The organism is Staphylococcus sp. HMSC36A10, assembly GCF_001838845.1.
In the GTDB taxonomy this organism is placed as follows: domain Bacteria; phylum Bacillota; class Bacilli; order Staphylococcales; family Staphylococcaceae; genus Staphylococcus; species Staphylococcus aureus.
This window is the reverse complement of the sequence record NZ_KV839088.1, coordinates 202,405-260,075: the sequence shown is the minus strand read 5'-3', so window position 1 is coordinate 260,075 and position 57,671 is coordinate 202,405. Positions and strand designations below refer to the sequence as shown.

Below are 57,671 nucleotides of genomic sequence, written 5' to 3'. Positions count from 1 at the left end.
TGGTTTTTCTGGTCAAAAATGTTCAGCATGTTCACGTGCAATTGTGCATAAAGACGTTTATGACGAAGTATTAGAGAAATCAATCAAATTAACAAAAGAATTAACGTTGGGCAATACTGTAGACAATACGTATATGGGCCCAGTTATTAATAAAAAACAATTTGATAAGATTAAAAATTATATTGAGATTGGTAAAGAAGAAGGTAAATTAGAACAAGGTGGCGGCACTGATGATTCAAAAGGTTACTTTGTAGAACCAACAATCATTTCAGGACTTAAATCTAAAGATAGAATCATGCAAGAAGAAATTTTTGGTCCAGTTGTTGGCTTTGTGAAAGTTAACGATTTTGATGAAGCAATTGAGGTTGCAAATGATACAGATTACGGTTTAACTGGTGCAGTGATTACAAATAATCGCGAGCATTGGATTAAAGCGGTAAACGAATTTGATGTAGGCAATTTATACCTTAACAGAGGCTGTACTTCAGCAGTTGTTGGATACCATCCATTTGGTGGTTTCAAAATGTCAGGTACGGACGCTAAAACAGGTAGTCCAGACTACTTATTACACTTCTTAGAACAAAAGGTTGTTTCAGAAATGTTCTAATGCTTCATAATGAACAAGGGCCATCCATTGCGGTTGGCTCTTTTTATTTATAACTTTAAAAATTAAGTAATAGCAACCATATTTTTAGAAAAGGATTATAGGTATAAGAATGTGAGATACGTTATTTCAATAATAATGGGAATTGTATTAGCAATTTGGTCATTTAAACAACTGAGTCAAAGTCATTTAGATAGCGGATTTATTTTTTTCTTCATAGTTTATGTGTTGTGTATCAGTTATTTTAATAGCGATAAGCATGATAAAAATAAAAAACGATAGTGTACACGAATTCATTAACGTGTACACTATCGTTTTTATTATGAATGTTGGTAACGCTCATGAGTTTCTCATCTACTATTTAATCTTAATATTTATTACCTTATGGAAAATTTTATCAATTTCTTCCCCAGGCCAGTCAATTTTTTCATCTTTTATCCAATGCATAAAACCTTCAATCAACGAGTCATAAATATAAAATATGAGATTATCTGGGATGTCGCTGTCAATATCGATACGGTCTCTATTATTTTTGATATCGTTATGCATAATTTTAATGCAGACATTTTTTAATACTTTATTAAATTCAGCGTCTTCTTCTTGAAATTCTGCAATATCTCGCAAATCTTCTTTATTGTTAATTGTATCGCTAATCGTTTGAAATGGGTGGTTAAGGCGATCGCTAATGTCTCTGGCAAAATAGTCTTTAGTCAATTGATTGAACAAATACTCTAGAAGATCGTATTTATCATAAAAATGTTTATAAAATGTTGTGCGGTGTACGAGTGCGTTGTCGCAAATTTGATTGACAGTAATCGTTTGGAATAATTGCTGTTCTAACAATTGTAGCAAGCTACTCGACAATGCTTTTTTTGTCTTTATAACTCGTAAATCAGTCTCTTTCATCTACATTTCTCCTTTGTGTGTAGTTTAATATACAAAATTTTCCAATTGATTCTTTAAGAGGTCGGGGATAGATACTATAATCTAACAATAATCTACACTGTATATTTAAACTATAACGTTGATTTTAAAAGGAGGCAATATACTTTGGCAAAATTTTTATATAAGATGGGGACATTCATCGCAAAACATAAATGGTCCGCGGTCATTGCATGGATAGTGATTGTAGCTGCAATATTGATACCACTTGCTACAAATGCACCGAAATTTGACAATGATATTAAAATGACAGGATTAGAGTCGTTGGATACGAATAAAAAGATTGAAAAACATTTTAATCAAGATAGTGAAAAGGCACAAATACGTGTTGTCTTTAAGACGACTAAAGATGATGGTATTGTGCAACCGAACATTACTAAAGATATTAAGAAAACGTTAGATGATATTAAAAAAGATGACAAGCACATTGATAAAATATCAGATCCTTATGAAAATAAGCAAATTAGTAAAGATAAAACAACTGCATTTGCAGATATCACATATGACGTTAGTCAAACATCTTTAAAAGATGGCTCTAGAGATAATGTTAAAAGTCATTTGAAAGACTTACGTGACAATCATAATGTACAAACAGAGTTAACTGGTACAGGAATGACATCTACAGAAGTAGGCGGTAATTCTGAACTAGTTGGTATCATTGTTGCATTTGTAGTGTTATTGATTACATTTGGTTCAGTCATTGCTGCAGGATTACCAATTATAAGTGCATTGATTGGTCTAGCATCTGGGGTTGGCATTATCAGTTTGTTAACTTATGCATTCGATATACCAAATGTCACACTGACATTAGCCGTAATGATTGGACTAGCAGTTGGTATCGATTATGCATTATTTATTTTATTCAGATATCGACAAGTTATGAAAACTGAAACAGATTACATTAAAGGCATTGGTCTTGCAATAGGAACAGCAGGTAGCGCAGTCATCTTCGCTGGTGTGACAGTTGTGATTGCCGTATGCGGTTTATCGCTAGTTGGCATAGATTTCTTAGCAGTGATGGGGTTTGCTTCGGCAATTAGTGTTATATTTGCTGTATTCAGTGCACTGACTTTATTACCTGCGTTAATTAGTATTTTCCATAAACGCATTAAAGTGAACAAATTGCAGTCTAATTTTAAAAAAGATATTGATACGCCTTGGTCTAAATTTATTACAGGAAATGCACTTGCGGCAGTATTACTAGGTTTAATCATATTAGTAGCAGCTGCAATACCAGTTAGTCATATGCGACTTGGTATTCCAGATGACGGTGTTAAACCAGCAGATTCTACACAGAAAAAAGCTTACGATATAATCTCGGATAAATTTGGTGAAGGATTTAATGGCCAAATTCCGATGTTGATAAATGTGAAAGATAAAAAGGATGATCCACAAGGATTACAACAAGATTTACAGTCTGTATATAAAGATATTAAAGATAAGAAAAATGTAGATATCGTTACGCCGCCACAAATGAGTAAAGATAATGATTACGCTTTGATGGTCGTGATACCTAAGAAAGGGCCTAATGCAGAGAGTACAAATGATTTAGTGCATGATTTACGAGATTATCATAAAGATGCACAAGATAAATATGGGTTCAAAACGGAGATTTCGGGACAAAGTGTCATTAATATTGATATGTCTAAAAAGTTAAATGAGGCGATACCTTTATTTGCAACAGTAATTGTTGTATTGGCATTTTTCTTATTAATGATTGTCTTCCGTTCAATTCTAATACCGTTAAAAGCAGTTTTAGGATTTGTCTTGTCATTAATGGCAACGCTAGGATTTACAACATTAGTAATGCAAGATGGTTTTATGAAAGGTCTGTTTGGTATTGAAACGACAGGACCAATGCTAGCATTTTTACCGGTTATTACTATAGGTATCTTATTTGGATTAGCGATGGATTATGAAGTCTTCCTTATGTCGCGAATTCATGAAGAATATAGTAAAACAGGGGATAATGATTATTCTATCAAAGTAGGGTTGAAAGAAAGCGGTCCTGTTATTGTAGCAGCTGCATTAATCATGTTTAGTGTCTTCTTTGCGTTTGTATTCCAAGAAGATGTCATGATTAAATCAATGGGTATGGCATTAGCGTTTGGTGTACTCTTTGATGCCTTCGTAGTCAGAATGATGTTAATTCCTGCATTAACGAAATTGTTTGGAAAAGGTTCGTGGTATTTACCAGCATGGTTGAATCGCATTATTCCACGAGTTGATATTGAAGGACATGCACTTGAAAAATATAAAACGGTTGAATCACAGGAATCTGAAGCTAAAGATAGTAAGGAAACATACGACACAACCTTTAAAATATATCCACAAGGTGCAACAAATGTATCGAAACATCAAGATGTACATGGGCAAGATGATGTACGTTCAATAGTACTAGATGATAAAACGATGGCATTGTACCAAGAAGTGAAACAGCAATCAGCAAGTTCATTTTTCTTATATGATGCTTTAATAGATTATCAAAACAAGCATCAACTAAATTCAAAACAACAAGTAACGAATATAGAACAGTTGAATAAAAATATTGAAAAGCTCAATCAATTGTTAGAAAAAAATCTACGAAATAAATCATAAAATAACATGTACATGCCTCCGCTTTAAATGTCTATCAATGACATTTGAAGCGGAGGTTTTTTGCATGAAAGTGATTATACAAAACATTTTTGCAATGTCACAAATTTTACATGAAAAATGAAAATTATTTAAATAAAGTATTGCGAGCTACAATTTTAAGGGTTATGATTTTTAAGTGATAATGATTATTATTTCTAATAGGAGAGCGAAATAGTATGTTAAACATTAAAAATGGTGAAATGAATAAGGCTTATAAAATAAAGCGAATGGATATTGCTAATGAGAATATGTTGTATCGTCTAAGTGCCTTTGGGTTAACAGATGACGCTATCATAACGATTAAACAAAAATGTTTATTTAAAGGGCCATGTATTATTGAAGTAAACGGACAACAGTTAAGTATTAGGCATTGCGATGCTTGTTCTATTGCATTAGAAGAATAGGAGCCGGACGAATGGAAAATTATTGTATTTTAGGAAACCCTAATGTTGGTAAAACATCTTTGTTTAACGCTTTAACTGGTTCGTATGAATATATAGGCAACTGGAGTGGCGTAACGGTAGAGAAAAAAGTAGGGAAGCTAAAAGAAAATGTAGGACAATTAATTGATTTACCAGGTACATATGATTTATCGCCGATTTCTAAAGATGAAACTGTAGTGACAGACTATTTATTAAACGATTCATTTTCAGGAATCATTAACATTGTTGACGCGAGTCAACTAAAAAGGAATATGCAATTAACAGTACAATTGTTAGAACTTAATCAACCAATATACATCGGATTAAATATGATTGATGTAGCTACAAAGCGCGGGATAAAAATCGATTATCATAAATTGATGAAAAAGTTAAAAACACCTATTTTTCCAGTTGTGGCACGTACAGGCAAAGGAACTAAACATTTACTTGGCGAAATAAAGCATCTAGGGGAAGGGTATCAACCGCATTTTAAAATCAATTATGGTGAGAAGATTGAAGAGACAATTAAAAATATGTGTCAAATAATAATGACAGAGACATCTCATGATAAATATCAAGCTAGATTTATTGCGATTCAATTCTTATTAAATAACATGCAAATTGCAAACGAACTTAATTCAGAGGTTGTAAATAAATTGTCGAGTTTACGTGATCAAGTTGATAAACAAGTAGAGGCTGTATCTGTTCGTCGAGAGATGGAGCGTATACGCAATCATTATATTGAGACGTTATTGCAAGACGTGGTAACGTATCCAGATGAAGATAAGCAATATTTCAGCTCTAGAATAGACAAGATATTAACACATAAATATATAGGGATGCCTATCTTTCTAGCGATTATGTGGTTGATCTTTCAAACTACATTTACATGGATTGGCACACCTTTGTCGGATCAACTCGATGCATTTATAGGTGGTACATTTACAGATAGTGTGAAGACGATTATGAATTATCTTGGCGTTATACCATTTTTACAAGATTTAATTACAGATGGCATTATTGCTGGTGTAGGATCAGTATTAGTCTTTGTACCACAAATTGTTGTGCTATTTTTCTTTATATCTTTATTAGAAGATTCAGGTTATATGGCGCGTATTGCAGTTTTAATGGATCGTATTATGGAATCGTTCGGTTTAAGCGGGAAGTCTTTTATACCGATGATTATCGGATTTGGTTGTAACGTACCGAGTATTATGGCTGCGCGCAGTATTGAAAATGAAAAAGAGCGTTTAACAACGATATTAATTGCACCATTCATGTCATGCTCTGCTAGACTGCCAGTGTATGCGTTGTTCGTAGGTATCTTTTTCAAAGAGAATCAATCTTTAGTAGTATTAAGCTTGTATGTTTTAGGTATTATTATGGCATTTTTAGTCAGTACAGTACTTACTAAGACGATTTTAAAAAATGATAATGCAATCTTTATTGTGGAATTGCCAACATACCGTGTGCCTTCCATTAAAACGTTGTGGCGTAGTACTTGGGAAAAGGCTAAGGGCTTTGTTCGTAAAGCAGGTACATTTATTTTTGGCGGCTCAGTAGTCATTTGGCTATTAAGTTATGTAGGACCACATGGTATCAATGTGAATATCAATCAAAGTTTTTTACATATGGTTGGTAGTTTCTTTGGTATGTTAGTGCAACCGCTCGGATTTGGAACATGGCAAGCAGGCGCTACGTTAGTGCCAGGATTTTTAGCAAAAGAAGTTATCGTAAGTTCGATGGCGATTATCTATTCATCAGGTGATGCAGGCCTTGTTAATGTGATTCAAAATCAATTCACACCGCTATCTGCGTATGCATTTATGATATTTATACTATTGTATATTCCTTGTGTTTCTACAGTGGCAGCAATCCGTAAAGAGACTTATTCATGGAAATGGACGGCACTTGCAGTTGTCTATCCTCTAGTCACTGCATATGTCTTAACATTCATTTTTTATCAAATCGGACATTTATTTGTTTAAGGAGTGGTTAAAGTGTCAGTCATTATTAACATTTTAATTTTTTTAGCAATTTTCGGATATGCCTTGTATACACTAGTGAAATTTTTCAAACGTTCGAAACAAGGAAAATGTGGTACATGTGACATTAATCGTGATTGTTGTGGAACAGAACAGCACACAGCGAATCATTTTCCAGGGAAATAATTAAAAAAATGAGCACAGGCAAGGGCGACCTGATGCTCATTTTTGATGCGCGATATGTTAAAGTGTCGTTATTTACCTTTTACGACTAATTCGTTATCCTCAACATCTATATCCACATGTTTAACGTCTGTATGATCTAAATAGTAATCTGTAATTTTGTCACGTACTTGCTGTTCAACAATACGTCTTAATGGACGTGCACCTAATTCTTCATCATAGCCTTCTTCAATTAACCAATCTTTCGCATCTTGAGAAACGTCCATCGTAATACCTTTTTTATCTAATGTAACTTGTACATCGTCTAATAATAAGTTGACGATATCTTGCAATGCATCTTTATCTAAATGTAAGAATTCAACGATGCCGTTGAAGCGGTTAAGGAATTCAGGGCGGAAGAATTTTTTCATTTCGTGCATAATATCTTTTTCTTCAGCGTCATTGCCATTGCCAAAGCCAGCATTTGATGTACAAATAATAATTGTATTTTTAAAGTTGATGACATTACCTTGACCATCAGTCAAATTACCATCATCCATTACTTGTAATAACAATGTTAAAATTTGTGGATTTGCTTTTTCGATTTCATCAAATAGAATGACTGAGTATGGATTACGGCGTACTTTTTCAGTTAACGTGTTTGAATTGTCATCATAACCGACATAACCAGCAGTTGTACCAATCATTTTTGAAACAGCTGTTGTGTCACTATATTCACTCATATCAAGTCGAATCAGTGCATCTTTATTACCAAATAGATCAATTGCTAATTGTTTAGCAAGCTCTGTTTTACCAACACCAGTAGGGCCAACAAATAGGAAACTGCCAATTGGGCGGTTGCCGTCATCAAACCCAGCACGATTACGGCGAATTGCACGTGAAACCATTTCTACAGCTTGATCTTGACCTATGATTTTACTTCTTAAACGATTAGAAATATTTTTTAAACGTTCAATATCGTTATCATCCATTTGAGAAACTGGAATACCAGTTAATCGTTGAATAGTATCTGAAATATCATGAACTGTAGCAACAGCAGTATGTTCACCATTACTATTTTCTAATTTATCTTGTAATGATTTGATTTCATTTTGAATGTCGTCAGCTTTTTTATATTCTTCAGCACTTACCGCTTTACGTTTATCATTTTCTAATTCAGAAATTCGTTTTTCAGTTTCAACTTTATCGACAGCTGGACTTTGCGCAGATAAATGTGCTGCTGTAATATCTAACACATCGATTGCTTTATCTGGTAATAATCGTTGTGGAATATATTGAATTGATAAGTCAACACATGCTTTTAATACGTCATCTGGTAATTTTACTTGATGGTGTTCTTCGAATTTTTCGCGAATACCTTTTAAAATTTCAACAGTATCTTTAGCGCTTGGTTCATTAACAAGTACTTCATTAAATCTGCGCGTTAATGCAGCATCTTTAAGAATATTGTTTCGATATTCATCTTGTGTTGTTGCACCAATAATTGAAATTTCACCACGACTTAATGCAGGTTTCAAAATATCAGATAACCCTTTGCTACCTGAATCACTTCCTGTGGCACCTGAACCGATAATTTGATGGATTTCATCAAAGAATAATACGGCATTTTGTGAAGATTTAACACCTTCGATTAATTTTTGAATATTTTCTTCAAAAGCACCACGATATTGCGTTCCAGCTTCTAATGATGAAATATCTACAGAAATAATTTCTTTGTCTTTGATTGCTGCTGGTACATTTCCTTCAACGATTGCCTGTGCTAAACCTTCAACAATCGCAGTTTTACCAACACCAGCTTCTCCAACTAATATAGGATTGTTTTTAGTTCGTCTACTTAAGACTTCAGCAGTTTCTTGAATTTCTTTATCACGACCAATGACTGGATCTAATAAACCGTCACGTGCTTCTTGCGTAAGGTTACGACCAATTTGTTCTAAATAATTGCCGTTGCCACCTTGTTGCCCTTGTTGTCTTTGTGCTGCTTGTTGAAAAGCTTGCGCACTTTGTTCAGCAGAGTGATTGCCACCTTGTTGTGTGAGTTGCGCTAGTTCTTCAGGTGAAACTTCTTTACCATTAATATAGTACTTTTTGTTACCGACTTGATTTGAACCTTGCATATCTTGCATCATTCTTCGGAAAATTGAATCAAAGTCGCTATTGAAAAAACCGTTATTCATATAACATCACCTCTAAATTTTTTTGAACTAAACAAAAAAGAAAATACTTTTGAAGCGTTATGCAAACTATAAACAATTGCTCTTATATTTTTCCACTAATAATAGATGATTAAACAGAATATTTTTAAAACTTTATGAATATTGTGTGTTATTTTTAATAAGTAATTATAGGTTTAATAAAATATTAAGGATTCATTGCATTTTCAATATTTTAATTTAAGATTTGGTTTACAAAGTAAGAGGTTAGCGCGTGTAGTAAGATATGTAACTGTATATTGCAGCAAAGTGATAGCTGGTATTACGTGTTTATATACGTAATTGACGACTTATTTATTTTTAAAAAATGTGAACATGAATATTTTCTAAATTAACAATTAAGGCGTATGATTAGAAAAAGGGGGCATTTTTATGGAGTATAAGAGTTACTATGATTCGCCTGTAGGACGATTGGAACTTGTGAGTGATGGGGGAAGTCTGACCGCTGTTTTGTTTGAAAATCAACAAGGTGATAGTACTAGGGAAGAAAATACGTCTTTAGCGATATTTAGAGAGGCGACACAGTGGTTAGACGCGTATTTTAAAGGTGACAATCCTGAAATCACAATACCTTTAAAGCCAACAGGTAGTCATTTTCAACAGTGTGTTTGGAATGAATTAAGACAGGTTCCTTATGGGACTCTAACAACGTATGGTGCTATTGCCAAAAAAGTAGGCAAGCTGCTTAACAAGCCAAAAATGTCAGCCCAAGCGGTTGGAGGTGCAGTCGGAAGTAATCCATTATCTATTATCGTGCCATGTCATCGTGTTGTCGGTAAAACGGGTAGCTTAACAGGGTTCGGTGGAACGATTAATAATAAAATTAAGCTGTTAGAGTTGGAGAATATCGATATGTCAAAGCTTTATGTACCAAAACATAGCACGAAGCCGTAACGTATAAAGGATCCAGGCATTAGGAAAACTTCAATAATGTGTCAAACAGGCTTAGCTAATTCATTCAATACGAAGTGTTATAAATAGAGAACAGCAGTAAGACGATTTCAATGAGAAGCTGTCTTACTGCTGTTTTTAGGTTATATTTAAATGCTTTCAAATACACAGATTACTCTGGTCTGTGATATTCGCGAACGTTATTTTCAATATTTGATAAGTAGAAAATATGACGATCTTCATGAACAGCATCTTGTTCTTCGTCAAATTCAACGTCATCAAAACGTTTGAAGAATGTTTCATATGCATCAACAGATACTTCAGTACGGTTATTTAATAATGCTTTATGTGCAGCTTGATCTAAATGATCTTTGTAGCCTTCAACTAATGTCGCACTATAAAATTCACCAACTGAACCTGAGCCATAACTGAATAAACCGATTGTTTCACCAGCTTGTAAATCACGATTTTCAAGTAATGATATTAGGCTTAAATATAATGATCCAGTATAAATATTACCGACATAACGGTTATAATCTACAGCATCTTCATATCCTGAACGTAAACGCTCTTGAGTTGTTTCATCAGCGTTATCAATGATTGACTCTAATGCCTTTTTACCCATTTTTGTAAATGGAACATGGAAGCATAGAGATGCGAAGTCAGCTAGCGACTTACCTTGACGTTTTGCGTATTCATTCCAGCTTTGTTGGAATGAGCGGATATAAGCATCTTTAGATAATGCACCATCAACTAATGGATATTTATGTCCAGTTGGACGCCAGAAATCATAAACGTCTTCAGTGTAAGCAACAGCATCTTCATTTAATGCCAAAATGCTTGGATTATGTGCAATAACCATCGCAACTGCGCCAGCACCTTGTGTTGGCTCGCCGCCTGAATTCAATCCATAACGTGCTGTATCTGTAGCAATAACTAATACTTTTTCATTCGGTCTAGTTGCTAAATAATCTTTAGCTAATTGAATTGCTGGTGTTGCAGCATAACAAGCTTCTTTCATTTCAAAGCAACGTGCAAAAGGTTGAATACCTAATAAGTTGTGAATTTGAACAGCGGCTGCTTTAGCAGCATCAACTGCTGATTCAGTTGCCACAATTACCATACCAATTTTCTTTTTGTCTTCGTCTGTTATAATGTCCTTAGCAGCATTAGCGCCCATTGAAACGATGTCTTGGTTTACAGGACTAACAGCCATTTCAGTTTGACCAATACCAATTAAAAATTTGTTTGGATCTACTTGGCGTGCTTCTGCTAATTTAGCCATGTCTACATAGTACTTTGGAACGTAAAAGTTTATTTTATCGATACCTATTGTCATAAGGTTTTACATCCTTTCAAATTTATAAAAGCAACACTTGTATCATATCAGAATATGCTAATTTTATACAAAGAAATATACTAAATTTAAAAATGATTTGTCGTTTCTTGTAAGCGTTTTAATTTACCTTGTTTTATTTTAAAGTCAAAACGACAATTATTCAATTGAATTTTAAGACGAATGACGTTATTTTGTGGTAAAAATAGTAGTGATTGAAATGTTAAAAATTATGTGAAGTAAAAGGAGTACGTCCATGCAAAATTTAGATAAGAATTTTCGACATTTATCTCGTAAAGAAAAGTTACAACAATTGGTTGATAAGCAATGGTTATCAGAAGAACAATTCGACATTTTACTGAATCATCCATTAATCGATGAAGAAGTAGCCAATAGTTTAATTGAAAATGTCATCGCGCAAGGTGCATTACCCGTTGGATTATTACCGAATATCATTGTGGACGATAAGGCATATGTTGTACCTATGATGGTGGAAGAGCCTTCAGTTGTCGCTGCAGCTAGTTATGGTGCAAAGCTAGTGAATCAGACTGGCGGATTTAAAACGGTATCTTCTGAACGTATTATGATAGGTCAAATCGTCTTTGATGGCGTTGACGATACTGAAAAATTATCAGCAGACATTAAAGCTTTAGAAAAGCAAATTCATAAAATTGCGGATGAGGCATATCCTTCTATTAAAGCGCGTGGTGGTGGTTACCAACGTATAGCGATTGATACATTTCCTGAGCAACAGTTACTATCTTTAAAAGTATTTGTTGATACGAAAGATGCTATGGGCGCTAATATGCTTAATACGATTTTAGAGGCCATAACTGCATTTTTAAAAAATGAATTTCCGCAAAGCGACATTTTAATGAGTATTTTATCCAATCATGCAACAGCGTCCGTTGTTAAAGTTCAAGGCGAAATTGATGTTAAAGATTTAGCAAGGGGCGAGAGAACTGGAGAAGAGGTTGCCAAACGAATGGAACGTGCTTCTGTATTGGCACAAGTAGATATTCATCGTGCAGCAACACATAATAAAGGTGTTATGAATGGCATACATGCTGTTGTTTTAGCAACAGGAAATGATACGCGTGGTGCAGAAGCAAGTGCGCATGCATACGCAAGTCGTGACGGACAGTATCGTGGTATTGCTACATGGCGTTACGATCAAGATCGTCAACGATTGATTGGTACAATTGAAGTGCCTATGACATTGGCAATTGTTGGGGGTGGTACGAAAGTATTACCAATAGCTAAAGCTTCATTAGAGCTACTAAATGTAGAGTCAGCACAAGAATTAGGTCATGTAGTTGCTGCCGTTGGTTTAGCGCAAAACTTTGCAGCATGTCGCGCGCTTGTGTCAGAAGGTATTCAACAAGGTCATATGAGTTTACAATATAAATCATTAGCTATTGTTGTAGGAGCAAAAGGTGATGAAATTGCTAAAGTAGCTGAAGCTTTGAAAAAAGAACCCCGTGCAAATACACAAGCAGCGGAACGTATTTTACAAGATTTAAGAAGCCAACAATAGTAAATTGCAAATAGCGATTTTAAAGAAAAGTTTAGGTCAGTCCATCGTAGCGCTTAGATAAATTAATATGAACAAAAATAAAAACTTCTATCACACGCATACAGGAAATTGAAGCGTTCGTGATAGAAGTTTTTTGATTAGTAAATATAGTTAAAGTTACGTGCTGCCTTTTTGCTTAGTACACGTGTATTGTATTTTAATGGGCGATAAAAGTTGTATTCTGAAACTTTAATACTACCGTTTTTATATACTTGTTCAACAACTGCGACATGTCCATAATATCCTGCAGTTGATTGCATGACAGCAAATTTTCTTGGTGTACGACCAGTCGCATATTTTGATTTACGTGCATTGTAATACCAATTTTTAGCATTGCCCCATCTATTAGAAACAGGTTTACCGACTTGTGCGCGACGTTTAAATGCCCACCATGTACATTGGTTTTTACTATAATAATTAACTGCGGCATGCGATTGATGCGTTTGTTCGACGGATTGATAAGTGAAATCTGCTGAGAAAAGTACTGCAAAAGCAATTAATAAACGAATTAGTATCTTTTTATATTCCATTTTTATCTCCCAAGTTAATTTTTTTCTTTATTCAACGTTAATTATGATAACAAATTTTTTTTAGAAAACAATGTAAGCAATCAACAATAAAAGTAACTGTAATGAAGTTGTCATATAAAGTGTTGAATTGTAATAAAAATGGATTTTTTCATAAAATGTAGAAATTCATGTATTTAACAATTAATTGTCATAGTGATACAAGGATGTCAGGATTGATTAACAGCGGATATTAGTGGGAAAATATAAAATGATTTAAAAGAAAAGGTACGTGGTTCTATAACTGAAAGAAAATAGCAATCACAATATACTAAATGTAGCAATAACATTAAAAATAGCGCCCTGCAATCAGAGCGCTAACATGAGATGATGTGACTCCATGTATTCATGTATCATTGTACATTTGTGAATTGGTTGAAAACTGATAGTGCCCGTTTAATTACAGGTACTGAGATGCTTTCAGGACATGGATTTGTTCGAAAATATGACAATATTTCACTATGGCTCTTCACTTCTCTAGGGAAATTGCTATCTTGATTAATCCAATCAACCAATTCACCTAATGGTGTGTCATCACCAAGAAAACTTTGCATAAATTCGTAAAAGCTCAATACCTCACCTCGATTAATATACTTGAGCCATTAATATAATACCATAAAAGAATGTGTATTTTACATAAAACTTTTTATAAAGCAATTTTATAAATCTAAATTTATTGAATGTTTAAGAAGTTGTGTATAATGAAATAAACGTGTTGAAATAGTTAGGATGATGTTAGTGGATATCAAACATATGAAATATTTTATTGAAGTCGTTAAGCAAGGAGGCATGACTAATGCTTCCAAATCATTATATATTGCACAACCTACAATTAGTAAAGCAATTAAAGATATTGAAAATGAAATGGGCACGCCCTTATTTGATAGAAGTAAAAGACATTTAATTCTTACCGATGCAGGTCAAATTTTTTATGAGAAAAGTAAAGAAATTGTTGCACTGTATGATTATTTACCATCTGAAATGGAACGCTTGAATGGACTGGAAACAGGACATATAAACATGGGCATGTCGGCAGTCATGAATATGAAGATTCTTATCAATATTCTTGGTGCATTCCATCAACAATATCCAAATGTTACATATAATTTGATAGAAAATGGCGGTAAAACAATTGAACAGCAAATTATCAATGATGAAGTAGATATAGGCGTGACCACTTTGCCAGTCGATCATCATATTTTCGATTATACTACCCTAGATAAGGAAGATTTGCGACTTATCGTGAGCAGAGAGCATCGACTCGCAAAATATGAAACTGTTAAACTCGAAGATTTAGCAGGTGAAGACTTCATTTTATTTAATAAAGACTTTTACTTGAATGATAAAATTATTGAAAATGCTAAAAACGTTGGCTTTGTTCCGAATACTGTAGCGCAAATTTCACAATGGCATGTTATAGAAGATTTAGTTACGAATGAATTAGGTATTAGTATTTTACCAACATCAATTTCAGAGCAACTAAATGGAGATGTGAAGCTGCTACGCATTGAAGATGCTCATGTACATTGGGAATTAGGTGTTGTTTGGAAGAAGGATAAACAATTAAGTCATGCCACAACGAAATGGATAGAATTTTTGAAAGACCGTTTAGGCTAACATATTAATAAAGCACTCATTATTTAAGGCGCATCATTACGTGGGTCATTGAAATAATGAGTGTTTTTTTGTGAAAATGAAGTGAAATTTAGAGAGCGTTTCCATAGAAAATAGTAATACAAACTATAAAAAAAGAGTATTTTTATATTGTGTACGCCATCTTTATAATAGTTATTGTAACAATTTAGACATATTTAGAAAGGGATGGCGCCATGCACAAAGTCCAATTAATAATCAAACTACTACTACAACTAGGAATCATCATTGTGATTACTTATATTGGCACAGAAATTCAAAAGATTTTTCATCTTCCCTTAGCCGGCAGTATTGTTGGTCTATTTTTATTTTATTTACTATTACAATTTAAGATTGTACCGTTAACTTGGGTAGAAGACGGTGCAAACTTTTTATTAAAGACGATGGTCTTTTTCTTCATACCGTCAGTTGTAGGTATTATGGATGTTGCTTCCGAAATTACGCTAAATTATATACTCTTTTTCGCAGTCATTATCATAGGAACATGTATTGTTGCATTATCTTCAGGTTATATTGCTGAAAAAATGTCTGTTAAACATAAACATCGTAAAGGTGTAGACGCTTATGAATGATTACGTGCAAGCCTTATTAATGATTTTGTTGACTGTCGTTTTATATTATTTCGCTAAAAGGTTACAACAAAAATATCCGAACCCATTTTTGAATCCAGCATTAATTGCATCTTTAGGAATTATTTTTGTCTTACTTATCTTTGGAATTAGTTATAACGGGTATATGAAAGGTGGCAGTTGGATCAACCATATTTTAAACGCAACGGTCGTATGTTTAGCGTACCCACTTTATAAAAATAGAGAGAAAATTAAAGACAATGTCTCTATCATTTTTGCAAGTGTATTAACTGGCGTCATGCTGAATTTCATGTTAGTGTTCTTAACACTTAAAGCATTTGGCTATTCTAAAGACGTCATTGTAACGTTATTGCCCCGATCTATAACAGCCGCAGTAGGTATCGAAGTGTCACATGAACTAGGTGGTACAGATACGATGACCGTACTTTTTATTATCACAACGGGTTTAATCGGTAGTATTTTAGGTTCGATGTTATTAAGATTTGGAAGATTTGAATCTTCTATCGCCAAAGGTTTAACGTATGGGAATGCGTCACATGCATTTGGCACAGCTAAAGCACTAGAAATGGATATTGAATCCGGTGCATTTAGTTCAATTGGGATGATTTTAACTGCAGTTATTAGTTCAGTGTTAATACCTGTTCTAATTTTATTATTCTATTAATTTAGATATTTAAAATGATAGACAGAAAGGGAGGCTATTAGTAATAATGGCAAAAATAAAAGCAAATGAAGCATTAGTTAAAGCATTACAAGCATGGGATATAGATCACTTGTATGGTATTCCAGGAGACTCAATCGACGCAGTAGTCGATAGTTTACGTACAGTGAGAGATCAATTTAAATTTTATCATGTACGTCATGAAGAAGTAGCAAGCTTAGCGGCTGCTGGTTACACAAAATTAACTGGTAAAATCGGTGTGGCATTAAGTATCGGTGGCCCTGGTTTAATTCATTTATTAAATGGTATGTATGATGCCAAAATGGATAATGTACCGCAATTAATATTATCTGGACAAACGAATAGTACAGCACTTGGAACGAAAGCATTCCAAGAAACAAATTTACAAAAATTATGTGAAGATGTAGCCGTTTATAATCACCAAATTGAAAAAGGTGACAATGTGTTTGAAATCGTTAACGAAGCAATTCGTACGGCATATGAACAAAAAGGTGTAGCTGTTGTTATTTGTCCTAACGACTTATTAACTGAAAAAATTAAAGATACAACGAATAAACCAGTAGATACATCAAGACCAACAGTAGTATCACCAAAATATAAAGACATCAAAAAAGCGGTTAAACTAATTAATAAAAGTAAAAAGCCTGTCATGTTAATTGGTGTAGGTGCGAAACATGCGAAAGATGAGCTACGTGAATTTATTGAAATGGCTAAAATTCCTGTCATTCATTCATTACCAGCTAAGACAATCTTGCCGGATGATCATCCATATAGTATCGGTAACTTAGGTAAAATCGGTACCAAAACATCTTATCAAACAATGCAGGAAGCGGATTTATTAATTATGGTTGGTACAAACTATCCATATGTTGATTACTTACCTAAGAAAAATATTAAAGCCATTCAAATTGACACAAATCCTAAAAATATCGGACATCGTTTCAATATTAATGTAGGAATTGTTGGAGATAGTAAAATTGCGTTGCATCAGTTAACTGAAAATATTAAACATGTTGCTGAAAGACCATTCTTAAACAAAACGTTAGAACGTAAAGCGGTTTGGGATAAATGGATGGAACAAGATAAAAATAATAATAGTAAACCATTACGTCCAGAACGATTAATGGCATCAATCAATAAATTTATTAAAGATGATGCAGTGATTTCAGCAGATGTAGGTACAGCAACAGTTTGGTCAACTCGATACTTAAACCTTGGTGTAAATAACAAGTTCATCATTTCAAGTTGGTTAGGTACAATGGGTTGCGGTCTTCCAGGTGCAATGGCATCAAAAATTGCATATCCAAATAGACAAGCCATCGCAATTGCTGGTGACGGTGCATTCCAAATGGTAATGCAAGACTTCGCTACAGCAGTACAATATGATTTACCTTTAACTGTATTTGTACTTAATAACAAACAGTTAGCATTTATTAAATATGAACAACAAGCTGCTGGTGAATTAGAATATGCGGTTGATTTCTCTGATATGGATCATGCCAAATTTGCTGAAGCAGCAGGTGGTAAAGGTTATACAATTAAAAGTGCGAGCGAAGTAGATGCTATAGTCGAAGAGGCATTAGCACAAGATGTACCAACGATTGTAGATGTATATGTTGATCCTAATGCTGCGCCATTACCAGGTAAAATTGTAAATGAAGAAGCGCTTGGTTATGGTAAATGGGCATTTAGATCTATTACTGAAGATAAACATTTAGATTTAGATCAAATTCCACCTATTTCAGTTGCAGCAAAACGTTTCTTATAACTGATTTAAAGGTTATCACAATTGAATTGAACTATAAAAACGGTATTTTCTATTTCAACAAAATGGGAATTGCCGTTTTGTTTATTTATCACAAATGATCGTACTGAATTGATGATAAAATTGTGAAAAAGTTGTTGAAAACGCTTTTACAAATATGTATAATAGCTATGAATTACATATCACTTGCGTGTCACTGGTAATGCAGGCATGAGCAAACAACCGCACTATGAGAATAGTCTTGTTTGTTCATGCCTGCTTTTTTTGTACATGGAAGCGGAAATTGAGATAGGGGATGTTTATATGTTTAAGAAATTGTTTGGACAATTGCAACGTATCGGTAAAGCATTAATGTTACCTGTTGCGATTTTACCAGCAGCTGGTATTTTATTAGCGTTTGGTAACGCAATGCACAACGAACAATTAGTAGAAATTGCACCATGGTTAAAAAACGATATCATTGTAATGATTTCGTCGGTCATGGAAGCAGCAGGACAAGTTGTATTTGATAACTTGCCATTATTATTTGCAGTTGGTACAGCACTTGGATTAGCAGGAGGAGACGGTGTTGCAGCATTAGCAGCGCTAGTAGGTTACTTAATTATGAATGCAACAATGGGGAAAGTGTTGCACATTACAATTGATGACATTTTCTCATATGCCAAAGGGGCAAAAGAATTAAGTCAAGCAGCGAAAGAACCAGCACATGCCTTAGTATTAGGTATTCCAACGTTACAAACGGGTGTGTTTGGCGGTATTATCATGGGTGCTTTAGCAGCATGGTGCTACAACAAATTTTATAACATTACACTACCACCATTTTTAGGATTCTTTGCAGGTAAACGATTTGTACCGATTGTGACATCGGTCGTAGCAATTGCAACAGGTGTGCTTTTAAGCTTTGCGTGGCCACCAATTCAAGATGGATTAAATAGTTTATCGAATTTCTTATTAAATAAAAATTTAACATTAACAACGTTTATATTCGGTATTATTGAACGCTCATTAATTCCATTTGGTTTACATCATATTTTCTATTCACCGTTCTGGTTTGAATTCGGAAGTTATACAAATCACGCAGGTGAATTAGTTCGTGGTGACCAACGTATTTGGATGGCACAATTGAAAGATGGCGTACCATTTACTGCTGGTGCATTTACTACTGGTAAATATCCATTTATGATGTTTGGTTTACCAGCGGCGGCATTTGCTATTTATAAAAATGCACGACCAGAACGCAAAAAAGTCGTGGGTGGTTTAATGTTATCAGCAGGATTAACTGCATTTTTAACTGGTATCACTGAGCCATTAGAATTTTCATTCTTATTTGTAGCACCAGTACTTTATGGAATTCACGTATTATTAGCTGGTACATCATTCTTAGTAATGCATTTATTAGGCGTTAAAATTGGTATGACATTCTCAGGTGGTTTCATAGATTATATTTTATATGGTTTATTAAACTGGGATCGTTCACACGCATTATTAGTTATTCCAGTCGGTATTGTATATGCTATCGTGTATTACTTCTTATTCGACTTTGCAATTCGTAAGTTTAAATTGAAAACACCAGGTCGTGAAGATGAAGAAACTGAAATTCGTAACTCTAGTGTCGCAAAATTACCATTTGATGTCTTAGATGCAATGGGTGGAAAAGAAAACATTAAACATTTAGATGCATGTATTACACGTCTGCGCGTAGAAGTGGTTGATAAATCAAAAGTAGATGTAGCAGGTATTAAAGCTTTAGGCGCATCAGGTGTATTAGAAGTTGGAAACAATATGCAAGCTATCTTTGGTCCAAAATCAGATCAAATTAAACATGATATGGCCAAGATTATGAGTGGTGAAATTACGAAACCAAGTGAAACGACAGTGACTGAAGAAATGTCAGATGAACCAGTTCACGTAGAAGCACTTGGAACAACAGACATCTATGCACCAGGTGTCGGTCAAATCATTCCATTATCAGAAGTACCTGATCAAGTATTCGCTGGTAAAATGATGGGTGATGGTGTTGGCTTTATCCCTGAAAAAGGTGAAATTGTAGCACCGTTTGATGGTACAGTGAAAACAATCTTCCCTACGAAACATGCAATAGGATTAGAATCTGAAAGTGGTGTCGAAGTACTTATTCATATTGGTATCGATACAGTGAAACTGAATGGTGAAGGATTCGAAAGTCTGATTAACGTTGATGAAAAAGTAACACAAGGTCAACCATTAATGAAAGTGAATTTAGCATACTTGAAAGCACACGCACCAAGCATCGTTACACCAATGATTATTACAAATCTTGAAAATAAAGAACTTGTCATTGAAGATGTACAAGATGCTGATCCAGGTAAGCTAATTATGACAGTCAAATAATGATTAAAAATGAAACAGCATATCAAATGAATGAACTTTTAGTCATTCGTAGTGCGTATGCGAAGTAGCGAGTTGAAAGAGAATATTTTTACAAAAGGCAGTAGCTTAAAATGAAGCTGCTGTCTTTTTAGTGCGCAATGATGTATAGCAATGGCATAGATGTTAGTTTGGGGGATAGAAAGTAGGGATTGTACTTTTTGTACATTTTAGAAAAATGCATCTTCACGACTAGTCAAATTAATAACGTCATTGAAAAGTTTGATTTTCCGTAATAAAGTTCAATTGCTTGTATTTTTATCATGAAAGTAATAAAAATAAATTAACATGATTTTAAATCTATTTGTAAGATAAGGAGATTTGTCATTATGACAACAGAAGGTCTATTAGTTGCAGAGAAAGAAATCGAAGTGAATGGTTACGACATTGATGCGATGGGTGTCGTTAGTAATATCGTTTATATTAGATGGTTCGAAGATTTGAGAACAGCGTTTATTAATCAGCACATGAATTACTCAACAATGATCAATCAAGGCATTTCACCTATACTTATGAAAACGGAAGCAGAGTATAAAGTACCTGTCACAATACATGACAAACCAGTAGGTCGTATTTACTTAGTTAAAGCAAGCAAGATGAAATGGGTGTTTCAGTTTGAAATTGTGTCCGCACATGGCGTGCATTGTATTGGTACACAGACAGGCGGTTTTTACAGATTGAGCGATAAGAAGATAACCTCTGTGCCACAAGTGTTTCAAGACATTTTAGCAACAAAATAATGACTTCATTTTAAAATATAAAAAGTAAGAAGGTGTTCGAAATGGTTAAGCAATTAAATAGTGTCGAAGCATTCCGTGAATTTATTCATCAATATCCGTTAGCAGTTGTACATGTCATGCGCGATCAGTGTAGCGTGTGTCATGCCGTTTTACCACAAATTGAAGACTTGATGCAATCATATCCCAATGTGCCATTAGCTGTGATTAATCAAAGTCAGGTGGAAGCTATTGCTGGAGAATTAAATATTTTCACTGTACCTGTGGATTTAATTTTTATGAATGGAAAAGAAATGCATCGTCAAGGGCGTTTTATCGATATGCAACGTTTTGAACATCATCTTAAGCAAATGAATGATAGTGTAAATAACGATGTCGATGAGCATTAATATCGCAAATGATTAGCATTGCTAAGATTATGTAGACATCATAACTTATTTCCCAGTAAATATTGGTAGTAATAAGAATCAGCATGGTACAGTAGAACTATAGTAGAAATCATCAAAGAGGAGTGACGACAAATGCGTAAAAAATGGTCTACACTTGCGTTTGGATTTTTAGTAGCAGCATACGCACATATTAGAATTAAAGAAAAACGCAGTGTGAAAAGTTATATGTTAGAACAAGGTATACGATTATCTAGAGCTAAGCGTCGTTTTATGTATAAAGAAGAAGCGATGAAAGCATTAGAAAAAATGGCGCCACAGACAGCAGGTGAATATGAGGGCACCAATTATCAGTTTAAGATGCCAGTAACAGTGGATAAGCACTACGGTTCAACCGTTTATACCGTTAATGATAAACAAGATAAGCATCAACGTGTTGTATTATACGCACATGGAGGCGCATGGTTCCAAGACCCACTTAAAATTCACTTCGAATTTATTGATGAACTTGCAGAAACACTCAATGCTAAAGTCATCATGCCAGTATATCCGAAGATTCCGCATCAAGATTATCAAGCGACGTATGTGCTTTTTGAAAAGTTATACCATGATTTATTGAATCAAGTAGCAGATTCTAAACAAATCGTTGTAATGGGTGACTCTGCGGGCGGTCAAATTGCTTTATCATTTGCTCAATTGTTAAAAGAAAAACATATTGTGCAACCAGGACATATTGTATTAATTTCACCAGTTTTAGATGCAACGATGCAGCATCCTGAAATTCCTGACTACTTAAAGAAAGACCCAATGGTAGGTGTGGATGGCAGTGTTTTCTTAGCTGAACAATGGGCAGGGGACACACCTTTAGATAACTACAAAGTATCACCAATTAATGGTGACTTAGATGGTTTAGGTCGTATTACATTAACTGTTGGCACAAAAGAAGTACTGTACCCAGATGCTTTGAACTTATCGCAATTGTTGAGTGCAAAAGGTATCGAACATGACTTTATACCTGGATATTACCAATTCCATATTTATCCAGTATTTCCGATACCAGAGCGCCGACGCTTTTTATACCAAGTGAAAAATATTATTAATTAAAATAAAAAACTCTGATATCACATACAAGGTAGCTACGTTGTTAAAAATAGTTACTTGCTAAAGTGATTATCAGAGTTTTCTTATTCATCTAATGCTTCAGGTTGTCTTTTAAGTGATAGTAATAAAATTAAAATCATAATAAGAATGATGCCTACGATTTGAAATGGTTTGAATGCCACATGTAACCATAGACTGCTTGCGATAACGGCTACGACAGGTTCAACAGTTCCGAATAATGTTGTTTCTTTCGCTGATATGTATTGTAAACTGTCGATAAAGAAATAAAATGCGAGTGCGGTACCACCGATAATACCAAAGATTAAAAATAATATAATTGATATGTCCCATTTAGTGATATCAATGTGCCAAATTGGATGGCGTAAATTCATCGCAACACCAGAAATAAGCATTGCCCACCCGACAATTAGAATCGAACCGAAGCGGTTAAGTAGGTCTGAAGGATAAATTGTGTAAAAAGCGAGTGCTACACCAGCTAAAATACCCCAGAATAAACTTGCAGGATTGACGACTAAATTAGAAAATGAACCATTCGTTAATAATAAAAATGTTCCTAATAGTGTCATGATAATAGCAAGCACATCAAATAATGTTAGTTTTGCAACGCCTCTTATGACAAACCAAATAATAATATAAACTGGCGCAATGTATTGTAGTAATGTTGCAATCGCAGCATTACCTGTATTAATAGATGCCATATAAGCATATTGTACAACTAACATGCCCAGTATACTGAAGATAAGTAATTTGCCTAACATACGTCGATCTTGGAATACGCTAAATATAGAACGTTTGGGTTGCATCATTTTGTACATAATAAGTAAGAAAACACCACTGACTACAAGTCGAGCAGTGACGTACCAATCGACATTAATATTCTTATATTTGAACAAGAAATCAGAAACAGTACCACCTAATCCCCATAAACAAGCACCGACAATGGCAAGTATAATTCCTTTTAAACGCAAAGCTGAATGATTGTTCGCCAAGTATCTCACCCCTTTAAAACTTAACACCAACAACATAAAATATGTCGGTGTATGATAATGATTTAATTCATTATATCGACTTTTAAGAAAGAGTGAAATGAGAAAATAAAAAAATCATCTAAGATGTAGTGGTCTAGATGATAGATAAATGAATCGATATGGGAAATGAATGTTGAAACACAGAGGATAAACTATTTAAATGAGATTTCAGGAAGACTCAAATGTTTTTGCGTAAGAGATCCATGATGAGAATGCTGACTATCTAACACGAAATGTGATACATCATGTCCAGTCATACTCGTATATAAAATAATGACTAAATAAGAAGTGAACGTTATAAAGATAAGTGCTAAATAGATAGAAATTGCAACTTTAACGGAATGACTCAATTGCACCTTTATCGCCTCCACTAAGTTATACTAAATATTTTCATCTTCAGTATAACCAACCATTGTTAAGTTGATGTAAATTTAGCTTTAAAAAAAGTAAAGATTCAACCTATAGACTATCATCATTCCTATCAGAAAACTAAAAATAATATCCTACTTTAATTATCTTATTGCAAATATATGTGTAATAAGTTATTTTTGAATATAGTGTGCGGTTTTATAAACACAGCACAAAAACAAAAAATAAATAGCTCGAAAGATAAAGTGTATAAATATTAAAATTTTTTAGAAATATTACTTACTTTCAGATGTAAAAAAAGTTATCAAAAAACTGTCACACAACTGTTTGAAATATAGAGTAAAAAGTTAATTAGTAAATATTAACGACAACATAAGTAGTTTTTGAAACAATCCATTTTAAAAATCTTTCACAAATATGAAATATTTCACTTAAATATTTGATTTGATAACAGATAAAAGTTGAAAACGTTTTCTTAAGGGTGTACGATGTTTATGGTCTGAAAATAAAATAAACATAGAGAGAGGTTTTTGGGAAATGGATATTCTGTTAGGTGTAGGCACATTAGTCTTGGTTTTAGTGATCATGACGCTATTTTTAAAGTATGCACCGTACGGTAAACAAGGACTACAAGCATTATCCGGTGCAGCTTGTGCGACATTTCTACCACAAGCATTCTTAAGTTATGCTATTGGTGGCGTATTTGATATTAAATTTCTACAAGATATTGGGGATTTAGCAGGAAGTTTAAGCGGTATCGCAGTAGGTATTCTAACGTGCTTAAACTTAGGCGTTGCACCAGTATTTGCGGTCATTGTTGGTTTAGTATTACATGACTTTAAATTATTACCAGCATTCATCGCAGCTTATGGCGTAGCTTTTTTAATTAAATGGATTGAAAAGAAAGTTCCAGAAGGCTTGGACTTAATTGTGGTGATCTTATTTGCACCAGCAATTGCTTTCGGACTTGCATCAATCATTACACCTGGTGTGCTAGCAACATTAAAACAAATAGGTAGTGCTGTCACTGCGGTAGGTGATAACAATCCATATGCATTAGCGGTCATTTTAGGACTAGTGATTCCTGTTACAGGTATGACACCGCTAAGTTCAATGGTATTAACAAGTTTATTAGGACTGACAGGTGTTCCTATGGCTATTGGAGCACTAACATGTACAGGTAGCTCATTTGTTAACCTTATTTTATTCCGAAAATTAAACATTGGTGGACCGTCAAAAGCATTTGCAGTTTGTATTGAGCCATTGACGCAAATTGATTTAATAGCGCAATATCCAGTACAACTATATGGTACAAATGCACTGATTGGGGTCGTCAACGCATGTATCGTGACATTTAGCGGACTAGTAATAGGTGTCAAAGGTATGGCAACACCAATTGCAGGCGCCATCGTATTGTTTGGCTTTAATAATGCAGTGACATCAATTGTAACAATCGCAACAGTGATTATTGTCAGCATTGTCTTAGCCTATATTATTGGAACACTAATTAATAAGTTTAATTTAATGAATATCAACTTTAAAATGCCGAGCAAAAAGAATCATATTAAGGAGAGTGTTTAATTATGGCAAAGAGCTATGATTATCAAAGTGCTTTCGATATTATCGGACCAGTTATGATGGGACCTTCAAGTTCTCATACGGCTGGTGCAGTAAAGATTGGGAATTCAGCACGCGCAATATTGGGAGATATTCCTAAAAATATTGAAATACATTATTATGAATCATTTGCTCAAACACACCAAGGACATGGTACAGATGTCGCTATTGTGGGTGGAGCAATGGGATATTCAACATTTGATAACCGAATTAAATCTTCATTAGAAATTGCAGCTGATGATGGTATTAAAATAGATATCATCGAAGAAGAAGGCGATAGTATTGGTCAACATCCAAACTGTGCTTATATTAAATCATCTCGTAATGATGGTCGCTACATTGAAATTATCGGTATTTCAATCGGTGGTGGTACAATTAAAATTAAAGGTATTCATATAAATGGACTAGAAGTAGATTTAAATCATGGATTACCAATTTTAGTTGTTGACGGAAATATGACTAAAGCACAAGTAAATCATTTCATTAATGATATCAACGATATGAAATTAGACTGTAAAGATGAATTTATTAAGATAGATGAAGATAAATGCTTGGTTGTAATACCATTAAATAAAGCAATCTCAGAATCGACATTAAATACAATTAAAGAGAAATACAGTGACGTAAACGTTTCCTATATAAATTAGAGGGGGAATAAACATGTTTGATTCAATTAGAGAGACTATAGATTATGCCGTAGAAAATAATATGTCATTTGCGGATATCATGGTTAAAGAAGAAATGGAATTAAGCGGTAAATCACGTGATGAAGTGCGAGCGCAAATGAAACAAAATTTAGATGTCATGCGAGACGCAGTAATCAAAGGGACGACAGGTGATGGCGTTGAAAGTGTAACGGGCTACACTGGTCATGACGCTGCTAAACTACGTGATTATAATGAAACACATCATGCTTTGTCTGGATATGAAATGATTGATGCAGTCAAAGGTGCCATTGCAACAAATGAAGTCAATGCTGCGATGGGTATTATTTGTGCAACGCCAACAGCTGGTTCCTCGGGTACCATTCCCGGTGCACTTTTTAAATTAGAAAAAACACATGATTTAACAGAAGAGCAAATGATTGATTTCTTATTCACTTCAGCATTGTTTGGGCGTGTCGTAGCAAACAATGCAAGTGTAGCTGGTGCAACAGGTGGCTGCCAAGCTGAAGTTGGTTCAGCATCTGCAATGGCCGCAGCTGCAGCAGTAGCTATATTCGGAGGATCACCAGAAGCATCCGGGCACGCTATGGCATTAGCGATAAGTAATTTATTAGGTTTAGTTTGTGACCCAGTAGCCGGACTTGTTGAAATTCCTTGTGTTATGAGAAATGCAATTGGTTCGGGTAACGCTTTAATTTCAGCAGATTTAGCATTAGCAGGTATTGAAAGTAGAATACCTGTTGATGAAGTTATTGAAGCAATGGATAAGGTTGGTCGTAACCTTCCTGCATCATTACGTGAAACTGGATTGGGTGGACTAGCAGGCACACCAACTGGCGAAGCAATTAAACGTAAAATCTTTGGCACAGCTGAAGATATGGTTAAAAATAATTAATGAGATAACAATAAGATATTGATAAAAAAGAAGCATCTGTCTGGATCATTAGTACCAGATAGATGCTTCTTAATTATCTTTCATAAAGTTGAAAAATTTATGGGAAATACATGCTAATCAAAATAGTGATTGCAAAAGCGCCCCCGTATATCTAAAATAACTTAAAAGGAGTGATGATATGCTAAGACTATCAATCATCTTTATAGCATTCATCATTAACACAACGATTACATATGGATATACGACTGAGGGAACGTGGGTCAATCTATTATTTAAATCTTTATCGCTCAGCATGATTATCGTTTTCATGTTCTACTATATTCGTTTTGTTATTGAGAAAAAGCGTTAAATCAAAGCTATGGGGATAGTATTTGAAATGAAAAAAGGGACGATGTAAATTGTCCCTAAGAGGTTTATAGTTTTATATGTTAGCATGTTATGTTAAGTGAATTAACATGGTTGTCTTGTTTATATTATGTGATTTAAACACTACTAGTCTTTTAAATCTAATTCATAAAAAGCTAAATCTAACCAGTAATCAAATTTATAGCCTACATTGGTCAGTGTGCCGGCATGCTTAAAAGCAAACTTTTGATGCAACTGAATACTCGCTTTGTTGGAAGCATCAATGCCTGCAACTAGCGCACGATAACCTTTAGCTTTTGCTTCAACAATTAAATGGTGTAGTAATTGACTAGCAATACCTTTTCCTCTAGCTGAAGCATCGACATAAATAGAATGTTCGATTGTATATAGGTATGCTGGCCAAGGTCTAAACGAACCGAACGTCGCAAACCCTAAGACACTTCCATTTTCCTCAAATACAAAGATAGGCTCATGCTTACGTTGTTTCGTTTCAAACCATGCGACACGTTCGTCTATGGTTTGTGGTTCATAAGTATAAACAGCTGTAGTATTGATAATGGCATCATTGTATATCGCTAATATAGCGTTTAAATCCTCTTTTTTAGCGTATCTAATCATATCAATTCCCCCTTAGTAATTATTAAAAGCGTTTCGTTATTTGAATGCAAATATGTGTAATGAAATCTAACGTGACAATATATGTGCAAATTTAATATTATAAAATGAATTGCTATGAGTCATTTTATAATTAATGGTATACTATATGAAATGTTAATAGGCATTGTGAAATGTATAAAAGGAGCCTTAACGTATGAAAAAATGGACAAATCGATTAATGACAATCGCTGGTGTAGTACTTATCCTAGTGGCAGCATATTTGTTTGCTAAACCACATATCGATAATTATCTTCACGATAAAGATAAAGATGAAAAGATTGAACAATATGATAAAAATGTAAAAGAACAGGCGAGTAAAGACAATAAGCAGCAAGCTAAACCTCAGATTCCGAAAGATAAATCAAAAGTGGCAGGCTATATTGAAATTCCAGATGCTGATATTAAAGAACCAGTATATCCAGGACCAGCAACACCTGAACAATTAAATAGAGGTATAAGCTTTGCAGAAGAAAATGAATCACTTGATGATCAAAATATTTCAATTGCAGGACACACTTTCATTGACCGTCCGAACTATCAATTTACAAATCTTAAAGCAGCCAAAAAAGGTAGTATGGTGTACTTTAAAGTTGGTAATGAAACACGTAAGTATAAAATGACAAGTATAAGAGATGTTAAGCCTACAGATGTGGAAGTTCTAGATGAACAAAAAGGTAAAGATAAACAATTAACATTAATTACTTGTGATGATTACAATGAAAAGACAGGCGTTTGGGAAAAACGTAAAATCTTTGTAGCTACAGAAATCAAATAATCCATTGTGATAATGGATGAATATATTTAAGTAGAAAACAGTCTTGATTGCGAGACTGTTTTTTGTTTGGTCTGAGGCACCAATGACGACGTGTCATTGGTGGAGATTGTAAAAATACATAATAAAAAGAAGCGACAATGTATACCGCTCCTTTTTTATACTACATACTGATTTTCAACCATCTCTTTCTACTTAGTAATAAGACAATAGTATTAACTATAAGTAGAAGAACGAAGAATGATACTGTATTTATAATTTCAGTAGGACATATAAATGTTGACTCGTTATTCAATATTTTTTCTATGGCACGATACATCGTGTTGCTCGCCTCAAATGGAGCAACTATACCAAATATATTTTTATTAATGGCAACTAAGATGACTGAACCAATCCAATATACAATGCTGATACCTAAGCTGATTAAAATGTTAGGTGAAACCATACTAATCGTTCCAACAACTAAGATATATTGTAAGATAACGAGTGAAAATAAGATTATTAATAGTAAGTAATGTGAGAAATCCGAATATATTATTGAAATAATTGTGATGCCTAAAATAATATAAATTAAACATTCAATGAATAGAACTGCTACTTTTTTATAGAAAAAGGTAAATATATTATCGCCAATCAGATTGTAAAATAATATATTTTTATTCGAATACTCTTTATTAATAAAATATGCAATAACAAATGAAAATAATAAAAAGCCAAATTCAGTGGCAACTGTATAAGAACTAAAGAAAAACTGACCATAGCTTAAATTTTTAACTTTATCAATACCTATTGGTAAAAAATAACCAAGTAAGAAAAGGAATGAAAATAATACACCAAATGTAAAAATAATTTTATTAGAAATACTTTTTTTAAATTCTAATTTCAAAGTGGACACCTCAATTATAAATTAATGTAATCATTTATGACTTCTTCTTTTGATTGGTACTCTTCTATTTGAAGGTCTTTAAAAATAAAGTATTTACCCGGCAAAGCACTTAAATCGGATAAATTATGTGTAATATTGATAATAGTTTTAGTTTGATGGCTTTGAATAAAATCATTTAAAAATTCATAAATTTCATTAACTGTTTTCTTGTCTAAAGCGTTTGTAATTTCATCTAATATAATTAAATCATGATCTTCCAATAAGAAACTTAATAATTTAAGCTTTTGTTTTTGACCATCACTCAAGTTTTTTAGTAGTACGTTAGACGGTATTGCTTCGATGTTTAGTATGTTATAAATCTTATAGAAGGTTTGTCGATTGTTATTAAATTTTGATTTTAACAATGATAATAAAAAATCTTTTGTTATATCATTAGGAATATTTGATGAACTTGATATTAAGGTTACATTTTGAGAAATGGACTTAGGGATATTTCCACTATTATTTAGTAAGAAATCTTTAGCTAATAAAGATTTTCCTACACCATTTTTACCAACAATGTGATTAATCTGACCAAGATAGAAATTTAAATCACAATTGTCAACTAGTTGTTTGTTTTTAACTTTTAAAGAATAGTTATTTAGTTTCATGTATACAACTCCTATGTATAAAGGGATTTATTACACTGACATTTAATTATATTTTTAAAAATTCTTTCACATTATGTATAGATGTTATAAATTAGTATATCACACTATATTTTGTCTAAATGATAAATATAACGTTATATTTTTACAATATTCTGAAATTTATGTGCGCCTCTGAATGCTATATCCAGTGTAATTTGTTTTGCATATATGAAAGCAATTTCAAAATGTGAATATAGGTTCATTGTGGTATGACAAACTTCATTGCTTGTCATGAGATGGATATAATGAAGACGACTAAAAGAGCAATGAGGAGGATAATCATGGTTAAGGCTATTGCGGTAGATATGGACGGGACGTTTTTAGATTCGAAAAAGACATACGATAAACCTAGATTTGAAGCGATTTTTACTGAACTTAGAAATAGAGATATTACATTTATTGCTGCGAGTGGTAATCAATATGCGAAGTTGCAGTCTATTTTCGGGGACAGAGATATGTATTTTATTTCTGAAAATGGTGCAGTTATTTATAATGGCAATGAGTTATATAATTATAAAAGCTTTAATCGTCAGGTGTTTCAACAGGTTGTCGATTTCTTAAATATGAACCAAAGTATTGATCAACTCGTCATTTGTGGTTTGAAAAGCGCGTATATTTTGAAACATACTTCTGAAGCATTTAAAGAAGATACGAGATTTTATTATCATCAGTTAAAAGAAATTGATAGTCTACAACAATTACCTGAGGATGATTATGTCAAAATAGCATTTAATATTAATCGTGAGACGCATCCGAATGTTGACGAAGAAGTAGCAACGCAATTCAGCAATGATATTAAACTTGTCTCAAGTGGGCACGATAGTATTGATATTATTATGCCAAACATGACTAAAGGACAGGCTTTAAAACGATTGTTAGATAAATGGGGAATGTCTTCTTCAGAGCTCATGGCCTTCGGAGATGCGAATAATGATAAAGATATGCTTGCGTTCGCTAAGCATAGTTATGTGATGGAAAATAGTCATGATGAAGAATTGTTCAATATTGCCTCTGCTGTCGCTCCAAGTAACGATAAGCAAGGTGTTTTAACAATTATCGAACAAGAAGTATTGAACAAGTAGGTAGCACATCATCAATGAAGCGGCTATCATGATACTAAATACATGTTAAATGAAAACTTTGAATACGAATCATCAAATGTTAATATATCTCAAACAGGTTAGGCAATAATGCCATAGTAAAATAAGCGCACTACAACCATTTGAATAGATGATAAAATAATGCGGATTTTAATCAAACTGATTTTGATACAGATATACAAAATAAAAAGCAAAGGCACATGGCGCGCCTTTGCTTTTAAATATATTAATTTAAACGTGTTTCACATGTACCAGTGTTAATGACGGATAATGCTGCGTTTAAACCACCTTCAACAAGGTTTTGTACTGCTTCATCAGAGAAGAAAGCAATATGTGGTGTTACTAAAATTCTTTCATGTTCTATTAACTCTAATAATGTTTTATCGTCAATGTCTTTATTAGTCCAGTCATTTGTGAAGTATGCTGCTTCATTTTCATAAGTATCAATCGCAGCACCTAACAAAGTACCATCGTTCACTGCAGCGATTAAATCAGGTGTATTGATGACTGCACCACGTGCTGCGTTAACTAAGATTGCACCTTTTTTCACATGATCAAACATAGCTTTATCGAATAAATGATAGCTTTCTTTGTTCGCTGGAACATGTAAAGAAATAATATCAGCATCTTTAATAGCTTCTTTAACACTATCTTTGTATGTTAAAAAGTCTAAATCTTTATTAGGATAAGCGTCATAAGCTGTAATTGTAGCACCAAATCCTGCATATATTTTAGCTGTAGCAGCACCGATACGACCAGTACCGATAATTGCAACAGTCATATTTTTAACTGGTTTAGACATGATTTCTGCTTGCCAAGTAAAATCATGTGCTTGTACACGGCGTTCAATATCTGGGAAGCGACGCACTAATTGTAGGGCGATAGAAACAGAATACTCTGCAATTGTTTCAGGTGAATAACTTGGAACGTTAGATATCACAATATTGTGTTTTTTAGCTAAATCTAAATCATACATATCAAATCCAGCAGTACGTTGTGCAATTTGTTTAATACCGTAAGATTCTAATTTAGGATAAACGTCATTTTCTAACTTACCAAATTGCATTGTAGTTACGCCATCGTAATCTTTTAATTGATCGACAGTAGCACTTGATAATAGCTCTTTAGAAGTAGTTACTTCGACGTTATTCTTTTTCCCCCAATTTAATGCCATCTCTTTCTCATAATCACGCGTACCAAAGAACATAATTTTTGTCATTATTAAAAACCTCGCTTTTAAAAGATTGAAAAGTAATGAGTGAAATTAAAGGTCATGCACATTAAAATCACGCCACAATTTAATTGTGAAAAATATCACAAATATATTATAACACTAAATTTTCCAAAATTCAAAAACGTGTTTAATTGTAGAAAACCTATAACGTGTGCACAAGTTATAATAGATTTTAAACGGATTACTTTAGACTTTTTAAAACATGAAGTATAATTTGTATAGCAATAAATATAAAAATCGGAGGCTATGTTCAATGAGCAAAATGAATCAAACAATTATGGATGCATTTCAATTTAGACATGCGACAAAACAATTTGATCCACAAAAGAAAGTTTCGAAAGAAGATTTTGAAACAATATTAGAGTCAGGTAGATTGTCTCCAAGTTCTCTTGGGTTAGAACCTTGGAAGTTTGTCGTGATTCAAGATCAAGCGTTACGTGATGAATTAAAAGCACACAGTTGGGGCGCAGCGAAACAATTAGATACAGCGAGCCACTTTGTGTTAATTTTTGCGCGAAAAAATGTAACGTCAAGATCACCATATGTACAACATATGTTACGAGATATTAAAAAATATGAAGCAGAAACGATTCCAGCTGTTGAACAAAAATTCGATGCTTTCCAAGCGGACTTCCATATTAGTGATAATGAACAAGCGTTGTATGACTGGTCAAGTAAACAAACGTATATCGCATTAGGCAATATGATGACGACAGCCGCATTGTTAGGTATAGATTCATGTCCTATGGAAGGTTTTAGTCTGGATACAGTAACAGATATTTTAGCGAATAAAGGAATCTTAGATACTAACCAATTTGGTTTATCAGTGATGGTCGCATTTGGTTACAGACAACAAGATCCACCGAAAAATAAAACACGTCAAGCATATGAAGATGTCATTGAATGGGTTGGACCTAGAGACTAATTAGTATACAGTATATTTAAATATATAAATTTTAAAACATAGCAATAATAAAAGCCTGCGTTCATATAAATGAATCGCAGGCTTTTGCGTGAAAAAATTGTATTAATAAAATATGGATGACTATTTTTCTGGAACAAGGTCAGTATTTGAATGAACTGTGATGTCAAATCCTTCTGGTGCCGTAAAAGTATGTGTTGAGGCGTCGGGTTGATAAATATCAACATGTGTTAATCCATAACTTTGTGCATTGTTTTGTCTTGCTTGATTAGATTGCCAAGTATTAGCAGCAATATGATGGTGATAATGATTCGTCGACATAAATAGCGCTCGTGGAAAATCAGACACATGTTGGAATCCTAATTGTTCAATGTAACATTGATATGCTGCGTCCAAATCATGTGTTTTTAAATGTAAGTGTCCAATCATGCCTTTTGCTGGCATTCCTTGCCAACCTTCGTCAGTACGATGTGTTAATAAGGTTTGGCTATCAACTTCTAAAGTATCCATTTTAACTTTGCCATTTTGCCATTCCCATGAAGATGAAGATCTATCGCGATAGACTTCAATGCCATTACCTTCGGGGTCATTGAAATATAAAGCTTCACTGACTAAATGATCACCAGCGCCGATGCCCATATGTTTTTGTGCCACAAAATATAAGAAGTTAGCTAAATCCTCAGTAGTTGGTAATAAAAATGCTATATGAAATAGTCCTGCTTCTCGTGGGGAAGTCTGACGGCCGTCTTCTAATAAATGCAAAGTTAGTGTATGGCCACCAGTCCCAACAGATAATACGGTTGTGTTATCGTCAGAACTTTTAACGGATAGTCCTAAAATGTTTTTGTAAAATGTTGTCATCAATTCTAAGTCTCTTACGTTCAGTTCAATGTTTGTCACTTGTGTTGCTGTTTTATCGTGAAATGCCATTATGCATCGCCTCGTTTTCTATTTTTCTATAAGTTAGTATAAAAAGTATACCAGAAAAGAAAATGAATTGATAGCATAAAGTTTGAAATGCAAAATAACTAGTCGTTTTGCAATTTTATATTGATGCGAACAAAAAAGCGATGGCACAGTTGTACCATCGCAAAATTTATTTAACCAAGATATACATCTTGATATGAATCTTCTTTTTCTAACATATGTTTGGCAAATGAACATGAGGCAATAATTTTCAAATTATTTTCTCGAGCGTGTTCAACAACTGCTTTAACTAGTTTTTTGCCAACACCTTGACCACCAAGTTCATCAGATACGCCTGTATGATCAATGTTAATTTCATTATTATCCACAAAACGGTATGTGATTTCAGCTAAAGCATTATTTTCATCATCACCAATATAGAATTTGTTCTCGCCTTGTTTGATTTCAAGGTTACTCATACATATCAACTCCTATCATGATTGATTATAATATTTCCCTATTCTATTTTAACTTAAACGAAATCAAAGGTGCATGACAGTCATGTGACGACATTGCCTCTGTACAAGCAGTTATTTTCATTAAGCGCAGTTTGAAATAGAGATGAAAACACGTATCTTGACATTAAATCTATTCAGCTATATAATTTATCTCGAAATCGAAATAAAATGAAAAAGTTGGTGATCATATGGATCGAACGAAACAATCGCTCAATGTCTTTGTCGGAATGAATAGGGCGTTAGACACATTAGAGCAAATTACAAAAGAAGACGTAAAGCGATATGGCTTAAATATTACTGAATTTGCAGTGCTTGAGTTGCTTTATAACAAAGGTCCACAACCAATTCAACGTATTAGAGACCGCGTATTAATTGCAAGTAGCAGTATTTCATATGTTGTAAGTCAATTAGAGGACAAAGGTTGGATTACACGGGAAAAGGACAAAGATGATAAACGTGTATACATGGCTAGTTTAACTGAAATAGGTCAAAGTCAAATGGCAGATATTTTCCCTAAGCATGCTAAGACATTAACAAAGGCATTTGATGTGTTAACAGAGGATGAACTTGCAACGTTACAACAAGCGTTTAAGAAACTAAGTGCACAATCTACAGAAGTGTAAGGCGTGCACTAAAAATTTATATTAAAATATCTCGGTTTCGAGATAAATACACTGAAAAGACAAAGAGGGTATATAAAATGACAAATAATCATGAACTATTAGGTATTCACCATGTTACTGCAATGACAGATGATGCAGAACGTAATTATAAATTTTTTACAGAAGTATTAGGCATGCGTTTAGTTAAAAAGACAGTCAATCAAGATGATATTTATACGTATCATACATTTTTTGCAGATGATGTAGGTTCAGCAGGTACAGATATGACATTCTTCGATTTCCCAGATATTCCTAAAGGTCAGGCTGGTACAAATTCTATTACAAAACCGTCTTTTAGAGTGCCTAACGATGAAGCATTAACATATTATGAACAGCGCTTTGATGAGTTTGGTGTCAAACACGAAGGTATTCAAGAATTATTTGGTAAAAAAGTGTTGCCATTTGAAGAAGTAGATGGCCAAGTGTATCAATTAATTTCAGATGAGTTAAATGAAGGTGTAGCACCTGGTGTGCCATGGAAGAATGGACCGGTGCCAGAAGATAAAGCGATTTATGGATTAGGACCCATTGAAATTAAAGTAAGTTATTTTGATGACTTTAAAAATATTTTAGAGACTGTTTACGGTATGACAACTATTAAGCATGATGATAATGTCGCATTACTTGAAGTTGGTGAAGGCGGCAATGGTGGTCAAGTAATCTTAATCAAGGATGACAAAGGGCCAGCAGCTCGTCAAGGTTATGGTGAGGTACATCATGTGTCATTTCGTGTGAAAAATCATGATGCATTAAATACGTGGGCAACGAAATACAAAGAGGTAGGTATTAATAATTCAGGTATCGTTAATCGTTTCTATTTTGAAGCATTATATGCACGTGTTGGTCATATTTTAATAGAAATTTCAACAGATGGACCAGGATTTATGGAAGATGAACCGTATGAAACATTAGGTGAAGGTTTATCGTTGCCACCATTTTTAGAAAATAAAAGAGAATATATAGAATCGGAAATAAGACCATTTAATACGAAGCGTTAACATGATTTATTGAAATGAGGAGGATTTGTGATGGAACATATTTTTCGTGAAGGACAAAAAGGTGCGCCAACGCTAATATTGTTGCATGGTACAGGTGGCGATGAATTCGATTTATTGCCATTAGGCGAAGCATTGAATGAAAATTATCACTTGTTAAGTATTAGAGGACAAGTTTCAGAAAATGGTATGAACCGGTATTTCAAACGTCTTGGTGAAGGTGTTTATGATGAAGAAGATTTGGAATTTCGTGGACAAGAATTGTTAGCGTTCATTAAAGAAGCTGCTGAACGTTATGATTTTGATATTGAAAAAGCTGTGCTTGTTGGATTTTCAAATGGATCAAATATAGCGATTAACTTAATGTTGCGTTCGGAAGCACCATTTAAAAAAGCATTGTTATATGCACCGTTATACCCAGTTGAAGTAACGTCAACAAAGGATTTATCAGATGTAAGTGTGTTGCTTTCTATGGGGAAACATGATCCAATTGTGCCATTAGCTGCAAGTGAACAAGTCATTAACTTGTTTAAGACACGTGGGGCAGTAGTCGAAGAAGTTTGGGTGAATGGTCATGAAATTACAGAAACTGGATTAACGGCTGGTCAACAAATACTTGAGAAATAACGATACTATAAAAAGCGGACAGATCGAAAAGATTTTTACTTTTCATCTGTCCGTATTTTTGATTTTGATGGGCTGTACTGAATTTTACAATGGTATAGATATTTTAATCGATATGAGATTTGCTGGTAATACGCTTAATTAACCCTTTATAGATTACAGGTATGAGTAAGATGAAACCGAATAATCCCATGATAGGGAATACTTTTCCAATTAATGAAATGAAACCGATAAATGTACTAATATAAGTGATAACAGCCATTGTAATAATTATGATGAAGTAACGTTTGCTAAATGGAACGCTGAAACGTGACGCAAATGCATACATTAATCCAACAACAGTATTGTAGATAACAAGTATCATTATGACAGACATAATAATACCAATTGACGGAGACATTTGTGTTGCTAATTTTAATGTAGGTAAATCAACGTGTTTAATTTTATCGAATTGAGAAATTAAACCTAGATTAATCATCATGAGTAAAAATGTAATGATTAAACCGCCAATCAAGCCCCCGTATAAGGTTGAGTCACGATATTTAACTTTGCTACCCATCACTGATAAGAAGCTGAAGGCAGCAGCAATTTGCAAGCTTGCATAATTTATAGCATCAAACCACCATCCAGGTGATAATGATTTCTGCTTATGAATCTGAGCATCATTATTAGCGGCAGTAAAATCAAGATGACTCGTTGTGAAATAGTACACCGCAATCATAATGACAATCGCAATTAAAAATGGGGTAACTCCACCAAGCACAGCAATTAAACGATCGAATTTTAGAAACAGTGTTGCTAAAATAAAGGCGACTAAGATGAGTGCGCTCAGCCAATACGGTAAGTTGAAACTTTGATGAATGGTTGAAGCGCCACCTGCAGTCATAATAATAGCTAGAGACAACATAAACATTGTCAAAATAATATCAAAACCTCTTGCAATAGAGGGGTATAAGAAATAGTTAATTGAATCAGAATGATTTCTAGACTTTAGATGATGACCTGTATGCATGACAATCATTCCACCTAAAGTAATCAATAGTCCTGTCACAATAATGCCTGAAATGCTATACGCGCCATGACTTGTGAAAAACTGGAAAATTTCTTGACCAGTAGCAAAGCCGGCACCAACGACAACACCGACAAAGGCAAATGCCACAATAATGGACTCTTTTAAGATACGCATGATTTAAAAATGTCCCTTCGTAATTTTAAGTAATATAGAAAATGTAACATACATGTTAATGAAAAATATAGTACTAATATAGTATTTTGTTAAATTGGAGTAGAAGCGAGGGCATCGGTCATTTTATTAGTTTATTAGTTGATTTTGCATTTTTTTGCTGTAAAGATATTATAGTACAGTTAACAAGGTACTAGCATAGATACACCAATCCCCTCACTATTGCGAGCAGTGAGGGGATTTTTTTCGGTGTAGCTAGGTCGCCTATTTACCATCGCGTTTGCGTAGCCTATGCGTAAACCGCATCACTACAATAGTGCACGATACATGCAATAAATTGTCGTTTTTAGTCTAAGTAACGATCATGCATTAACATTTTCAAAATATCTATTTGAGCTTGAAGATCTTTACCAATATTGGTGTCACGAATCTTCTTACGTTGTAATTCTTTATCTACGACGCGCTTTATAGAAAGTTCATCGATACCTTCGGAAAGTATTTTTTCTTTAGCGTTAAATTGTTGGTGTGCAACGAGTTGCATACCGAATGAATTATACAATAGTGTATAGCCTGCAATGCCAGTTGTTGACTGATAAGCTTTTGAAAAGCCACCATCAATGACAAGCATCTTTCCATCAGCCTTGATAGGATCTTCGCCATTGATTTCTTTCACTGGTGTGTGACCATTAATAATACGACCTTCATCTGCATTTAATCCAAAATCACTGAGCATTTTACGTACCATATTCACATCTTCACGTAGATGATAGTATGGATTTTTTTCTTCTTTATGAGAAGCTTTATCTGCAATAAAGTATCGCTCAAACGTTGTCATGGCACGTTTACCAAATAATGACGAATATTTCCCAGTCCATAAATACCAAACTAAATCCGTCGATAAGTCATCAGTATTTTCTTTTTCATCAAATGATTTACGGACATGATACTCAAACACATCTAATAATTCTTGGCCGCTGTAAGTATGACCATCAATTTCAAATGATTCCATCTCACCATTTTCATCAACTGGAATACAACCATGAATGAGTAAATTGCCATTATATGGTAAGTAAAGAGAACCTTTACGCATCAAGAAAGACATATGACGACGTAATTTTTCAGATTGTTGGAATGACAATAATAGTTTATTCATGACTTCTTCTTCTTCAGGTAGTAACTCTGCTGGATTATCACGATTGATAGTTTGGAAACATGTGTCTTTCAACGGGTATGTATTACCATAAACTGTAATTTCATTTGTATCATAATTAATCTTTTCAAGCACAAGACGTTCTTCCATTTCGAAATTTGGACGACGTTTAATAATTGGTATTTCTAACTTGAATTGAATCATCGCAATAGCTTGATGAATTTTAGTAATTTGACTTTCTTCACGTTGAGTTAAACGTTCATGTTTGTCAGGTCTTTTTTTAGGTTTAAAAGCAGGATTATCTGCGTCATAGTATTTTTCAGCTAAAGTAAGCAGTGGTCTTAAATTAATGCCATAAGCGTCTTCGATAATATCTAAATTATCATAACGTGCACAAATTCGAAGTAAGTTTGCTAAGCATACTTTTGACCCAGCATAGGCTCCAACCCAAAGCACATCATGATTACCCCATTGAATATCTAGGGAATGATAATTAATCAGTGTATCCATAATTTTATCTGGTTGTGGTCCACGATCATAAATATCACCGACAACGTGTAAATGATCGACGACTAAGCGTTGTACAGAATACGCAAGCCCTATAATTAAATCATCTGCCTGTTTAAGTTCAATTACTTGGTTAACAAGTGTTTCGTAATATGATTTTTTATTTTGATATTCATTACTTTTATACAGTAGTTCCTCAATAATATAAACGTATTGCTTTGGCAATGCTTTACGCAGTTTTGAACGCGTATATTTTGAAGAACAATATTTAATCAACTCAATTAAATGTTCGATTGTTGTGATATACCAGACATTGAGTTGACCGCAACTTTGGAAATCACTTTTAATCAATTTTAATTTGTCTTCTGGATAGTAGACAAGAGCAGTTAAGTCATTAAGCTCCTTAGTTGAAAGTCTCTCTTTGAAAATATCATTGATTTTCGCTCGCACGTTCCCAGAACCGTTGCGTAATACGTGTTGGAAAGCTTCATATTCACCATGTAAATCGCTGACGAAATGTTCCGTACCTTTAGGTAATTCTAAAATTGATTCTAAATTGATAATTTCAGTTGCAAGTTTTTCTGGAGTATCAAAATTTTGAGATAGTAAATCTAAATACTTCTTTTTTAATTCTTTTTCAGTAATTTGAGTCATTACGTGTCACTCCTGTAGTATATTTCAAACGTTAGTTTATAAAATAAATGCGCTTACAATGATTATCAAGAAAACGTTAACATTTTTCAATAAGTATGCTTGAATTGATAAAAATAGAGGGCAGGATTTTGAGAATTTTAGTGTTAAGAGCCGTTGCAGTTTAGTTAAGTAAAAGTGGGGAAGTGATATATTTATTTTGAAAATGAGAGGAGGGATTTGTTATATTCACAAGTTTCCTAAAAAATTACGATATGTAAAATGTGGAATTGCCAAAATTTGGATGAAAAATCCCCGCACCATTATTTTGGTGAAGGGATTTGAAAATGATTTTGGAATACGATGGAATATGTGTCTGTTTAGACATCTAATACTTTAAGTTACTATACATTTTTCTTCTTGAAAATAAATACTACAAGGATTAAGAAAATAGAAATATAAGCAATATTACCAATAAACAATTCGTGAAGTTCTAATTTCGTCGACTTACTAAAACCTTTTTCAACTGTTTGAATCATAATATTCATCATATTAATAGGGTTCCACTTTAGCCATTCAATTTTTTCTAAAAGTGTCGTTTGAACTACTGCTAATATAGTACTTGCAAAATAAAAAACAATACCTACTGCAATGGCTACGCCCGTTGAATTTGTTGCGCATGATAATAGTAACGTTAAGCTTAAAACTAACCAAACGCCAACAAATGTGCCTAAACTAACTAATAATAATTGATTAAATAAAGATAATTGATTCCCGCTACTTTCAAATATATTTAAATCATTAAAGAATAAAGACCCAATACCAATTGAAGCGATAATTGTAATAGCAAAATAAATTAAAGAAATAATAAATAATGTGATGATTTTGCTAATAATCATAGTTGTTCTTGAATATTCACGATAAAGTAAATTTTTAATCGTTCCGTAATGAAATTCCATTGAAATAATTGTACTTGCTTGAATAATTAATAAAAATGAAAACCATGCAAGTCCATTAAAACCAGATGTGAAATTTTCCTTTGGCGTGATATTGTATTTCGTAGCAATATAACCTTGAGCAACCATTAGTAGAATAAAGACAATAGGTGCGATAAAAGTTGATTTCTTCTTATATAATTTGAAACATTCTTGTTTAATTAAAGTTCCCATTTTATGCTTGGTCCTCCCTTTCTATGATGTCTAGCAATACATTTTCTAAATCATTATCTTTAAATTGTTTAAGTTCTTCTTCCGATGTTTCTGTTACAATTTTACCTTTGTTGATAATAAGGATAGAGTTTGTAATTTTAACCAATTCACTTAAAATATGACTCGAAATTAAGAAAGTAACACCTTCTTGCGCTTTTTGGACAATCAATTCACGTACATCTCGCACAGCTTTTGGATCTAAGCCGTTCATTGGTTCATCTAAGATAACAAATTGAGGATCATTTAAAAATGCTATAGCAATTCCTAATTTTTGTTTCATACCAAGAGAATACGTTTTAGCTTTTTTATGAATGTATTCATCCATATTAAGTTGTGAGACAATTTTATCGATATCTTGAGTGTTTTTTGATTCGTTCAATAACTTCAAGTTTTCATATCCAGACATAAAAGGATATATTCCTGGATTTTCAATCAATGCACCGATATTGCTTTTGCTGTCCTGGTTTTTAATAACATTGAAATTCCCGCTTTGGAAACTAGAGTAACCTAATATAACTTTCATTAAAGTTGTTTTTCCTGCACCATTCGCTCCAACAAGACCTACAATGTGTCCACGTTTTAACGTTAAGGATATATCTTCAAGAATCGTTTTATTTCCTATCTTCTTTGTTAAATGTTCGACTGTTACAACATCCATATCACTATCTCCTTTACAATTAAATAATCTGAATCTTCTAATTTTGTATATAAAATTAATTTTATCACAAGACAAGAGTTATTAAAATATAGATTTAAAAAACTTTAATAATATAAAAAGTTAATACAAATATGAGCATTTTTAAAGTATGCAAATGGCATTGCTAAATTTAATAAAATGCGCAATTTGTTATGAGTGACTTTTTTGGATAGTAGGCATATTAAAGTGATGAAAACAATTTGTGTGGAAGACAGGATATATTCTGCTTATTTAAAATGATAGTTTGTATGATAGGTGGATTTGTGAAATGGGTTTGCGGAATGTATACATACTTAGGGAACTGAACTTTGATGGGAAATTTCATTATAGCTCTTAACGTAAAGCGTTTCAGGTGACTTTCAGCTAAAGTTTGCCAAATAAACTTAAAAAAGCAGTGAATCATTTCAATAGATGGAATGATTTTACTGCTTTTTGTTTATAGCAATTGAAAATATACCATTATGCTAACAACAATATTATTTTACTCTCTTAAGTTTGCCGATGTAACGTATAGCAAAGTAAATGACTGCGATAATGATGACAACATACATAATACGTGAATATGTATGAAGACCAGCCATCAACATACCAAAGCTATCGCTCAACGTGCGTCCTAGTAAAATTAAACCGAAATTCCAAATTGTTGTACCTATTAATGAAATAACGGTAAATGTCACAACATTCATGCGGTTTACACCGGCTGGAATGGTAATCAATACACGTAATACAGGTATGAAACGACAGATAAATACAGCCCATACGCCATACTTTTTAAACCAATCATTTGCTCGCTTTAAATCCTTACTTTTCAATTTAATCCACTTACCGTGTCGATCAATAAAACGATATAGACGTTCTTCTGAAATCAAACGGCAGATATAATATAAAATTAACAGCCCTATAAACGATGCGATAGTTGCAATAATAAATAAAGTTAAAATTGATAAATGTGATTTAACAGACATTAGACCAGCAAATGTCAAAATAATTTCCGATGGTACGATAGGTAGTACATTTTCTAATAAGATTAATATAAAAATGGCTGCATACCCAAAACGGCTAATAAATTCAGTGATAATTTGTTCCATTATTAAAAATAAGCTCCTTTAATTTTCAGCAATTGCAGACAAATAGAAACTGGATAAATTCAAATGAATAATTAATGATGTCGCATGCGATGTTGAAACAAACATTTGTCTTAAAATGTATTATAAGCAATAAATCAAAAAATTGCTTGCTATAAGAGCGAAAAGTCAATAAATGATCATCTAAATAACGGCGCTGCACAATGAATGGTTAATGTATTTATATGCAATATATAATGAATCTCTAAAATGTAAGAAAGCTTACAATATACGTTTTAAAACACTATGGTTGCAGTATTTTTAATTAACAAATGATAGGCTACTATGTAACTAAAAGTTTCTTTATATAGTTTTAATAGCAAAAGTTAAGCGGAATTTAATAAAATTTTTATAGATTCTATTGTAAACGCTTTCCATGTCTGATAATATTATAAAAAATAACTTTGGTACAATTTTGTGACAAAGTAGGGGTGGACATGCCAGATGTCCGAAAATTTTAACGTTTCAGGGTAAGCTTTTAAAATTAATTAGGGAAGTAGGAATAGTTATGAAGGAAAAACGAACTAACGTAAGGTGGATGTTCGCGCTTGCGTTCTTCTTTATTGGGGTTATTGCGTATATGGATAGAGCAAACATTTCATATATCGCTAAACAAATGATGGATGATTTAGGGATGACCAAACCACAATTTGGTTTATTGGCATCATTCTTCTCTCTAGGTTATGCATTAATGCAAGTACCATCGGGTATGTTGGCTGAAAAATTCGGTCCACGTAAGATGATTACAATTGCATTAGTTTGGTGGAGTGCATTTACAATCTTAACGGGTATGATTAAGAACCACGGTTTAATTTATTTAGTGAGATTCTTATTTGGTGTGGGTGAGGCGCCAATGTACCCTTCTAATGCTGTGTTTAACTCATTTTGGTTCTCTAAAAATGAAAAAGGTAGAGCATCAAGTGCATTATTAGCAGGGTCATATTTCGGACCGGTATTAGCACCAATAGTTACAATTGCTATTGTTAACGCATTTAACTGGCAAGCAGTATTCTACATTTTTGGTGCAATAGGGATTTTAATGGCTGTATTATGGGCGATTATTGCCAAAGACTTACCTGAGCAACATAGAATGGTTAACGAAGCGGAGAAACGTTTCATTATGGAAAATCGTGATATCGTAGCTACTGAAAAGTCATCACCACCATGGAATGATTTCTTTAAACGTTTTAGCTTCTATGCAATTGCAATTCAATACTTTGTTGTACAATTTATCATTACATTATTCTTAATTTGGTTACCGACGTATTTAGCAGAAGTATTCCACGTTAACTTTAAAGAAATGGGCATTAGTTCATTACCTTGGTTATTAATGTTCTTCTTAATATTATCAGCAGGTGCAATTTCTGACCGTGTATTAGGATTAGGGCGTTCAAAATTCGTAGCTAGAGGTGTAATTGCAATCGCAGGATTTATTGTATTTGCAGTTTCAATTATCTTTGCTGTACATACAGGAAATTTATATGTAAGTATTTTCTGGTTATCACTAGGTCTTGGTGGTATCGGTATTTCAATGGGTATGAGTTGGGCTGCAGCAACTGACTTAGGACGTAACTTCTCTGGTACAGTATCAGGATGGATGAACTTATGGGGTAATATAGGTGCATTAATCAGTCCGTTATTAGCAGGTTTATTCGTAGAACATTTAGGTTGGACAATGACATTCCAATTGTTAATCATTCCAGCAGTAATCGCTGTGATTATGTGGTTCTATGTGAAACCAGATCAACCTTTAATTGTTAGTGATGATAAAGCAATAGAAAAATAATTTAAACAAGCAATAAGTCTTCATTTAATGGGGATTTATTGCTTTTTTAATACGTAAAAAGTGAAGTTATGCTATTTTGCATAGATATATGAATCCATTACAAATTGTATGGATCATTGTTACAGTGATAATGATATATTGAACTAGAGTGAATTCCAAAGTGTAAGTATATAATTCGACATCTAAATTTAAATATATAAACATTTGGAGGAGACATGAATGAACAAAAATTTAGAGAAATATATTAAAAGTTTACCTATTTTAGGAATAATTACAAGTGTATTTTTAATTATCCTATACTTTTTCATATGGCATGCGGATGGTAATTTTTATGTGATTATTTTATATTGCTTAATACCAGTTTTTGTTAATACATCTTTGTATCTACTTCACACGTTCATGAACCATTTTTTAAAGAAATAAAGTACTGTAATTCTAAGTAATTAATGTGAAAATTAACGTTAACAGCGATCTCAAGCATTCTCTATAGATTACACTTTTTAATGTTCTAGACCAATATGATGGCTGCAACACGCATCAAATTATGAATGAAATGCACCTTTTCAAAATTTTTAGAATTTAATTTAAAATGCGTTAAAAAGATTTTTAAAGTTATATAATTACGTATAAGGTGTTATAATAGCAAATGCTGCTTAATTATAATTTATAGTAGCGAATTAAATTTATGTATACTAATAAAAAATTATGGAAATATTTTCGCAATGGAAGGAGACGTCGTAATGACATCTTTTTGACATCACTTATTAAAATCAATCGACAAAACTTAGATTTTTATAAAGGGATAAGACAAGGTTTATTAATGATAATCCCTGCTTTAATTGGATATTTATGTGGTAATTTTCAATTTGGATTACTTGTTGCAACCGGAACATTGGCGCATATTTATGTGTTTAATGGGTCTGCTAAATCAAAGATTAGAACTGTAATTATATGTAATTTAGCCTTCGCCATTTGTATGATTTTAGGTACACTAACGGCTACAACGCCATTAGTTTTTGGTTTGACCTTGCTCATTGTCACGGTTATTCCCTTTTACATTTTTACAGCTTTGAAAATTGCAGGACCATCATCTACATTTTTCATCGTAACATTTAGTCTTCCTATTAATTTGCCGATAGCACCAGAAGATGCATTGTATAGAGGCTTTGCCATTATTTTAGGTGGAATCTTAGCCACTTTAATGGTGTTACTAACAATCTTCCTATCTAAAACGAAAGCAGAAGAACAAGCGATTCGAAATGATTTCACGCTAATCTCGAAGTTATTACATCATTATAATGATAAAGATAAATTTTTAAAAGTTGCTACTTCAGCGGTAAATGTATTTAAAGCATCAGATAAATTATTGATTACTTCAAATTCAAGTAGTGGAAAATTGAGCTCACGCTTTCAAAAGTTACTATTGTTGCATACATCTGCACAAGGTATTTACTCTGAATTGTTGGAATTAAATGCTAAAAATATAAGACCATTACCGGTTGAATTGATAGAAATGATGGATTACATTACTCAACAACTAAGTAATCCTAACCAACAGATGGATTATTGGCGTAAAGAAGTTACCGTGACGAATGATTTTGAAAATTTATTTAATCACATTTTGAAAATTGACGAAATAGCACATGCAAATTCTGAACGTATTGAATATGAAGCAGATATTCATAAGCCGCTTTATAGTAAACGAATTTATCAAAATTTAACATTAGACTCTATTGTCTTTCGTAATACATTGCGATATGCCGTCATTATGATGGTGGCAATATTTATTGCACTGATGTTCGATTTCGACAAAGCGTATTGGATACCGTTATCTACACATACGGTATTGTTAGGTACTTCGACAGTTCATGCGATTGAAAGAGGTATGGCACGAGGTCTAGGAACAATGTTTGGTGTATTAGTGCTTTCAATCATATTATTCATTTCAATACCAACACCAGTTGCAGTTGTACTTATGGGTGTTGCCGCTTTATTTACTGAAGCATTAGTTGCTGCGAACTACGCAATAGCTGTAGTCTTTATTACTATCCAAGTTATATTAATGAATGGTTTGGCATCAAGAAATTTATCTATTGATATAGCCTTTCCACGAATGACAGATGTAACGATAGGAATCATCATAGCTATTATAGGCTTATTTGTTCTTGGTCAACGTACTGCATCAGTACTGCTTCCAACTGTAATGGCTGAAGTAATCCGTAAAGAAGCAACAATTTTTCATTATTTGTTCTCTGAAAATAAATATAAAGATGAGGCTTATTTGAAAAATGAGGCAATAAACTTATCGGTGAAATTAAATAATATGACGCAAGTTTATCATGCTGCATGTGGTGAATTATTCAGTAATAAAACTATAGTTCGAAATTATTATCCGAGTATATTTGCAATTGAAGAAATAAGTTTTATGTTAAATAGAGCAATGACAAACGAGTCGCGTTATACGATAGATGAACAATTAATGGGTACGTATTTAGTTGTGTTCGAAAATATTGCGAAGCATTTTGAATTACAAGAGAACTTAACGATTAAAACTTTATCAGATTTGCCACAATACAATTATATTCAAACAGCATTAATGCATATTCAAGAAAGTAGTATAGAAGTAAATGAAAAGTAGTTTGAACTGTGAATTTAGTATGTCAGTCTCACGTTTGTCTGAGGTTATTGTGAAGGAAGTCTAAAAAAATTGTGTTTAATATGTTTCATTTTATAATTATGGTGGTATATAACATGAATTATAACATATTGGAGGTTTAGGAAATGCCCTGTACATTGAAAGGTTACCCCGAAAAATGGAAGGAATTTGAAACATTAAAACGAGAAAAAGCGATAGAAATTGCGAATGCAATGTTGAGAGAAGGATATCTTGAAAAAGATGTTATTCCTATCGCAACGAAAAAAGCAAAAGATTGGTATCGAACGCTATCGAAAGAAGAAATCAAAGCATTAGAAGAAGAAAACATCGTACAATTCCATACAGCAACAATGGAAAAAACAGAGGTGGATAGTGAAGATGCAACAACTGATAATGAAAAACGTATTCAAGAAGTATCAAATCAAAATAAGTCAAAATTTAATATTGAACCAAATGAAAGTGAAAGTAGTGGCGTTCGCCAAAGAGAGTCAATTATTGATGGTCCACATGCAAAAGCTGTGGGATCATTTAAAGACTTATAATATTTCAATCAATTAAACACTTGTGCCTATATGAAGGTAACAGGTGTTTTTTACTATGTTCCAAAGTGTTAGAGGGCAAACAATCAATGGTTATTTTCTGAATTGATTGCTTCAAAGTTTTAACAATTTGAGTTATACATAAATCGTTCGTGTATTTTTTACAAAGAAGTATTAAAGGATTTTTTTGAGTCGGCCAAAAGTACGATAGGGTATTAGTATTATCTTAATAAAATGTCAGGTACAATAAAGGTGATTAAATTTCGGAGGTAAATATAAATGTATGTAGATCGAAAACCATCATTATATTTAGAAGATTTGCGACATGATTTTAAAAATAGTTTAAGTAAATTTGAAAATGGTGATGAAGCGTTTGATACATTATTAGGTTTTGTAGAATTAGATCATATTTATTCATCAGCCCTAAAAGAAATTAGTACAAAGTTAAGTATTTTAGATGATAATTTTAACCATATTTATAAACATAATCCTATCCATCATATGGAACGACGTGTTAAAGAAATGCGTAGTTTAATTGAAAAGCTAAATCGGAAAGGATTACAGATAAGTGCGCATGCGGCTAAAGAACATATTATGGATATCGCAGGTATTCGTGTTGTCTGTAACTACTTAGAAGATGTGTATTTAATTGAAGAAATGCTTTTGAAACAAGAAGACGTTCAATTAATAAAACGTAAAGATTATATTGAGCATCCTAAAGAAAATGGCTATCGCAGTTTACACATTGTTGTGTCGATTCCAGTATTTTTAGCAGAACGTGTTGAAATATTGCCAGTAGAAATACAAATTAGAACGATTGGGATGGATATGTGGGCAAGCTTAGAACACAAGATGCGTTATAAAAATAATGCTGAAACTGAAAAATATAGAGATTTATTAAAAGAATGTGCGACTGAAATTACTGATGTTGAAAACAAGTTACAACAAATTCATTCTGAAATCACGGATTAAAGTAAGTGCGCGATATTTAAATAATAGTCACAACGTTGCTAAATTTAAAGTTACTAAGTCAAAATGACAATAAATGAAATGCTTTGAATAATAAAATTCTAAAAAATAATAAAATATAGAAAAAGTACTTGCTTGTGACGTAAGGTCATCACATATGTTGAGGTTAGGAGGTGGAAATCTATGTCTAACTATTCAACTGGAGAACTCGCAAAGTTATGTAATGTAACAACACGAACAATTCAATATTATGATCGTAAAGGTATTTTGAAACCAGCAAGATTTACAGAAGGAAATCGTCGTCTTTATACAGAAGAGCAACGACAAACATTAGAGTTAATCTTATTACTTAAAGAGTTAGGTTGTGCATTAAGTGATATAGATATGTTGTTAAAAGGCGACAGTAAACTGAAGACGCTTAATGCTTTGCTCGTACTTAAACAACAAGAAATTGAACGACAAATTAAGCAACAACAAACGGTGTTAAACAAAATTAGTAATATTCAACATTATGTAAGTGATGAGTCGAAATCTCCAATATCACATCTTAAAGACATAGAAAATGTCATGAGTAAATCTGTTGAAATGAAAAGTATTCGTCGTAGCATATGGATTAGTGCTGGTATTATGGGAGTTATTCAATATTCAAGCATTATTAGTGCGCTCTTAATGAAAAACAAATGGCCGTTTATAATTGCGTTGCCGTTTATGATTGGATACGGTATTGGCATTACTTTATATTACCAACGTAAGGTCGCCTATTTATGTCCTAGCTGCCAACATGTATTCTCACCATCTTTATGGCAAGTTATCAAAGCTAAGCATACAGCGACAACACGTCGATTCGAATGTCCTAACTGTCATGAAACGCACTATTGTATTGAAGTGCCAAAAACACATTCGAACTCAGAAACTTTCTACACATCACAAGTATAAACTACAATTAAATCATTTATGTAACAGTGATCATCACCTTTGAGACGCTAATAATAAAGGGGTGGTCACTTTTTATACATTTTCAAGAAAGCGCTTGCAAACTCATAATAACTATATTAACATACTTGTATACAAGTATGGAGCGTTGTAAAGGAGGGAACTTGATGACGTATGGATATCCACAGAAATGGTTGGAAGGGATGACAACTGGAGAAGGTATCGCGGCAGAATTACGCCTAGGTATTGTGAATGGTCAAATTGCTGAAGGCACGTTACTCACTGAAAACCAAATGGCAAAGCAATTTAATGTAAGCCGTTCACCAATTCGAGATGCATTTAAATTATTGCAACAAAATCAACTCATTCAATTAGAAAGAATGGGTGCACACGTGTTGCCCTTTGGGGAGCAAGAAAAGAAAGAAATGTATGATTTGCGACTGATGCTAGAGTCATTTGCATTTTCACGAATTAAAAATCAAGATCAACAACCTATCGTCAAAGAAATGAAAAAACAACTTGAAATGATGAAAGTGGCAGTAAAGTTTGAAGATGCAGAATCGTTTACTAAGCATGACTTTGAATTTCATGAAACATTAATTAAAGCAGCGAATCATCAATATTTAAATTCATTTTGGAATCATCTAAAACCTGTGATGATGTCACTAGTTTTAACATCAATGCATCAACGCATGCAACAGAATCCACAAGATTTCGAACGTATTCACCATAATCATCAAGTTTTTATTGATGCGGTAGAACAATATGATAGTCAAATTTTAAAAGAAGCATTTCATCTTAATTTCGACGATGTTGGTAAAGATGTCGAAGGATTTTGGTTGAATTAAAATGAAAAGAAAGAAGGATTTGCAATGAAATACATGATTGGAGTCGATATAGGAACGACGAGTACCAAATCGGTCTTATATGATGAAAAAGGAATATTTATCATGAAACATCAAATCGGGTATGATTTGTACACCCCGAATGTTGATATCTCTGAAGAAAATCCAGATGAATTATTTGATGCAGTACTAATGACTATTAAATATGTTATGAGAGAATCCAAAGTTAGTAAAGATGACATTAAGTTTGTGTCATTTAGTGCTCAAATGCATAGTTTAATTGCAATGGATGAACAACATCAAAGGTTAACAAATAATATAACTTGGGCAGATAATCGAGCTGCAAAATATGCGACACTAATTAATGATGTGCATGATGGCAATGCAATTTATCAGCGAACAGGCACACCAATCCATCCAATGTCGCCTTTAGCGAAAATTTTTTGGATGAAACATGAATGGCAAGATGTGTTTCAACGTACAGCAATGTTTGCAGATATTAAAACATACATTTTCTATCATTTGTTTGATACATATATCATAGATTATTCAATGGCCTCTGCCACAGGGATGTTTAATTTAGAAACATTAGATTGGGATGTTGGTGCATTAGAACTGCTGGGTATTTCCAAGGAAATGTTACCAGAAATAGTACCAACAACTTATGTGATGAAAGGCATGAAAAAACGTTACGCAACATTAATGGGGCTTAATGAAGATACGCCTTTTGTCATTGGTGCTAGCGATGGTGTGCTTTCTAATTTGGGTGTCAATAGTGTTGGCAAAGGAGAAGTCGCTGTCACTATCGGTACATCTGGTGCGATTCGAACAGTGATAGATAAACCACGTACAGATTATAAAGGAAGAATATTTTGTTATGTCTTAACAGAAGACCACTATGTCATTGGTGGGCCAGTAAATAATGGTGGTGTCGTATTGAGATGGTTGCGTGATGAGTTACTAGCGAGTGAAGTTGAAACTGCGAAACGCTTAGGAGTAGATCCATATGACGTTTTAACTCAAATTGCTAAACGCATCAAACCAGGTGCTGATGGTTTAATTTTCCACCCATATTTAGCTGGTGAACGTGCACCACTCTGGAATGCAGATGCGAGAGGCTCGTTTTTCGGTTTAACTTTATCGCATAAAAAAGAGCATATGATTCGCGCGGCATTAGAAGGTGTACTTTACAATTTATATACTGTTTACCTTGCGTTAGTTGAAGTGATGAATGAAACGCCTAAGATGATTAAAGCAACAGGTGGTTTTGCGAAAAGTGGAGTGTGGCGCCAAATGATGGCAGATATCTTTGATACACAATTAGTAGTCCCAGAAAGTTATGAAAGTTCATGTTTAGGAGCGTGCGTACTCGGACTTAAAGCTATAGGTGAAATTGAAGATTTTTCAATAGTTTCATCTATGGTTGGGGCTACACACAATCACACGCCGATTGAAGAAAATGCAGCAATTTACCAAGAACTCGTAGCTGTTTTCATCAATTTAAGTCGTTCTTTAACAGAGAATTATGAACAAATTGCAGATTTTCAACGTCAACATATAGCTGAAAATAAAACGCAATAACTATGTAACTCGAGCATCTTAGATTCGTTGTTGTGACATGACTACTACATATTATGTAGAATACTTGCGCGACGACGGTATTACATTCTATTGAAAAGAGAAAGAGGGGAATGTCATGTTCAACGAAATATGGCCTTTAATCAGTGTAGTATTAGGAATCATCATTTTATTAGTATTAATTATCGGATTTAAACTAAACACATTTATATCATTAATCATTACCTCAATGATTACAGCGTTAATGCTTGGGATACCTCTAACTAAAATTATGGAAACAATTGAGAAAGGGATGGGCAGTACGCTTGGTCATATCGCACTGATATTCGGGTTAGGTGCTATACTTGGGAAATTACTTGCTGACGGTGGCGGTGCAACACGAATTGCAGACACTTTGATTCAAAAATTTGGTCAAAAACATGTGCAATGGGCGATGCTGGTCGCAGCGTTTGTCGTTGGTATTGCTTTGTTCTTCGAAGTCGGTTTAGTTTTACTAATACCATTAGTATTTACAGTAGCGAAACGTGCAAATGTTTCAGTATTAAAGCTTGGACTACCTATGGTAACAGCTTTGTCAGTAACACATGGCTTTTTACCACCGCATCCAGGTCCAGTTGTTATCGCTAAAGAATTAAAGGCAAATGTTGGTGAAGTATTATTATATGGTATGATTATTGCCATTCCAGTTACACTCATTGCAGGTCCGATTTTCAATAAAGTCGCACAAAAAATGATTCCGTCTGCATACACAAGAGAAGGAGATATTTCAGCGTTAGGTGCACAAAAAGAATTTACAGACCAAGAGATGCCAGGATTTGGCATGAGCTTATTAACGGCAACACTACCAGTAATATTGATGTTGATATCTACAATTACGCAACTTGTGACAGGGAATGCCAAACCTACAAATCTATTTGAATCTATTATTTATATGGTAGGGACAGCAGGAACAGCCATGCTTATTGCAGTATTGTTTGCAATCGTAACTATGGGCTTGATGAGAAAACGTAAGATGAATCATATTATGGAATCAGTGACGAATGCGATTTATCCAATCGGAATGATGTTATTGATTATTGGCGGTGGCGGTACTTTTAAACAAGTATTAATCGACGGTGGTGTCGGTAATACCATTGCTAAAATGTTTGAAGGCACAGAAATGTCGCCGATTTTACTAGCGTGGATTGTTGCAGCCGTACTACGTATCGCATTAGGTTCGGCTACAGTAGCTGCGATTTCAACTACAGGTATTGTCCTACCATTATTACAATCTTCAGATGTAAATGTAGCATTAGTCGTACTTGCGATTGGTGCAGGTAGTGTGATTTTGTCTCATGTGAACGATGCAGGATTTTGGATGTTTAAAGAATATTTCGGTTTAACTGTAAAAGAAACATTCCTGACATGGTCATTATTAGAAACGATTATTTCCGTTTCAGGTATCATCTTCATTTTATTCATTAGCTTATTTGTTTAACTAAATATTAAGTAGACGTGTTTTTAGACGATTATAGTAGATTGTCTTAAAACACGTTTATTTTTATGGAGAAAATCAGCTGAAATAGTTAAAAACCGAACGATATAAAAAGTATATTAGCTATTTTGGTGAAATGAAAGGCTTTTCATTATGTGATTTATCGAGCATCGTACAGACGATATTTGGGAAGTGTTTAGTATATTGTTTTAAATTAGATAATAATGAATTTAATTTAAAAAGTTAGTATAAAAAATACAAGCCTTGTGTTTCAAGGGTTCAAGATGATTTGCGTGCAATTTATAGTAGTTTTCCAAATGATAAAATTCCTAATTAACATAAAATTAATGACAATCTTAACTTTTTATTAACTTGAGTTTTTGCATTGCTTTTAAAAACCGAACAATATAGAATTGCATTTATTGAATTGAAAAAATTAATGAATTTTACATTTAAAGGGAGATTATTATAGTGAAAAACAGTCTTAGGTACGGCATTAGGAAACATAAATTGGGCGCAGCATCAGTATTTTTAGGAACAATGATCGTTGTTGGAATGGGGCAAGATAAAGAAGCAGCGGCATCAGAACAAAATACAACAGTAGAAGAAAATGGGAATTCAGCTACTGAAAATAAATCAAAACAAACAACTACAAACAATGTTAATAATATAGATGAAACACAAACGTATAGTGCGACATCAACAGAACAACCATCAAATGCAACACAAGTAACAGCAGAAGCAGCACCACAAGCGGTAGAGGCACCACAAACATCACAAGCACCACAAAAAGTACAATCAACAAATGTAGAAACAGTTAAAGAAGAGGTAGTTAAGGAAGAAGTGCAACCTCAAGTTAAGGAAACAGCACGATCTCAAGAAAATAGCGGAGATCAAAGACAAGTAGATTTAACACCTAAAAAGGTTACACAAAATCAAGGGACAGAACCCCAAGTAGAAGTGGCACAGCCAAGAACTGTATCAGAAAGTAAACCACGTGTGACAAGATCAACAGACGTAGCGGAAGCTAAGGACGCTTCAGAAATTAAAGGTACAGATGTGACAAGTAAAGTTACAGTAGAAAGTGGTTCAATTGAGGCACCTCAAGGAAATAAAGTAGAGCCACATGCTGGTCAACGTGTCGTATTGAAGTACAAATTGAAATTCGAAAAAGGTTTACATAAAGATGATTATTTTGATTTCACTTTGTCTAATAATGTCAACACACATGGTGTATCAACAGCGAGAAAAGTGCCTGATATTAAAAACGGTACGGTGGTAATGGCTACAGGTCAACTTCTTGGAAATGGGAAAATTAGGTATACATTTACAGATTATATTGATTATAAAGTAAATGTGACTGCTGATTTAGAAATCAATTTATTTATTGACCCTAAAACTGTACAAAGCAATGGACAACAAATAATAACTTCAACGTTGAATGATAAGGAAACAAGAACCACATTGCCAATTCAATATAATCCAGGTGTAAGTAATAGTTATGCTAATGTAAATGGATCTATTGAAACTTTCGATAAAGGGAACAATAAATTCACTCATGTTGCTTACATAAAACCACAAAATGGGCATAAATCAGATAGCGTTTCAATTACTGGTACACTAACTCAAGGTAGCAAAGCAAATGGAAATGCTCCTACTGTAAAAGTATATGAAGTCTTAAAGGATGCTAAAGAATTGCCAGAAAGTGTATATGCAAACATATCAGACTCTACAATGTTTAAAGATGTAACTCAGGAAATGAAAGATAAATTAAAAGTAGAAAATAATGGAAGTTATAAATTAGACATTGAGAAATTAGAAAAAAGTTATGTTATACACTATGATGGTGAATACTTAAGTGGTTCAGATCAAGTGAATTTTAGAACGCATATGTTTGGATATCCAGAACAGCAGTATAAATACTACTATACTCATTTGGGATACCAACTTACATGGGATAATGGATTAGTTTTATATAGTAACAAAGCAAAAGGTGATGGAACGAATGGAACAATAACAGAATCGAATAATATGACATTTGATGAAGAATATGGAAATGGAGTTATTACAGGTCAATACGATAAGAATTTAGTAACTACTGTTGAAGAGGAATATGATTCATCAACTCTTGACATTGATTACCACACAGCTATAGATGGTGAAGGTGGATATGTTGATGGATACATTGAAACAATAGAAGAAACGGATTCATCAGCTATTGATATCGATTACCATACTGCTGTAGATAGCGAAGCGGGTCACGTTGGAGGATACACTGAATCATCTGAAGAATCGAATCCGATTGATTTTGAAGAATCTACTCACGAAAATTCTAAACATCATGCTGATGTTGTTGAATATGAAGAGGATACAAATCCAGGTGGAGGTCAAGTAACAACTGAATCTAACTTATTAGAATTTGATGAAGAGTCTACAAAAGGTATTGTAACTGGAGCTATTAGCGATCATACAACAGTTGAAGATACGAAAGAATATACAACTGAAAGTAATCTTATCGAACTAGTGGATGAATTACCTGAAGAACATGGTCAAGCTCAAGGTCCAATCGAAGAAATTACTGAAAATAACCAGCATATTTCTCATTCTGGTTTAGGTACTGAAAACGGTCATGGTAACTATGGCATCGTTGAAGAAATTGAAGAAAACAGTCATGTTGATATTAAGAGTGAATTAGGTTACGAAGGTGGTCAAAATATTGGCAATCAATCATTCGAGGAAGATACAGAAGAAGATAAACCTAAGTATGAACAAGGTGGCAATATCGTAGATA

55 protein-coding genes and 2 pseudogenes (1 of these 57 running past the window's edge) are annotated in these 57,671 nt (G+C 33.5%); 39 read left to right on the top strand and 18 right to left on the bottom strand.

From position 1 onward, the window contains the following. Window positions 1-607: the 3' end of an L-glutamate gamma-semialdehyde dehydrogenase gene (gene pruA / locus HMPREF3247_RS05105; RefSeq protein ID WP_000259692.1), read on the top strand. It extends 938 nt beyond the left edge of the window; the window shows 607 of its 1,545 coding nt (coding positions 939-1,545); the start codon falls outside the window, past its left edge; the stop codon is at window positions 605-607. A gap of 111 nt (window positions 608-718) precedes the next feature. Then, window positions 719-886, top strand: coding sequence for a hypothetical protein (locus HMPREF3247_RS05100; RefSeq protein ID WP_001796738.1), 168 nt, complete (start codon window positions 719-721; stop codon window positions 884-886). A gap of 75 nt (window positions 887-961) precedes the next feature. Here the strand turns inward: HMPREF3247_RS05100 and farR are convergent, their stop codons facing one another. Continuing rightward, window positions 962-1,510 (bottom strand): fatty acid efflux pump transcriptional regulator FarR, encoded by a 549-nt coding sequence (gene farR, locus HMPREF3247_RS05095; RefSeq protein WP_000665232.1) that lies wholly within the window; start codon window positions 1,508-1,510, stop codon window positions 962-964. Between the two features lie 144 nt (window positions 1,511-1,654). Here farR and farE point away from each other — a divergent pair, with 144 nt between their 5' ends. The 4 genes from farE (at window position 1,655) to HMPREF3247_RS05075 (ending at window position 6,776) form a co-directional block, all read left to right on the top strand. Next, window positions 1,655-4,144 carry a fatty acid efflux MMPL transporter FarE gene (farE, locus tag HMPREF3247_RS05090; protein ID WP_001051422.1) on the top strand — a complete coding sequence of 830 codons (2,490 nt, stop codon included), beginning with the start codon at window positions 1,655-1,657 and terminating at the stop codon, window positions 4,142-4,144. A gap of 215 nt (window positions 4,145-4,359) precedes the next feature. Beyond that, window positions 4,360-4,587 carry a FeoA family protein gene (locus HMPREF3247_RS05085; protein WP_000932073.1) on the top strand — a complete coding sequence of 76 codons (228 nt, stop codon included), beginning with the start codon at window positions 4,360-4,362 and terminating at the stop codon, window positions 4,585-4,587. Window positions 4,588-4,598: 11 nt separating this feature from the next. After that, window positions 4,599-6,593, top strand: coding sequence for a ferrous iron transport protein B (feoB, locus tag HMPREF3247_RS05080; protein WP_000432897.1), 1,995 nt, complete (start codon window positions 4,599-4,601; stop codon window positions 6,591-6,593). A gap of 12 nt (window positions 6,594-6,605) precedes the next feature. Then, a complete protein-coding gene (locus tag HMPREF3247_RS05075) occupies window positions 6,606-6,776 on the top strand; it encodes a FeoB-associated Cys-rich membrane protein (protein WP_000111118.1) in 171 nt (56 codons plus the stop codon). A gap of 68 nt (window positions 6,777-6,844) precedes the next feature. Here the strand turns inward: HMPREF3247_RS05075 and clpL are convergent, their stop codons facing one another. Further along, entirely contained in the window at window positions 6,845-8,950 is a 2,106-nt protein-coding gene (gene clpL / locus HMPREF3247_RS05070) for an ATP-dependent Clp protease ATP-binding subunit ClpL (protein ID WP_001058988.1), read from the bottom strand. Window positions 8,951-9,358: 408 nt separating this feature from the next. On the opposite strand from clpL, the gene HMPREF3247_RS05065 reads away from it, so the two are divergent. Continuing rightward, window positions 9,359-9,880 carry a methylated-DNA--[protein]-cysteine S-methyltransferase gene (locus tag HMPREF3247_RS05065; protein ID WP_000455993.1) on the top strand — a complete coding sequence of 174 codons (522 nt, stop codon included), beginning with the start codon at window positions 9,359-9,361 and terminating at the stop codon, window positions 9,878-9,880. 169 nt (window positions 9,881-10,049) lie between these two features. Here HMPREF3247_RS05065 and HMPREF3247_RS05060 read toward each other — a convergent pair whose 3' ends face one another. Continuing rightward, window positions 10,050-11,216 (bottom strand): hydroxymethylglutaryl-CoA synthase, encoded by a 1,167-nt coding sequence (locus HMPREF3247_RS05060; RefSeq protein ID WP_000151982.1) that lies wholly within the window; start codon window positions 11,214-11,216, stop codon window positions 10,050-10,052. A 253-nt stretch (window positions 11,217-11,469) separates the two neighbouring features. On the opposite strand from HMPREF3247_RS05060, the gene HMPREF3247_RS05055 reads away from it, so the two are divergent. Further along, entirely contained in the window at window positions 11,470-12,750 is a 1,281-nt protein-coding gene (locus HMPREF3247_RS05055) for a hydroxymethylglutaryl-CoA reductase, degradative (protein ID WP_001180324.1), read from the top strand. Window positions 12,751-12,887: 137 nt separating this feature from the next. Here the strand turns inward: HMPREF3247_RS05055 and HMPREF3247_RS05050 are convergent, their stop codons facing one another. Both HMPREF3247_RS05050 and HMPREF3247_RS05045 read right to left on the bottom strand, forming a co-directional pair. Further along, window positions 12,888-13,319 (bottom strand): CHAP domain-containing protein, encoded by a 432-nt coding sequence (locus tag HMPREF3247_RS05050; protein WP_000455861.1) that lies wholly within the window; start codon window positions 13,317-13,319, stop codon window positions 12,888-12,890. A 389-nt stretch (window positions 13,320-13,708) separates the two neighbouring features. Then, a complete protein-coding gene (locus HMPREF3247_RS05045) occupies window positions 13,709-13,927 on the bottom strand; it encodes a sterile alpha motif-like domain-containing protein (RefSeq protein WP_000011687.1) in 219 nt (72 codons plus the stop codon). 166 nt (window positions 13,928-14,093) lie between these two features. Between HMPREF3247_RS05045 and HMPREF3247_RS05040 the strand changes: the two genes are divergently transcribed. From HMPREF3247_RS05040 to HMPREF3247_RS05005, 8 genes are all read left to right on the top strand, one after another. Continuing rightward, on the top strand, window positions 14,094-14,972 hold the full coding sequence (locus HMPREF3247_RS05040) for a cidABC operon transcriptional activator CidR (protein WP_000351761.1): 879 nt from the start codon (window positions 14,094-14,096) through the stop codon (window positions 14,970-14,972). A gap of 212 nt (window positions 14,973-15,184) precedes the next feature. Continuing rightward, window positions 15,185-15,580, top strand: coding sequence for a holin-like murein hydrolase modulator CidA (gene cidA / locus HMPREF3247_RS05035; protein ID WP_000549734.1), 396 nt, complete (start codon window positions 15,185-15,187; stop codon window positions 15,578-15,580). Further along, window positions 15,573-16,262 carry an LrgB family protein gene (locus tag HMPREF3247_RS05030; RefSeq protein WP_001001019.1) on the top strand — a complete coding sequence of 230 codons (690 nt, stop codon included), beginning with the start codon at window positions 15,573-15,575 and terminating at the stop codon, window positions 16,260-16,262. Before cidA ends, HMPREF3247_RS05030 begins: the two co-directional genes overlap by 8 nt. A gap of 46 nt (window positions 16,263-16,308) precedes the next feature. Continuing rightward, complete coding sequence (locus HMPREF3247_RS05025; protein ID WP_001062662.1) at window positions 16,309-18,048, top strand: pyruvate oxidase; 1,740 nt, start codon at window positions 16,309-16,311, stop codon at window positions 18,046-18,048. A 300-nt stretch (window positions 18,049-18,348) separates the two neighbouring features. Further along, window positions 18,349-20,415 carry a glucose-specific PTS transporter subunit IIBC gene (ptsG, locus tag HMPREF3247_RS05020; RefSeq protein ID WP_000473680.1) on the top strand — a complete coding sequence of 689 codons (2,067 nt, stop codon included), beginning with the start codon at window positions 18,349-18,351 and terminating at the stop codon, window positions 20,413-20,415. A gap of 365 nt (window positions 20,416-20,780) precedes the next feature. Continuing rightward, on the top strand, window positions 20,781-21,191 hold the full coding sequence (locus HMPREF3247_RS05015; protein WP_000206033.1) for an acyl-CoA thioesterase: 411 nt from the start codon (window positions 20,781-20,783) through the stop codon (window positions 21,189-21,191). A 41-nt stretch (window positions 21,192-21,232) separates the two neighbouring features. Beyond that, window positions 21,233-21,577 (top strand): thioredoxin family protein, encoded by a 345-nt coding sequence (locus tag HMPREF3247_RS05010; protein ID WP_000240662.1) that lies wholly within the window; start codon window positions 21,233-21,235, stop codon window positions 21,575-21,577. 132 nt (window positions 21,578-21,709) lie between these two features. Further along, a complete protein-coding gene (locus HMPREF3247_RS05005; protein ID WP_001228169.1) occupies window positions 21,710-22,678 on the top strand; it encodes an alpha/beta hydrolase fold domain-containing protein in 969 nt (322 codons plus the stop codon). 80 nt (window positions 22,679-22,758) lie between these two features. Here HMPREF3247_RS05005 and HMPREF3247_RS05000 read toward each other — a convergent pair whose 3' ends face one another. Then, entirely contained in the window at window positions 22,759-23,694 is a 936-nt protein-coding gene (locus HMPREF3247_RS05000; protein WP_072362001.1) for a DMT family transporter, read from the bottom strand. 182 nt (window positions 23,695-23,876) lie between these two features. Then, on the bottom strand, window positions 23,877-24,080 hold the full coding sequence (locus HMPREF3247_RS04995) for a hypothetical protein (protein ID WP_001177186.1): 204 nt from the start codon (window positions 24,078-24,080) through the stop codon (window positions 23,877-23,879). A 550-nt stretch (window positions 24,081-24,630) separates the two neighbouring features. Here HMPREF3247_RS04995 and HMPREF3247_RS04990 point away from each other — a divergent pair. The 5 genes from HMPREF3247_RS04990 (at window position 24,631) to HMPREF3247_RS04970 (ending at window position 27,619) form a co-directional block, all read left to right on the top strand. Beyond that, window positions 24,631-25,674: a PTS sugar transporter subunit IIC gene (locus HMPREF3247_RS04990; protein ID WP_000353634.1), complete on the top strand. Its 1,044-nt coding sequence runs from the start codon at window positions 24,631-24,633 to the stop codon at window positions 25,672-25,674. Window positions 25,675-25,676: 2 nt separating this feature from the next. Beyond that, complete coding sequence (sdaAB, locus tag HMPREF3247_RS04985) at window positions 25,677-26,357, top strand: L-serine ammonia-lyase, iron-sulfur-dependent subunit beta (RefSeq protein WP_001140234.1); 681 nt, start codon at window positions 25,677-25,679, stop codon at window positions 26,355-26,357. A 13-nt stretch (window positions 26,358-26,370) separates the two neighbouring features. Continuing rightward, entirely contained in the window at window positions 26,371-27,270 is a 900-nt protein-coding gene (sdaAA, locus tag HMPREF3247_RS04980) for an L-serine ammonia-lyase, iron-sulfur-dependent, subunit alpha (protein ID WP_000460421.1), read from the top strand. A gap of 18 nt (window positions 27,271-27,288) precedes the next feature. Further along, entirely contained in the window at window positions 27,289-27,387 is a 99-nt protein-coding gene (locus HMPREF3247_RS04975) for a hypothetical protein (protein ID WP_031762133.1), read from the top strand. A 61-nt stretch (window positions 27,388-27,448) separates the two neighbouring features. Next, a complete protein-coding gene (locus tag HMPREF3247_RS04970; protein WP_001549802.1) occupies window positions 27,449-27,619 on the top strand; it encodes a hypothetical protein in 171 nt (56 codons plus the stop codon). Between the two features lie 143 nt (window positions 27,620-27,762). Here the strand turns inward: HMPREF3247_RS04970 and HMPREF3247_RS04965 are convergent, their stop codons facing one another. Then, window positions 27,763-28,254, bottom strand: coding sequence for a GNAT family N-acetyltransferase (locus HMPREF3247_RS04965; protein WP_000621928.1), 492 nt, complete (start codon window positions 28,252-28,254; stop codon window positions 27,763-27,765). A 193-nt stretch (window positions 28,255-28,447) separates the two neighbouring features. Between HMPREF3247_RS04965 and srtA the strand changes: the two genes are divergently transcribed. Beyond that, window positions 28,448-29,068: a class A sortase SrtA gene (srtA, locus tag HMPREF3247_RS04960; RefSeq protein ID WP_000759365.1), complete on the top strand. Its 621-nt coding sequence runs from the start codon at window positions 28,448-28,450 to the stop codon at window positions 29,066-29,068. Window positions 29,069-29,228: 160 nt separating this feature from the next. On the opposite strand, the gene HMPREF3247_RS04955 is transcribed toward srtA, so the two are convergent. Next, entirely contained in the window at window positions 29,229-29,960 is a 732-nt protein-coding gene (locus HMPREF3247_RS04955) for a peptide ABC transporter permease (protein WP_072467495.1), read from the bottom strand. Between the two features lie 5 nt (window positions 29,961-29,965). Then, window positions 29,966-30,601 carry an ATP-binding cassette domain-containing protein gene (locus HMPREF3247_RS04950; protein WP_000773926.1) on the bottom strand — a complete coding sequence of 212 codons (636 nt, stop codon included), beginning with the start codon at window positions 30,599-30,601 and terminating at the stop codon, window positions 29,966-29,968. Window positions 30,602-30,921: 320 nt separating this feature from the next. On the opposite strand from HMPREF3247_RS04950, the gene HMPREF3247_RS04945 reads away from it, so the two are divergent. Then, complete coding sequence (locus HMPREF3247_RS04945) at window positions 30,922-31,722, top strand: Cof-type HAD-IIB family hydrolase (protein ID WP_000237535.1); 801 nt, start codon at window positions 30,922-30,924, stop codon at window positions 31,720-31,722. 244 nt (window positions 31,723-31,966) lie between these two features. On the opposite strand, the gene HMPREF3247_RS04940 is transcribed toward HMPREF3247_RS04945, so the two are convergent. Further along, a complete protein-coding gene (locus HMPREF3247_RS04940) occupies window positions 31,967-32,959 on the bottom strand; it encodes a D-lactate dehydrogenase (protein WP_000161536.1) in 993 nt (330 codons plus the stop codon). 268 nt (window positions 32,960-33,227) lie between these two features. Here HMPREF3247_RS04940 and HMPREF3247_RS04935 point away from each other — a divergent pair, with 268 nt between their 5' ends. Then, on the top strand, window positions 33,228-33,899 hold the full coding sequence (locus HMPREF3247_RS04935) for an NAD(P)H-dependent oxidoreductase (RefSeq protein ID WP_000041486.1): 672 nt from the start codon (window positions 33,228-33,230) through the stop codon (window positions 33,897-33,899). Window positions 33,900-34,019: 120 nt separating this feature from the next. Here the strand turns inward: HMPREF3247_RS04935 and HMPREF3247_RS04930 are convergent, their stop codons facing one another. Continuing rightward, window positions 34,020-34,826, bottom strand: coding sequence for a VOC family protein (locus tag HMPREF3247_RS04930; RefSeq protein ID WP_000863979.1), 807 nt, complete (start codon window positions 34,824-34,826; stop codon window positions 34,020-34,022). 170 nt (window positions 34,827-34,996) lie between these two features. Further along, window positions 34,997-35,281: a GNAT family N-acetyltransferase gene (locus HMPREF3247_RS04925; protein WP_000067117.1), complete on the bottom strand. Its 285-nt coding sequence runs from the start codon at window positions 35,279-35,281 to the stop codon at window positions 34,997-34,999. Between the two features lie 227 nt (window positions 35,282-35,508). On the opposite strand from HMPREF3247_RS04925, the gene HMPREF3247_RS04920 reads away from it, so the two are divergent. The 3 genes from HMPREF3247_RS04920 to HMPREF3247_RS04910 all read left to right on the top strand — a co-directional run bounded on the left by HMPREF3247_RS04920 (window position 35,509) and on the right by HMPREF3247_RS04910 (window position 37,604). Continuing rightward, window positions 35,509-35,943, top strand: a complete 435-nt coding sequence (locus tag HMPREF3247_RS04920; RefSeq protein WP_000376240.1) for a MarR family transcriptional regulator MhqR — start codon at window positions 35,509-35,511, stop codon at window positions 35,941-35,943. Window positions 35,944-36,020: 77 nt separating this feature from the next. Continuing rightward, a complete protein-coding gene (locus HMPREF3247_RS04915) occupies window positions 36,021-36,980 on the top strand; it encodes a ring-cleaving dioxygenase MhqE (RefSeq protein ID WP_000183730.1) in 960 nt (319 codons plus the stop codon). Window positions 36,981-37,010: 30 nt separating this feature from the next. Beyond that, window positions 37,011-37,604 carry a methylhydroquinone degradation carboxylesterase MhqD gene (locus HMPREF3247_RS04910; RefSeq protein ID WP_000400019.1) on the top strand — a complete coding sequence of 198 codons (594 nt, stop codon included), beginning with the start codon at window positions 37,011-37,013 and terminating at the stop codon, window positions 37,602-37,604. A 103-nt stretch (window positions 37,605-37,707) separates the two neighbouring features. Here the strand turns inward: HMPREF3247_RS04910 and HMPREF3247_RS04905 are convergent, their stop codons facing one another. From HMPREF3247_RS04905 to HMPREF3247_RS04885, 4 genes are all read right to left on the bottom strand, one after another. Continuing rightward, window positions 37,708-38,787: a YkvI family membrane protein gene (locus HMPREF3247_RS04905; protein WP_001566820.1), complete on the bottom strand. Its 1,080-nt coding sequence runs from the start codon at window positions 38,785-38,787 to the stop codon at window positions 37,708-37,710. Between the two features lie 343 nt (window positions 38,788-39,130). Then, entirely contained in the window at window positions 39,131-41,095 is a 1,965-nt protein-coding gene (locus HMPREF3247_RS04895; protein ID WP_000192170.1) for a fructose-1,6-bisphosphatase, read from the bottom strand. Window positions 41,096-41,475: 380 nt separating this feature from the next. After that, window positions 41,476-42,240 carry an ABC transporter permease gene (locus HMPREF3247_RS04890; RefSeq protein ID WP_000536970.1) on the bottom strand — a complete coding sequence of 255 codons (765 nt, stop codon included), beginning with the start codon at window positions 42,238-42,240 and terminating at the stop codon, window positions 41,476-41,478. A 1-nt stretch (window position 42,241) separates the two neighbouring features. Continuing rightward, entirely contained in the window at window positions 42,242-42,937 is a 696-nt protein-coding gene (locus tag HMPREF3247_RS04885) for an ABC transporter ATP-binding protein (protein ID WP_000383666.1), read from the bottom strand. A 409-nt stretch (window positions 42,938-43,346) separates the two neighbouring features. Between HMPREF3247_RS04885 and HMPREF3247_RS15130 the strand changes: the two are divergent. Then, a pseudogene (locus HMPREF3247_RS15130) lies at window positions 43,347-43,425 on the top strand (hypothetical protein). 27 nt (window positions 43,426-43,452) lie between these two features. Here the strand turns inward: HMPREF3247_RS15130 and HMPREF3247_RS04880 are convergent. Continuing rightward, window positions 43,453-44,064, bottom strand: a complete 612-nt coding sequence (locus HMPREF3247_RS04880) for an undecaprenyl phosphate transporter UptA (RefSeq protein WP_000435041.1) — start codon at window positions 44,062-44,064, stop codon at window positions 43,453-43,455. A 544-nt stretch (window positions 44,065-44,608) separates the two neighbouring features. On the opposite strand from HMPREF3247_RS04880, the gene HMPREF3247_RS04875 reads away from it, so the two are divergent. The 11 genes and pseudogenes from HMPREF3247_RS04875 to HMPREF3247_RS04825 form a co-directional block, all read left to right on the top strand. Continuing rightward, window positions 44,609-45,886 carry a pyruvate MFS transporter gene (locus HMPREF3247_RS04875; RefSeq protein WP_001566819.1) on the top strand — a complete coding sequence of 426 codons (1,278 nt, stop codon included), beginning with the start codon at window positions 44,609-44,611 and terminating at the stop codon, window positions 45,884-45,886. Window positions 45,887-46,105: 219 nt separating this feature from the next. Beyond that, complete coding sequence (locus tag HMPREF3247_RS14935) at window positions 46,106-46,309, top strand: hypothetical protein (RefSeq protein WP_001038963.1); 204 nt, start codon at window positions 46,106-46,108, stop codon at window positions 46,307-46,309. Window positions 46,310-46,706: 397 nt separating this feature from the next. Further along, entirely contained in the window at window positions 46,707-48,524 is a 1,818-nt protein-coding gene (locus HMPREF3247_RS04865; protein WP_025174382.1) for an FUSC family protein, read from the top strand. Between the two features lie 143 nt (window positions 48,525-48,667). Beyond that, complete coding sequence (locus HMPREF3247_RS04860) at window positions 48,668-49,084, top strand: DUF2188 domain-containing protein (protein WP_001112246.1); 417 nt, start codon at window positions 48,668-48,670, stop codon at window positions 49,082-49,084. A 276-nt stretch (window positions 49,085-49,360) separates the two neighbouring features. Beyond that, window positions 49,361-50,053 (top strand): GTP pyrophosphokinase, encoded by a 693-nt coding sequence (locus HMPREF3247_RS04855; protein ID WP_000289142.1) that lies wholly within the window; start codon window positions 49,361-49,363, stop codon window positions 50,051-50,053. Window positions 50,054-50,233: 180 nt separating this feature from the next. Next, window positions 50,234-50,986: a MerR family transcriptional regulator gene (locus HMPREF3247_RS04850; RefSeq protein ID WP_000073991.1), complete on the top strand. Its 753-nt coding sequence runs from the start codon at window positions 50,234-50,236 to the stop codon at window positions 50,984-50,986. A gap of 164 nt (window positions 50,987-51,150) precedes the next feature. After that, window positions 51,151-51,831 (top strand): GntR family transcriptional regulator, encoded by a 681-nt coding sequence (locus HMPREF3247_RS04845; RefSeq protein WP_000220919.1) that lies wholly within the window; start codon window positions 51,151-51,153, stop codon window positions 51,829-51,831. A gap of 24 nt (window positions 51,832-51,855) precedes the next feature. Next, the gene (gntK, locus tag HMPREF3247_RS04840) at window positions 51,856-53,409 is read left to right on the top strand and encodes a gluconokinase (protein WP_000876636.1); all 1,554 of its coding nucleotides are present in this window, start codon (window positions 51,856-51,858) and stop codon (window positions 53,407-53,409) included. 115 nt (window positions 53,410-53,524) lie between these two features. Further along, complete coding sequence (locus HMPREF3247_RS04835) at window positions 53,525-54,883, top strand: gluconate:H+ symporter (RefSeq protein WP_000481412.1); 1,359 nt, start codon at window positions 53,525-53,527, stop codon at window positions 54,881-54,883. Window positions 54,884-55,265: 382 nt separating this feature from the next. After that, window positions 55,266-55,368 (top strand): annotated as a pseudogene (locus HMPREF3247_RS04830) (hypothetical protein). After that, a partial coding sequence (locus tag HMPREF3247_RS04825; RefSeq protein WP_257245480.1) for a fibrinogen-binding adhesin SdrG C-terminal domain-containing protein occupies window positions 55,352-57,671 on the top strand: 2,320 nt, incomplete at its 3' end. The pseudogene HMPREF3247_RS04830 and the gene HMPREF3247_RS04825, both read left to right, overlap by 17 nt.

Coding starts and splice junctions, on each gene's coding strand:
- farR (WP_000665232.1), bottom strand. CDS start 1,510: ATGAAAGAGACTGATTTACGAGTTATAAAGACAAAAAAAGCATTGTCG.
- HMPREF3247_RS05085 (WP_000932073.1), top strand. CDS start 4,360: ATGTTAAACATTAAAAATGGTGAAATGAATAAGGCTTATAAAATAAAG.
- feoB (WP_000432897.1), top strand. CDS start 4,599: ATGGAAAATTATTGTATTTTAGGAAACCCTAATGTTGGTAAAACATCT.
- clpL (WP_001058988.1), bottom strand. CDS start 8,950: ATGAATAACGGTTTTTTCAATAGCGACTTTGATTCAATTTTCCGAAGA.
- HMPREF3247_RS05065 (WP_000455993.1), top strand. CDS start 9,359: ATGGAGTATAAGAGTTACTATGATTCGCCTGTAGGACGATTGGAACTT.
- HMPREF3247_RS05060 (WP_000151982.1), bottom strand. CDS start 11,216: ATGACAATAGGTATCGATAAAATAAACTTTTACGTTCCAAAGTACTAT.
- HMPREF3247_RS05055 (WP_001180324.1), top strand. CDS start 11,470: ATGCAAAATTTAGATAAGAATTTTCGACATTTATCTCGTAAAGAAAAG.
- HMPREF3247_RS05050 (WP_000455861.1), bottom strand. CDS start 13,319: ATGGAATATAAAAAGATACTAATTCGTTTATTAATTGCTTTTGCAGTA.
- cidA (WP_000549734.1), top strand. CDS start 15,185: ATGCACAAAGTCCAATTAATAATCAAACTACTACTACAACTAGGAATC.
- HMPREF3247_RS05030 (WP_001001019.1), top strand. CDS start 15,573: ATGAATGATTACGTGCAAGCCTTATTAATGATTTTGTTGACTGTCGTT.
- HMPREF3247_RS05025 (WP_001062662.1), top strand. CDS start 16,309: ATGGCAAAAATAAAAGCAAATGAAGCATTAGTTAAAGCATTACAAGCA.
- ptsG (WP_000473680.1), top strand. CDS start 18,349: ATGTTTAAGAAATTGTTTGGACAATTGCAACGTATCGGTAAAGCATTA.
- HMPREF3247_RS05015 (WP_000206033.1), top strand. CDS start 20,781: ATGACAACAGAAGGTCTATTAGTTGCAGAGAAAGAAATCGAAGTGAAT.
- HMPREF3247_RS05010 (WP_000240662.1), top strand. CDS start 21,233: ATGGTTAAGCAATTAAATAGTGTCGAAGCATTCCGTGAATTTATTCAT.
- HMPREF3247_RS05005 (WP_001228169.1), top strand. CDS start 21,710: ATGCGTAAAAAATGGTCTACACTTGCGTTTGGATTTTTAGTAGCAGCA.
- HMPREF3247_RS04990 (WP_000353634.1), top strand. CDS start 24,631: ATGGATATTCTGTTAGGTGTAGGCACATTAGTCTTGGTTTTAGTGATC.
- sdaAB (WP_001140234.1), top strand. CDS start 25,677: ATGGCAAAGAGCTATGATTATCAAAGTGCTTTCGATATTATCGGACCA.
- sdaAA (WP_000460421.1), top strand. CDS start 26,371: ATGTTTGATTCAATTAGAGAGACTATAGATTATGCCGTAGAAAATAAT.
- HMPREF3247_RS04970 (WP_001549802.1), top strand. CDS start 27,449: ATGCTAAGACTATCAATCATCTTTATAGCATTCATCATTAACACAACG.
- HMPREF3247_RS04965 (WP_000621928.1), bottom strand. CDS start 28,254: ATGATTAGATACGCTAAAAAAGAGGATTTAAACGCTATATTAGCGATA.
- srtA (WP_000759365.1), top strand. CDS start 28,448: ATGAAAAAATGGACAAATCGATTAATGACAATCGCTGGTGTAGTACTT.
- HMPREF3247_RS04950 (WP_000773926.1), bottom strand. CDS start 30,601: ATGAAACTAAATAACTATTCTTTAAAAGTTAAAAACAAACAACTAGTT.
- HMPREF3247_RS04945 (WP_000237535.1), top strand. CDS start 30,922: ATGGTTAAGGCTATTGCGGTAGATATGGACGGGACGTTTTTAGATTCG.
- HMPREF3247_RS04940 (WP_000161536.1), bottom strand. CDS start 32,959: ATGACAAAAATTATGTTCTTTGGTACGCGTGATTATGAGAAAGAGATG.
- HMPREF3247_RS04935 (WP_000041486.1), top strand. CDS start 33,228: ATGAGCAAAATGAATCAAACAATTATGGATGCATTTCAATTTAGACAT.
- HMPREF3247_RS04930 (WP_000863979.1), bottom strand. CDS start 34,826: ATGGCATTTCACGATAAAACAGCAACACAAGTGACAAACATTGAACTG.
- HMPREF3247_RS04925 (WP_000067117.1), bottom strand. CDS start 35,281: ATGAGTAACCTTGAAATCAAACAAGGCGAGAACAAATTCTATATTGGT.
- HMPREF3247_RS04920 (WP_000376240.1), top strand. CDS start 35,509: ATGGATCGAACGAAACAATCGCTCAATGTCTTTGTCGGAATGAATAGG.
- HMPREF3247_RS04915 (WP_000183730.1), top strand. CDS start 36,021: ATGACAAATAATCATGAACTATTAGGTATTCACCATGTTACTGCAATG.
- HMPREF3247_RS04910 (WP_000400019.1), top strand. CDS start 37,011: ATGGAACATATTTTTCGTGAAGGACAAAAAGGTGCGCCAACGCTAATA.
- HMPREF3247_RS04905 (WP_001566820.1), bottom strand. CDS start 38,787: ATGCGTATCTTAAAAGAGTCCATTATTGTGGCATTTGCCTTTGTCGGT.
- HMPREF3247_RS04895 (WP_000192170.1), bottom strand. CDS start 41,095: ATGACTCAAATTACTGAAAAAGAATTAAAAAAGAAGTATTTAGATTTA.
- HMPREF3247_RS04890 (WP_000536970.1), bottom strand. CDS start 42,240: ATGGGAACTTTAATTAAACAAGAATGTTTCAAATTATATAAGAAGAAA.
- HMPREF3247_RS04885 (WP_000383666.1), bottom strand. CDS start 42,937: ATGGATGTTGTAACAGTCGAACATTTAACAAAGAAGATAGGAAATAAA.
- HMPREF3247_RS04880 (WP_000435041.1), bottom strand. CDS start 44,064: ATGGAACAAATTATCACTGAATTTATTAGCCGTTTTGGGTATGCAGCC.
- HMPREF3247_RS04875 (WP_001566819.1), top strand. CDS start 44,609: ATGAAGGAAAAACGAACTAACGTAAGGTGGATGTTCGCGCTTGCGTTC.
- HMPREF3247_RS14935 (WP_001038963.1), top strand. CDS start 46,106: ATGAACAAAAATTTAGAGAAATATATTAAAAGTTTACCTATTTTAGGA.
- HMPREF3247_RS04865 (WP_025174382.1), top strand. CDS start 46,707: ATGATAATCCCTGCTTTAATTGGATATTTATGTGGTAATTTTCAATTT.
- HMPREF3247_RS04860 (WP_001112246.1), top strand. CDS start 48,668: ATGCCCTGTACATTGAAAGGTTACCCCGAAAAATGGAAGGAATTTGAA.
- HMPREF3247_RS04855 (WP_000289142.1), top strand. CDS start 49,361: ATGTATGTAGATCGAAAACCATCATTATATTTAGAAGATTTGCGACAT.
- HMPREF3247_RS04850 (WP_000073991.1), top strand. CDS start 50,234: ATGTCTAACTATTCAACTGGAGAACTCGCAAAGTTATGTAATGTAACA.
- HMPREF3247_RS04845 (WP_000220919.1), top strand. CDS start 51,151: ATGACGTATGGATATCCACAGAAATGGTTGGAAGGGATGACAACTGGA.
- gntK (WP_000876636.1), top strand. CDS start 51,856: ATGAAATACATGATTGGAGTCGATATAGGAACGACGAGTACCAAATCG.
- HMPREF3247_RS04835 (WP_000481412.1), top strand. CDS start 53,525: ATGTTCAACGAAATATGGCCTTTAATCAGTGTAGTATTAGGAATCATC.